Source organism: Pantoea sp. EKM101V, from assembly GCF_011800325.1.
Taxonomy (GTDB): Bacteria; Pseudomonadota; Gammaproteobacteria; order Enterobacterales; family Enterobacteriaceae; genus Pantoea; species Pantoea anthophila.
Genome location: NZ_JAALFP010000011.1, coordinates 1 through 57,671, shown reverse-complemented (window position 1 = coordinate 57,671; position 57,671 = coordinate 1). Strand labels below are relative to the sequence as shown.

The 57,671-nt window shown below is 54.8% G+C and carries 47 protein-coding genes; 13 read left to right on the top strand and 34 right to left on the bottom strand.

Annotation, left to right across the window (positions count from 1 at the left end; genetic code table 11):
• Positions 1-191: 191 nt before the first annotated feature.
• Positions 192-1,646: a YsnF/AvaK domain-containing protein gene (locus HFD92_RS16775; RefSeq protein WP_167429311.1), complete on the bottom strand. Its 1,455-nt coding sequence runs from the start codon at positions 1,644-1,646 to the stop codon at positions 192-194.
• A gap of 286 nt (positions 1,647-1,932) precedes the next feature.
• The gene (locus HFD92_RS16770) at positions 1,933-2,502 is read right to left on the bottom strand and encodes a pyridoxamine 5'-phosphate oxidase family protein (protein WP_167429310.1); all 570 of its coding nucleotides are present in this window, start codon (positions 2,500-2,502) and stop codon (positions 1,933-1,935) included.
• A gap of 245 nt (positions 2,503-2,747) precedes the next feature.
• Between HFD92_RS16770 and HFD92_RS16765 the strand changes: the two genes are divergently transcribed.
• On the top strand, positions 2,748-3,284 hold the full coding sequence (locus tag HFD92_RS16765; RefSeq protein WP_167429309.1) for a GNAT family N-acetyltransferase: 537 nt from the start codon (positions 2,748-2,750) through the stop codon (positions 3,282-3,284).
• A gap of 48 nt (positions 3,285-3,332) precedes the next feature.
• Here HFD92_RS16765 and HFD92_RS16760 read toward each other — a convergent pair whose 3' ends face one another.
• The 3 genes from HFD92_RS16760 to HFD92_RS16750 form a co-directional block, all read right to left on the bottom strand.
• On the bottom strand, positions 3,333-5,468 hold the full coding sequence (locus tag HFD92_RS16760; protein WP_167429374.1) for an EAL domain-containing protein: 2,136 nt from the start codon (positions 5,466-5,468) through the stop codon (positions 3,333-3,335).
• 278 nt (positions 5,469-5,746) lie between these two features.
• A complete protein-coding gene (locus HFD92_RS16755; RefSeq protein ID WP_009093224.1) occupies positions 5,747-5,986 on the bottom strand; it encodes a hypothetical protein in 240 nt (79 codons plus the stop codon).
• 348 nt (positions 5,987-6,334) lie between these two features.
• Positions 6,335-7,768, bottom strand: a complete 1,434-nt coding sequence (locus HFD92_RS16750) for a methyl-accepting chemotaxis protein (RefSeq protein WP_167429308.1) — start codon at positions 7,766-7,768, stop codon at positions 6,335-6,337.
• A 346-nt stretch (positions 7,769-8,114) separates the two neighbouring features.
• On the opposite strand from HFD92_RS16750, the gene HFD92_RS16745 reads away from it, so the two are divergent.
• Complete coding sequence (locus HFD92_RS16745; protein ID WP_167429307.1) at positions 8,115-9,896, top strand: sensor domain-containing phosphodiesterase; 1,782 nt, start codon at positions 8,115-8,117, stop codon at positions 9,894-9,896.
• A gap of 24 nt (positions 9,897-9,920) precedes the next feature.
• On the opposite strand, the gene HFD92_RS16740 is transcribed toward HFD92_RS16745, so the two are convergent.
• The 7 genes from HFD92_RS16740 to HFD92_RS16710 form a co-directional block, all read right to left on the bottom strand.
• The gene (locus tag HFD92_RS16740) at positions 9,921-11,501 is read right to left on the bottom strand and encodes a diguanylate cyclase (RefSeq protein ID WP_167429306.1); all 1,581 of its coding nucleotides are present in this window, start codon (positions 11,499-11,501) and stop codon (positions 9,921-9,923) included.
• Positions 11,502-11,633: 132 nt separating this feature from the next.
• A complete protein-coding gene (locus tag HFD92_RS16735) occupies positions 11,634-13,514 on the bottom strand; it encodes a sigma 54-interacting transcriptional regulator (protein ID WP_167429305.1) in 1,881 nt (626 codons plus the stop codon).
• A 136-nt stretch (positions 13,515-13,650) separates the two neighbouring features.
• Complete coding sequence (locus tag HFD92_RS16730; RefSeq protein WP_167429304.1) at positions 13,651-14,814, bottom strand: metallo-dependent hydrolase; 1,164 nt, start codon at positions 14,812-14,814, stop codon at positions 13,651-13,653.
• Between the two features lie 13 nt (positions 14,815-14,827).
• Positions 14,828-16,225 carry a DASS family sodium-coupled anion symporter gene (locus HFD92_RS16725; RefSeq protein WP_058957578.1) on the bottom strand — a complete coding sequence of 466 codons (1,398 nt, stop codon included), beginning with the start codon at positions 16,223-16,225 and terminating at the stop codon, positions 14,828-14,830.
• 70 nt (positions 16,226-16,295) lie between these two features.
• Positions 16,296-16,994 (bottom strand): RraA family protein, encoded by a 699-nt coding sequence (locus HFD92_RS16720; RefSeq protein ID WP_167429303.1) that lies wholly within the window; start codon positions 16,992-16,994, stop codon positions 16,296-16,298.
• Between the two features lie 10 nt (positions 16,995-17,004).
• Positions 17,005-17,958, bottom strand: a complete 954-nt coding sequence (locus HFD92_RS16715; RefSeq protein ID WP_167429302.1) for a hydroxyacid dehydrogenase — start codon at positions 17,956-17,958, stop codon at positions 17,005-17,007.
• A 587-nt stretch (positions 17,959-18,545) separates the two neighbouring features.
• Positions 18,546-18,755: a hypothetical protein gene (locus tag HFD92_RS16710; protein ID WP_058958532.1), complete on the bottom strand. Its 210-nt coding sequence runs from the start codon at positions 18,753-18,755 to the stop codon at positions 18,546-18,548.
• Between the two features lie 425 nt (positions 18,756-19,180).
• On the opposite strand from HFD92_RS16710, the gene HFD92_RS16705 reads away from it, so the two are divergent.
• Entirely contained in the window at positions 19,181-20,092 is a 912-nt protein-coding gene (locus HFD92_RS16705; RefSeq protein ID WP_167429301.1) for an N-acetyltransferase, read from the top strand.
• Positions 20,093-20,094: 2 nt separating this feature from the next.
• On the opposite strand, the gene HFD92_RS16700 is transcribed toward HFD92_RS16705, so the two are convergent.
• Complete coding sequence (locus tag HFD92_RS16700; protein ID WP_167429300.1) at positions 20,095-20,334, bottom strand: hypothetical protein; 240 nt, start codon at positions 20,332-20,334, stop codon at positions 20,095-20,097.
• Positions 20,335-20,565: 231 nt separating this feature from the next.
• On the opposite strand from HFD92_RS16700, the gene HFD92_RS16695 reads away from it, so the two are divergent.
• The 3 genes from HFD92_RS16695 to HFD92_RS16685 all read left to right on the top strand — a co-directional run bounded on the left by HFD92_RS16695 (position 20,566) and on the right by HFD92_RS16685 (position 23,122).
• A complete protein-coding gene (locus tag HFD92_RS16695; protein ID WP_058958374.1) occupies positions 20,566-21,099 on the top strand; it encodes an SRPBCC family protein in 534 nt (177 codons plus the stop codon).
• Complete coding sequence (locus HFD92_RS16690) at positions 21,100-22,266, top strand: zinc-dependent alcohol dehydrogenase (RefSeq protein ID WP_046103058.1); 1,167 nt, start codon at positions 21,100-21,102, stop codon at positions 22,264-22,266.
• Positions 22,267-22,576: 310 nt separating this feature from the next.
• Positions 22,577-23,122 (top strand): chorismate mutase, encoded by a 546-nt coding sequence (locus HFD92_RS16685; RefSeq protein ID WP_167429299.1) that lies wholly within the window; start codon positions 22,577-22,579, stop codon positions 23,120-23,122.
• 237 nt (positions 23,123-23,359) lie between these two features.
• Here HFD92_RS16685 and HFD92_RS16680 read toward each other — a convergent pair whose 3' ends face one another.
• The 12 genes from HFD92_RS16680 to HFD92_RS16625 form a co-directional block, all read right to left on the bottom strand.
• Positions 23,360-24,391: a hydroxyacid dehydrogenase gene (locus HFD92_RS16680; RefSeq protein ID WP_167429298.1), complete on the bottom strand. Its 1,032-nt coding sequence runs from the start codon at positions 24,389-24,391 to the stop codon at positions 23,360-23,362.
• 23 nt (positions 24,392-24,414) lie between these two features.
• A complete protein-coding gene (locus tag HFD92_RS16675; RefSeq protein WP_167429297.1) occupies positions 24,415-25,833 on the bottom strand; it encodes a DASS family sodium-coupled anion symporter in 1,419 nt (472 codons plus the stop codon).
• Between the two features lie 26 nt (positions 25,834-25,859).
• Complete coding sequence (locus tag HFD92_RS16670; protein WP_167429373.1) at positions 25,860-26,558, bottom strand: RraA family protein; 699 nt, start codon at positions 26,556-26,558, stop codon at positions 25,860-25,862.
• Positions 26,559-26,595: 37 nt separating this feature from the next.
• Positions 26,596-27,165: an HD domain-containing protein gene (locus HFD92_RS16665; RefSeq protein ID WP_167429296.1), complete on the bottom strand. Its 570-nt coding sequence runs from the start codon at positions 27,163-27,165 to the stop codon at positions 26,596-26,598.
• Between the two features lie 325 nt (positions 27,166-27,490).
• Positions 27,491-28,438 (bottom strand): LysR family transcriptional regulator, encoded by a 948-nt coding sequence (locus tag HFD92_RS16660; RefSeq protein WP_167429295.1) that lies wholly within the window; start codon positions 28,436-28,438, stop codon positions 27,491-27,493.
• Positions 28,439-28,915: 477 nt separating this feature from the next.
• A complete protein-coding gene (locus HFD92_RS16655; protein ID WP_167429294.1) occupies positions 28,916-29,920 on the bottom strand; it encodes a substrate-binding domain-containing protein in 1,005 nt (334 codons plus the stop codon).
• Positions 29,921-29,948: 28 nt separating this feature from the next.
• Positions 29,949-31,358 carry a sucrose-6-phosphate hydrolase gene (locus HFD92_RS16650; protein ID WP_167429293.1) on the bottom strand — a complete coding sequence of 470 codons (1,410 nt, stop codon included), beginning with the start codon at positions 31,356-31,358 and terminating at the stop codon, positions 29,949-29,951.
• A complete protein-coding gene (locus tag HFD92_RS16645; protein ID WP_046103061.1) occupies positions 31,358-32,728 on the bottom strand; it encodes a sucrose-specific PTS transporter subunit IIBC in 1,371 nt (456 codons plus the stop codon). The genes HFD92_RS16650 and HFD92_RS16645 overlap by 1 nt, the downstream gene beginning before the upstream one ends.
• 66 nt (positions 32,729-32,794) lie before the next feature.
• Positions 32,795-34,309: a carbohydrate porin gene (locus HFD92_RS16640; RefSeq protein WP_167429292.1), complete on the bottom strand. Its 1,515-nt coding sequence runs from the start codon at positions 34,307-34,309 to the stop codon at positions 32,795-32,797.
• A gap of 157 nt (positions 34,310-34,466) precedes the next feature.
• Positions 34,467-35,393: an aminoimidazole riboside kinase gene (locus HFD92_RS16635; RefSeq protein ID WP_167429291.1), complete on the bottom strand. Its 927-nt coding sequence runs from the start codon at positions 35,391-35,393 to the stop codon at positions 34,467-34,469.
• A gap of 184 nt (positions 35,394-35,577) precedes the next feature.
• Positions 35,578-36,549, bottom strand: coding sequence for a ParB family protein (locus HFD92_RS16630; protein ID WP_167429290.1), 972 nt, complete (start codon positions 36,547-36,549; stop codon positions 35,578-35,580).
• Positions 36,546-37,748: an AAA family ATPase gene (locus tag HFD92_RS16625; RefSeq protein WP_009093252.1), complete on the bottom strand. Its 1,203-nt coding sequence runs from the start codon at positions 37,746-37,748 to the stop codon at positions 36,546-36,548. The genes HFD92_RS16630 and HFD92_RS16625 overlap by 4 nt, the downstream gene beginning before the upstream one ends.
• 893 nt (positions 37,749-38,641) lie before the next feature.
• Between HFD92_RS16625 and HFD92_RS21810 the strand changes: the two genes are divergently transcribed.
• Entirely contained in the window at positions 38,642-38,770 is a 129-nt protein-coding gene (locus HFD92_RS21810) for a hypothetical protein (RefSeq protein WP_255461724.1), read from the top strand.
• A gap of 1,223 nt (positions 38,771-39,993) precedes the next feature.
• Positions 39,994-41,067, top strand: coding sequence for a RepB family plasmid replication initiator protein (locus tag HFD92_RS16615; protein WP_111209073.1), 1,074 nt, complete (start codon positions 39,994-39,996; stop codon positions 41,065-41,067).
• Between the two features lie 1,288 nt (positions 41,068-42,355).
• On the opposite strand, the gene HFD92_RS16610 is transcribed toward HFD92_RS16615, so the two are convergent.
• The 3 genes from HFD92_RS16610 to HFD92_RS16600 all read right to left on the bottom strand — a co-directional run bounded on the left by HFD92_RS16610 (position 42,356) and on the right by HFD92_RS16600 (position 46,239).
• Complete coding sequence (locus HFD92_RS16610; RefSeq protein ID WP_111209072.1) at positions 42,356-43,543, bottom strand: diguanylate phosphodiesterase; 1,188 nt, start codon at positions 43,541-43,543, stop codon at positions 42,356-42,358.
• 168 nt (positions 43,544-43,711) lie between these two features.
• Positions 43,712-45,496, bottom strand: a complete 1,785-nt coding sequence (locus HFD92_RS16605; RefSeq protein ID WP_167429289.1) for an EAL domain-containing protein — start codon at positions 45,494-45,496, stop codon at positions 43,712-43,714.
• Between the two features lie 518 nt (positions 45,497-46,014).
• Positions 46,015-46,239: a DUF3606 domain-containing protein gene (locus HFD92_RS16600; protein ID WP_111209070.1), complete on the bottom strand. Its 225-nt coding sequence runs from the start codon at positions 46,237-46,239 to the stop codon at positions 46,015-46,017.
• A gap of 368 nt (positions 46,240-46,607) precedes the next feature.
• Between HFD92_RS16600 and HFD92_RS16595 the strand changes: the two genes are divergently transcribed.
• The gene (locus tag HFD92_RS16595) at positions 46,608-46,847 is read left to right on the top strand and encodes a hypothetical protein (protein WP_009093257.1); all 240 of its coding nucleotides are present in this window, start codon (positions 46,608-46,610) and stop codon (positions 46,845-46,847) included.
• Between the two features lie 171 nt (positions 46,848-47,018).
• Positions 47,019-47,507, top strand: a complete 489-nt coding sequence (locus tag HFD92_RS16590; protein ID WP_167429288.1) for an Hsp20 family protein — start codon at positions 47,019-47,021, stop codon at positions 47,505-47,507.
• 72 nt (positions 47,508-47,579) lie between these two features.
• On the opposite strand, the gene HFD92_RS16585 is transcribed toward HFD92_RS16590, so the two are convergent.
• The 3 genes from HFD92_RS16585 to HFD92_RS16575 all read right to left on the bottom strand — a co-directional run bounded on the left by HFD92_RS16585 (position 47,580) and on the right by HFD92_RS16575 (position 50,128).
• Positions 47,580-48,344 carry a MerR family transcriptional regulator gene (locus HFD92_RS16585; RefSeq protein WP_167429287.1) on the bottom strand — a complete coding sequence of 255 codons (765 nt, stop codon included), beginning with the start codon at positions 48,342-48,344 and terminating at the stop codon, positions 47,580-47,582.
• Between the two features lie 187 nt (positions 48,345-48,531).
• The gene (locus HFD92_RS16580; RefSeq protein ID WP_009093260.1) at positions 48,532-48,741 is read right to left on the bottom strand and encodes a CsbD family protein; all 210 of its coding nucleotides are present in this window, start codon (positions 48,739-48,741) and stop codon (positions 48,532-48,534) included.
• Between the two features lie 169 nt (positions 48,742-48,910).
• Positions 48,911-50,128 carry a diguanylate phosphodiesterase gene (locus HFD92_RS16575; protein WP_167429286.1) on the bottom strand — a complete coding sequence of 406 codons (1,218 nt, stop codon included), beginning with the start codon at positions 50,126-50,128 and terminating at the stop codon, positions 48,911-48,913.
• A 726-nt stretch (positions 50,129-50,854) separates the two neighbouring features.
• On the opposite strand from HFD92_RS16575, the gene HFD92_RS16570 reads away from it, so the two are divergent.
• A complete protein-coding gene (locus HFD92_RS16570) occupies positions 50,855-51,088 on the top strand; it encodes a DNA polymerase V subunit (RefSeq protein ID WP_167429285.1) in 234 nt (77 codons plus the stop codon).
• Positions 51,089-51,147: 59 nt separating this feature from the next.
• Here the strand turns inward: HFD92_RS16570 and HFD92_RS16565 are convergent, their stop codons facing one another.
• Positions 51,148-51,477, bottom strand: coding sequence for a hypothetical protein (locus tag HFD92_RS16565; protein ID WP_167429284.1), 330 nt, complete (start codon positions 51,475-51,477; stop codon positions 51,148-51,150).
• A 614-nt stretch (positions 51,478-52,091) separates the two neighbouring features.
• Here HFD92_RS16565 and HFD92_RS16560 point away from each other — a divergent pair.
• Positions 52,092-53,756: a methyl-accepting chemotaxis protein gene (locus HFD92_RS16560; RefSeq protein WP_167429283.1), complete on the top strand. Its 1,665-nt coding sequence runs from the start codon at positions 52,092-52,094 to the stop codon at positions 53,754-53,756.
• A gap of 607 nt (positions 53,757-54,363) precedes the next feature.
• On the top strand, positions 54,364-56,289 hold the full coding sequence (locus HFD92_RS16555; protein WP_167429282.1) for a methyl-accepting chemotaxis protein: 1,926 nt from the start codon (positions 54,364-54,366) through the stop codon (positions 56,287-56,289).
• A gap of 49 nt (positions 56,290-56,338) precedes the next feature.
• Here the strand turns inward: HFD92_RS16555 and HFD92_RS16550 are convergent, their stop codons facing one another.
• Together HFD92_RS16550 and HFD92_RS16545 are read right to left on the bottom strand one after the other, a co-directional pair.
• On the bottom strand, positions 56,339-57,139 hold the full coding sequence (locus HFD92_RS16550) for an MBL fold metallo-hydrolase (protein WP_167429281.1): 801 nt from the start codon (positions 57,137-57,139) through the stop codon (positions 56,339-56,341).
• Positions 57,140-57,195: 56 nt separating this feature from the next.
• On the bottom strand, positions 57,196-57,671 hold a 476-nt coding region (locus HFD92_RS16545; RefSeq protein ID WP_370525230.1), incomplete at its 5' end, for a metallophosphoesterase.

The following is a 57,671-nucleotide window of genomic DNA, read 5'->3' as shown; positions in this document are numbered from 1 at the left end:
TGCAGCGGCTAATCTGGCGGACGCACTGGCCCGCTTCTGAAAAACATCAGCAAGGGTAGTCAGGGAACCGGGATTTAACAATTTATGGAGTGGAGTAACGCCTTGAATCGGCAAGGGGGGCCGGAGGTACATGACCTTCTGTAGTCAGCCGGGAAAGGGGCAGAGACGCCCCCCTTCCGGCCCTCAGAGCATCACGGTTTTTTAAACTTGTCTTCGACCTTCTCTTTCGCTTCCGCAATTTTGTCCCCGGCCTTGTCCATCAGCCCCTCTTTGTGATCGGGATGGTCTGGCGTCAGCGAGCGGTGATCCTGCTCCGCGCGGGCCTGTCGCGTGCCTTCAGGCAGGGGATCGGTCGCCGTGCCCTGGCCGCTGACCGGTGCGGCGCGGGTGTGATCTGCCCGGGCATGGTCGATGTCGACTTGCTGACGGCGCACCGAGTCATTGATGGTCTCCACCCGGTCGCTCTCCTCTTTACGCAGCACCACCTCTTCGATGATTTGCGCGGTCTTGTTGACCACCGGCTGCTCGTGCGACTCCTCCACTTCCACCGTTTTTTCTGACCAGTCGACATTATCGGGCGAACCCGCTTCGTTCACCGGGCGGCGGAAGATTTCGGCGTGCTGCTCATGCAGCGAGACATTTTCAGACACCCGATCGGTGACCGTATAGCGACGGACGCGGGTCGAGCCTTCGCTGACCAGTCGCTTGCCCACTTCCAGTCGCTCTTCAGCCAGACGCAGCACATCCTCATCACTCTCATCACCGGTCAGCGCGGTGCGGGTCGTGCCGCGCTCACTGTTCAGCGGATTAACCGTCTCGTTACCCGGTAACGTTCCGCTGGCTGGCGGCGTCAGGCCATTGTCAACCGCAGCGTCACCGGGAACGGCGGCGGTACGCTCCGTCAGCTCTTCATGGGCATCAAGAATGCCCAGCGCGCGTGGCAGCTCATCTTCATCAGCGCGCAGCGACAGCACTACCCCGCCGGTACGCATCGCATCTTCATACACCTCGGCCTGATCTTCCTCCAGCGTATTGCCGAACAGGCGTTGCCAGAAGCCAGGATGGCGGGCCTCATGACCTTCTGTCCGTAGCCGTTCGCCGGAGATGATATCGATATCATCATCCAGGAAGCCCGCTTTGATCAGGTTACGTTTTGCCCCCTCTGCCAGTGAGAGATTGCTGAACATTGTTACGATTGTTTCACGCGCCATGTTGTGTTCCTCGCTGATGGATTCGGATGACTCTGGATGAGGGGATCGGGTCAGGTGAGCGTGCTGTCTGCGCAGGGTCACGACCTGTTCTGTCGCCGCCTCGCTGACGACCGTGCGGATGTGCCACTCCTCTTTCAGCACCAGATGACGAACGATCTCGACTTCCTCTTCCACAATCGGGATGATCAGAACGCCATTTTCCTCCCGGATCGCCGGCATCGCCGCCAGCCTTTCCGATTTGGGAATGCGCTCTATCGTCGCCGTCTGCTGCCGGAGCATCAGCGCCATCGTCTGCTGATGCTCAGTGACCTGCCGGGTTACCCTGACAACGCCGTCACTGATCCGCTGTGTTGACACCTTTGCCGTTTCTTCAGCAAGGCTTATCACCTGCTCGTTATCCGCTGACCCTGATTTTTCAGGAGGCTGATTGTTCATGGTTAACCTGCCTGTCATACAGAGCGATCATTTGTACTTCTCCTGGCCTTGAGCATAAGTCACTGCTTTTCGGTTAGTTAAAGCCTGGCACAAAGATGGGCAAAAGAAAGGAAAATGCAGATAAACGCAGCCATATGAGGATAACGTGGCGCTAAAATCGCATAACCGAGGCGGCAGATAAAAAAAGGTTCTTACTGTGTCAGACAGTCAGATTGCTGTCTTAGCCTGCTCAAAAAAAGGGCCAGCCCTTTTTTCAGGCTGGCCCGGGAAACAGAGACGTCTGCGTTCAGGGATTGAGCCACTGACACGCCTTCAGTTCGCCGTCAGGCGAATAGCGAAACAGGGCGCGCTGATTGTCGTTACGCTGTAACTGGTAGCCCTCCAGTGTGGTGACCTGCAGGATCACCACGCCGAAGTGCGGCTCGCCAGAGTCTGCGGCGTGAACAGTGGGCATCTTATTCGCCGGTATCGGTATCTCGCCCGGCGGCCCGTCCTGATAGGTCTGCCGGGTGTGCTGAGGTAATGCCTGCCAGGCCTGCCGGGCGATATCACTCCCCGCCGCATAACAGCTGACCCGGCCCGCCAGTCGCAGCTGCAGGCGGCGCTGCAGACAATATCCGAGTACGGTGACCGCCGGATTGGCCGCCATCTCCTGCCACTTCGGGCTGCGGACATCAGTGTGAAAAGTCAGCATCCGACGGGGACTGCGACTCTGGCGCAGGACCAGCGTGCGCGCCTGGGGGCGCTGCTCAGCGTCAACGGTACAGAGTGCCAGATAACGAAATGCGTCCTGTGGATCGGCGGCGGCCGCCTCCAGCGCAGCCCAGGCGGTTGCTTCAAACTGTGTCAAATCCATCGGGTTTCTCTCGTCAGGGTTGGGGGGCAAGCCAGACGGCTCTGCTCAAGCGTAGCAACGAAGTGACCAGATGGCCTGCCATCGCGGGAGGTAGACTGCGGGATCGGGCTCCTTTCGCCGATCCGGCCGTCACTGAACGGGTCAGGAAGGGGGAAAATGCGTGCCGCATGTTCTGTTTCTGCGTCTCTGTGTTATTTTTGCGCTATCCCTGAGATCGCGAAAAGCGTTACGCCATGGAGGCGGCTATGTTGTCTGAAATGCGTTCGCCACGTCTGACCTACCGGCCGCTCAACCCTGAGGACTGGCCCTTCTATCTGGCAGTCAGTCAGGACAGATCGGTGATGAAATATATCTGTGACCCGCGCAGCGCCGAAGAGATAAGAACCCGCTCTTTTGAGGTTCGCCTGCCTGAATGGGAAAAGGGCTGCCAGCACTGGCTCTGCCTGGTGATGGAGGAAAAATCCAGCGGGCTCCCCGCAGGTTTCTGCGGGTTTATCGATCGCGGAGACGGCATTGCTGAGTTCGGTTTTATTGTTGCCGCCCATGCGCAGGGAAAAGGCTACGGCCGCGAGTCACTGCATGCCACCATCAGGCTCTGCTTTGAGCAGCTGGATTACCGTCGTCTGGTCGCCACGGTAACGGCGGGTAATGCAGCCTCACGCCGCACCCTGCTCTCGGCGGGTTTCGTTCAGGAGGGAACACTGCGGCAGAATTTCTTTCTGGACGGCGCGTGGCAGGATGACTGGATCTTCGGCCTGCTGAAACAGGAGTACCGGCCCTGAGGCCGGGAGAGGCCATAGATGACTCTCCCCCGCCTCAGTGACGCGCGATCAGCGCAGAGCGGCCCCTGACCCGGCCGCGATGGCCGCGGCAGGCAGAGACGGCGTTTCTGCGCAGAGCATCGCTTCAAAATCGGCCGGACTCAGCGGCTGGCACAGCCCGTTCCCCTGCATAATGTCGCATCCTGCCGTCGTCACAAACGCGATCTGCTCTTTTTCCTCGACCCCTTCGGCGGCGACCCGGATACCCAGACTTTTACCCAGCCCGGCGATAGCCCGGAACATCATACGCACCCGCATGCTGGAGCCCAGCTCGCGCGTCAGTGACTTATCGATTTTAAAGCCCGACACAAAGCTGTAGCGCAGCAGGTTAATCGCGCCCAGCGTCCGTCCGAAATGGTCGATAATGAATGAGGCGCCGGTCTGGCGGATAGCTTCAACCTGCACCGGCATATCCTGAACCAGCACCGTCAGCAGGGGCTCATCCACTTCCAGCTCGACAAAACCGGCATCGCCACCGGCACTCTCCCGGAGCACCTTCTCCAGGCTGTTGCCCACCAGCTGGCGCGGAAACAGATTGATGCTGACGCGAAGATGAGGCGCGCGCACCTGCCACTGCCGGACCTGATCCAGCGCCGTCCGGATAATCCACTCCCCCAGCGTGACGGAAAGCGGGCTCTTCACCAGCATGGCGATGAAATCAGCCGGCAACAGCAGGCCGCGCGTCGGATGCTGCCAGCGCACCAGCGTCTCACAGCCGGTGAGCTTGCCGCTTTCGACGTCGTAGCGGGGCTGATAGTAGAGCGTGAACTGCTGCTGCCGCACCGCGGACTCCAGTTCGCGTTCAAAGCGACGGCGCTGCTGCTCCGCTTCACGAAAGGCGGGCGTGAACAGGATGCTGCAGCCTTTGCCCGACGCTTTGGCACGATAGAGCGCCAGGTCGGCAGCGGACATGACCGCAGAGGGATCCCGCCCGTGCTCCGGGTAGGAGGCGATACCGGTGCTGGCGCCGACCACAACCGGTGAGTCGTGATAGCTGAACGGCGTCTGAACGGCGGCAATCAGCTTCTCTGCCGTCAGCGCTGCCTCCGCGCAGCCCCCCGTCAGCAGAATGACAAATTCATCACCGCCCAGGCGCGCCGCCGTCACCGCACCAGTGCACACGGTACGAATCTGTTCGGCAACGTGACACAGCAGCGCATCCCCGGCCGCATGGCCCAGGGTATCGTTCACTTCCTTAAAGCCATCAAGATCGGTCATCAGTAACGTATAGGGGATCTCCGCTTTAGTGAGCTGAGCGACCTGATCCATAAACGCGCTGCGGCTGGCGAGGCGCGTCAGCATATCGAGAGAGGCCAGCTCACAAAGCCGAGCCTCACTTTCATGACGGGCGGTAACGTCGCGGATAATCATGCCCACCAGCCGCTCTCCCCCTTCACGCCAGCCGGAGAAAGAGACCTCGGCCGGAAATTCGCGTCCGTTACGCGTCAGTCCCCAGATCTGCAGAGAGCGCGGACGCGAGATCGCCGATTCATCGGAGGTAATCCGGGCCAGTTCATTACGGTAGTCGATCTGGCAGCGCGCCGGGATCAGCTCACTGACGAACTGACCGCGCATCTCCTCCGCGCTGTAGCCGAACAGAGCGGTAGCAGCAGGGTTCCAGAAGGTGATGCCGCGCTGCAGATCCGTGCAGATAATGGCGTCAGGCGAGGTAGAGGAGATCGCCTCCAGCCGCTGCTGACTGGTATAGCGCAGTAATTTAAGCCGGTGCATCTCCATGCGATCCATCACCAGCGCGGCAATATCGCTGAGATGCTGCCGATCTTCTGGGGTCAGCGGCGCGCGGGGACGGGTATCAGTCAGGCAGACCGTGCCGATGTGATGACCATCCGGCGTGGAGAGCGGAATACCGGCATAAAAGCGGATATAGGGATAGCCATGCACCAGCGGGCTGTCGCAGAAGCGCGGATCCTGCAGGGTATCCGGCACACAGAGTATCCGCCCCTGCGTTAAGGTGTGATGGCAGAACGCGACGTTGCGTGACGTACCCGTAATGTTCAGTCCGTAACGGGAAGCAAAGAACTGCCGCTTTTCATCAATAAGGGAAACAAACGCGACGGGCACCTGAAACAGTCTGGCGGCAAGCGTAGTCAGACGATCCAGCGCATCGTTTGGCGGTGAATCCATCATCTGGTACTGCCTGAGTGCATCGAGGCGCGCCGCCTCGGCATCATGATAAACGGGACGTTTCAGGATCACTTCCTCTGCGGATCGGTACTGTGGACGGCATGACACAGCATAAAGAGGACACGTTCAATCAGACAGGCCAGGCAGCATGCGCTGCTGACCCGCTGCCGGAAGAAAGGCCCGTCGGTAAAATCTGGCGCAGCCGATGGCTGCGCTTCGCTTAATCTGTTTATCGGCCTGCCATATTCTAACTTCATAGAAAACAGCGGCTGAAAACCCTATTTTTTCTGTTTTGCTACCAGCTCAAAGTGCGGATGCTCCCCGGCCAGCAGCATCAGCAATTCATATTCCCCCTGACTGAGCCGCGCAGGATTTTTTGACGCCTCTTTGGTCTGCCAGACACGCTGGCTGAGGTCGAAACGCTCTGCGGCGATCTCCTGAGAAAACCCGGCGGCAAGGCGGAGTTCACGTACGTTGCACTGCACGGCGACAGGCCGCTGTAAAATCTGATTTCCCATATGAAACTCCCGGCTTAGGGTGGCCGTAAAGAGGGCCGGACGCCATCACGCGCCCGACCAAAGCATAAATGCTGGTTATGTTTTAATCGCCCGGCACAGCAGGCCGTCCTGTGGAATCCGTTAATGCAGCGTGCGATGATTAAATAAGGCAAATTATCTTTCTGACGATGCCTGAATAATAAACACATCGATAAAAGAATAACCGACAGGATAAGTTGCAGACTCATCCCGCGATTATTGCCGCACGCTCAGCCCTTAAAAAATAAGGTGTCAGAGCGCGATGTAATAATCATTCGCGAACGTGCACGCGGTTTTCATACAGGCACCTTCCTCGTCGGGCGACTGAGGTCAGGCCTGACTAAAGGCAGCCCATCCGCCAGGCTGTTCCGTGGCTTCGCGTCTGTTCGCCACGGCAGCCGCCTGATGCGGGAGGGTAAAGCGGGTGATGACGCTGCCCAGCGTTTGCGTCTGACCGCTGAGACTGCCTGCGGTGGCTGACACCTGCTGCACCAGCGTCGCATTCTGCTGCGTCACGCGGTCGAGCTCAGCAACGGCGACGGTGACCTGTGCGATGCCTTTACTCTGTTCATCTGACGCCAGCGCAATCTGCCCGATAAGCTCATTCACGCCGCCAACGCCGCGCAGCACGGCTTCCATCGTGGTGCCGGCGCTCTCCGCTGCCCGGCGGCCATCGTCAACCCGCGCCACCGTATCTGAAATCAGCTCTTCGATCTCTTTAGACGCCGCCGCGCTGCGCTGCGCCAGCGAGCGCACTTCGCTGGCCACAACGGCAAAGCCGCGGCCCTGCTCACCGGCACGCGCTGCCTCTACGGCCGCATTCAGCGCCAGAATATTGGTCTGAAACGCGATGCCGTTAATGGTGGCGGTAAACTGACGAATTTTTTCTGACCCTTCCGCAATGCTGGTAATGGCCGCAGTCACCGTCTGCACCAGCTTCGCGCCCTGCTGCGTGGTATCGGTTGTACTGACGGCCAGCTCCCGCGCTTCACGGGCGTTCTGCGCGTTGTGGCGCACGGTGACGGTAATCTCTTCCATGCTGGCGGCGGTCTGCTCCAGGGCTGCAGCCTGGGTGGAGGTGCGATCGGAGAGGTCTGCGTTACCTGCGGCAATATCAGCGGCTTCACGATGAAGAATGGCGGCGTTGTCGCGGATAGCGCTGACCATATGCAACAGGCTGTGCTGCATCTCTTTCACCAGCGGAACCAGCTGTCCGACACAGTTACGGCCCAGATCTTCCGGCTCCTGCGTCAGATCGCCATCTGCAATGATTTTCAGGTGACCGCGAATTTTTGCCACCGGACGCACCAGATGCACCACCAGATAGCGATCGCAGAACAGCAGTAACGCGAACGCCGCCAGCAGCGCCGCCAGCAGTACAGCCTGCAGCTGATGCCGGTCAGCCCTGAGCGGCGCCTGATGCTGCGCCAGCTGCTGCGTGATGCTGTTCAGTTGCGCCCGTGCTGCAGAGGCATAGTCTGCAGGTGTGGTGGTGAGTGCCGTACGCAGACGCTCCCAGTCAGCACCTTCCGGCATGGCAGCCATCACCGCACTTTTGTCGGCGGCGCTTCCGCTCTGCATGGCAATAGCGCTTTGCGTCAGAAAGCTGAGCTGCTGAGTGAGAATGGCGGTGCGATCGGTCTGACGAGTGATGTCGCGCAGCACATGGCTACTGTAGCCGCCAGCCAGTGCAACCACGCCCAGTGAAATGATCATCATCCACAGCACGACGCGCCGGATGGTGAAATGCCGGAGTGAGTTCATAAGGTTTCCCTGATGTTGTTATTGGTGTGTGTAAAAGTCGGGCAATAATAAGTTCTGTCATCTGCTTTAGTGCGTTATTATATAGTGCACTATTTTTGTTCTTTCTATCCTGGCAGGATATTTAAGAAATTCAAATTTTTTGACGACAAAATAAAAGAATCGCCGTTCTGAAAATATTTTATTGAAGAAAGCCGATCCGGTAACCCTTTGCCGCGCTCAGCATTCCGTTACGTAATAAATTTGTCAGGACACTTTATTTTTACGGAAATTGCCTGTACTCATTACACACTACTCTGCAATTTTTCTGCTTAATTTCGCTCCGTAACCAGCCGGGGCGGAGGAATTCATGTTCATAAGTCTCAGCGGCGGCGATGATGGTCGCACGCGAACCCTGCGCGCGTTGCGCAATCCCGACGAAAGTCGTGATGAAGTGCTGCGTCAGTTTGTCCGGCTGGCCAGTCAGGCGCTCAGCATTCCTGGCAGTTTTATCTCCGTGCTGGATGATGAGCTGCAGCATGTGATGGCCGCGCATAATTTTACCCTTACGCGGTCCAGCCGCGAAGATTCGCTCTGCCGGTATGCGGTCGACAGCGACAGCACTGTGGTGATCCCGGATACCCTGCTGGATGAACGGTTTGCGACGCACCCCTTGATCATCGGCGCACCCTTTATCCGCTTCTATGCCGGTACGCCGCTGAAAAACAGCACGGGCATGATTCTGGGCACCCTGTGTGTCACCGACACCACGCCCCACCCTTTCAGTCCGGCTCAGGTCACCATGCTCACGATGCTGGCCACCCTGGTCATGTCATTCCTGGAAGCCTGGTATTCGGCAGGTTTTGCCGATCCCGTCACCGGATTGCCTAACCGTCAGCGGCTTATCCGCGACCTCCAGTTTCTGGCCGCCTCGGGTGATCGGACGCCACGGCGACTGGTCCTGATTGACTGCATTGATATGCCGCGCGCCTACGAGCTGGCGCGTTCGATGGGGATGGGGCCGGTTGAAAGCCTGCTGAAAGATGTCGCCACGCTGCTGCCTCTGCGCCTGCGCCCGGCGCCGGGCGAGATACTCTATACTGTGGCCACCGGGCGTTTTGCCCTGTTAACCCGCCAGGAGAGCCGGCTGAGTGCCGGATGGGTGGCGGAGCAGCTGACGGGCATCAGCGCGGATCTGGGCGACGGGCTGTCTGTCGCGCTGATGACGCATACCGGTGAGGCCAGTTTCATCACCGGTGAGATGCCCGCGCAGGAGATCCTGCGCCGCGCCGTCAGCGCCCTTCATGAAGCGATCGCCCGGGATGTCGCGTCGATGTGTTTCAGTGAAGCCACCGACACACGGCATACTCAGGATTTTACGCTGATGCACGATCTGGCCCTGGCGATACGGGAAAACAGAGGATTGTGGCTCGCGTATCAGCCGAAAATCTGTCTGCATAGCGGAAAGCCGATTGGGCTGGAAGCGCTGATCCGCTGGCGGCATCCGCAGCGCGGCGAGCTTTCTCCGGCAGAGTTTCTGCCTTTTGCCGGACAGACTGAACTGCTCAGCGAGCTGACCCGCTGGGTGACAGAGCAGGCCATCACCCGCCTTACCCGGCTGCGTGACAGCTATATTCAGCTGCCCGTCACCATCAACGTCAGCAGCAGCGATTTCTCCCGCAGCGGGTTTGCCGACGAGCTTGAAGAGCAGATGATCAAGGCAAAGCTGCCGGTTTCACTGCTGGGCATCGAGTGTCTGGAGACAGAGCGGATTCTGGAGAGCCCGGCCGCGATGCAGGGGCTAGAGATGCTGAAACTGCGCGGATTTGGGATCTCTCTGGATGACTTTGGTACCGGCTACAGCAACATCAGCTACCTGCGACGTATGCCACTGGACGTGATCAAGCTGGACCGTTCCCTGATCAGTGAAATCGCCAGTGATACCGGCTCGCGGGTTATTGCCCGCAGTATTATTGCGATGCTGAAAGATCTCGATTATACGGTGCTGGCCGAAGGCGTGGAGAATGCGGAAACGGTCAACACGCTGACCGAATTTGGCTGCGATCAGGCGCAGGGATTTTTCTATTCCCGGCCACTGGCGGAAGCGGCGCTGGATGAGTGGCTCGGCTGGCGACTCCGCAGCAAATGCTGAGCCGGTTGCGCCAGCGTCAGCCCTCTACCGGGCCGGATCAAACACGCTGAACCCCGCCGAGCCGGCAATCACGACGGTATTGCGTCCGGCGCCTTTTGCCTCATAGAGCGCTTCATCCGCACGCCGCAACAGCGCTTCGCGTTCGCTGTTGTGATCCCGCGACGCGACGCCTGCGGATATCGTCATCGTCCCGACAAACGGAAACAGGGTAGCGCTGACGCTCTCACGGATACGTTCCGCCGTGCGGGCGGCGTCCGGTAGCGACGTCTCCGGCAGCAGCAGAATAAACTCTTCTCCGCCAAACCGGCTGACAATATCCCCCGTGCGGCTGGCCTGACGCAGCAGCGCCGCCAGACTTACCAGCACCGCATCACCCGCATCGTGTCCGTACCAGTCATTGATCTTTTTGAAATGGTCGATATCGATGGCGATCACGCACTGTTCATGGTCGTTGTCACTCTGCGCCGCCAGCGCCGAGAATCCGCGCCGGTTGCAGAGTCCGGTCAGGGGATCAGTCATCGCTTCATCGTTCAGCGCCGCCAGATGTCCGGCGACGGCATGACGATGCTCCTGCACCGCTTCCCGGAGCCGGTCGGCTTCGTAATACCAGGTTTTGACCGAGGAGAGGGATTCCGCCTGCGCTTCGCTGCCGCCAGTGCGGACTCTGTCTGCCAGTTTCTCAAGCGGAGAGGCGATACGCCCTGCCAGAATAGTAATCATCGTCGTGGTCAGCACGATAATACCCAGCGTGAACCAGATAGCGTTTTCCGCCGTGCGCATCAGAAGATGCCTGACCGTTTCCGAGGTGCCGGTAATAAACACGTTCCAGCCGGTTTTATGCAGCGAACCATAGCCAATCAGATAGTGCTGACCGTCGTTTTCCAGCGTGAAGTGCCCGCTCTCCGTATCTTCAAGCCGCTTCTGCAGCGCCGGGCTCAGCTGCATTTTCGTGCCGACCTGCGCCGGGTCGTGACTGAAGATGATCAGACCGTCATTGCTGACCACGCTTACCGTAGAGCCTTTGGTATAGAAATGCTGGCTCAGGATGTCGCTCAGCATGCTCTGTTTTTTGAGATAGATCGTGCCGCCAATGTAGCCCAGGTAGCGGCCATCGGCGCTGAACAGCGGCTGGGATAAAAACAGCACATAGTTACCGGCGGCAGAGGTGAACGGCGCGGAGATAAAGGGCTTTTTGGTGGAAATCGCCTGCAGGCTGGCCGCTGAGTGGAGTTTTACGCCAACCAGTTTCAGACTTTCCGGTGAAGTTGCGGCAATGATAGCGTCATGATTCACCACCACGACCGAATTGAAAAAGCCCGACTGCATCCGCAGGCGATCGGTTTCGCTTTTCAGCTGCGTCAGATCGCCGAGGTCCCTGATCTGCGACGCACTCCACGCCAGTTCGCGCTGCGCTGTCGCCAGATAACGATCGGTGGTATCCGCCAGTTTGCGGGCATAGGCAATATTCCCCTCAAGCAGGCTGTCTTCAATATTGGCCTTCTGAAACAGCAGCAGCGCACCCAGCAGCAGACCGGAGGTCAGGATGACGCCGCCAATAGAAAGCAGCGTCAGCAGGGAGCGAAGACGTATTTTTTCGTGGGGCATTGCAGTCGGAATCCGGATTAAGTATCCCTTTAGTGTAACCGTTGATGGCACGGCTGAAGGGGAGAAAAGAAGAAGATTTACCTCTCCTTCCGGATAATTACCGTTCCGGCGCTGCCCGACAGCGCACGCCGGTCAGCCAGGGTTCAGTCCATATCGCTTCATCTTTCGCCACAGGGTGGTGGGACTGATGCCCAGCATCACGGCGGCCCGGGCGCGATCGCCACCGGTCCTGTTGATCACCGACGCGATCAGTTTTCTCTCCTGCTTCTCCAGTAAATTCACCTCGTCACTGAGCGTGCAGGGTGGCGCTTCATGCTCATCCGCAGCTGAAGAAAGGTGGCAGAGTGACTGCAATGCATCGGCATCGACTGTGCTGCTCTTATGCAGCACCACCAGCCGCAGGATAGCGGCTTTCAGCTCACGGATATTGCCCGGCCACGCCGCATTATTGAGCAGGGCAACCGCTTCGTCGCTAAACGTCAGCGTCCGGTTCTGGCTGGCCAGCAGCGCGTCGACAATCAGCATAATGTCGCCCCGGCGCGCTCTAAGCGCCGGCAGCCGCAGCTCCAGAATATTGATGCGGTAAAAGAGATCCTGGCGGAACTGTCCTGCGGCCACCATCTGCCCCAGGTCTTTGTTACTGGCGGTGATCAGGCGGAAACTGGCGGTGATGAGCCCCTCGCCTCCTACCCGGCTGAACCGTTTTTCCTGCAGAATCCGCAGCAATTTGATCTGCACGGCGGGCGGGGCTTCGCTGATTTCGTCGATAAACACCGTGCCGTTCATCGCCATTTCAAAAATACCGGGTTTGCCGCCCCGCCTTGCATTAGTAAACGCACCCTCAGCGTAGCCGAACAGTTCACTTTCCAGCAGGGACTCCGGGATTGCCGCGCAGTTAAGGGCAATAAAAGGCCCCGCGCTGCGTGCACTGGCGTGATGAATACTCTGGGCAAACAGCTCTTTACCCGTGCCCGTCTCCCCGAGAATATTCACCGGCAGATCGTGAGCCGCATAAAGTCTGGCCTGCTCAATCACAGACAGCATCTCAGGCGAGCGGCCCACGATGTCCGAAAAGGTGTAAACCGTGGTGAAGCTGCTGCCTGCAGGCTTTCTCGCCGGAACCGGAGCGCATCCCTCGTGCTGTCCCGCTCTGACGGCGGTGATGAGGGTATAAAAATTTTGCTGACCGGGGATATGTTTCACCGTCAGCCGGAGGGCGTCGCCCTTGATCTCATGTACCTCGTCGGTGATATCCCGCTCATTGATGATGCAGCTGAACAGCGTTTTAAACGCGTCGTTTTTTAAAATCTTATCCCCGATCCGGCAGGGAAAAAGCGAAAAACCTCGGGCGTTAATATTGATGACTTCACCGGACTGATCCAGCCACAGGATCCCTTCCCGCGACTGATTGAGGGCTGACCAGGCCATCGCCAGCTTCGTGCTCTCCCTGTTGATATATTTCAGCGTGCTCGCCGCGACATCGAGAGCCTGCTCGATCGCGATATTATCGGTATCCCCCATGATGACCTTCAGTTCGTACTTTCTGGCCATTTCCGCGACGGTCAGGCCGCCAATCACCAGATCATAATCGTTATCTGCCAGATTTTTGACGACGTTATCAATGTCATAGTGGTTGTAGACCTGACAGATTTTGAACTCTTCATGCGTCATGTTCTGGTAATGACGAAGAACATGGCAGAACTGCGGAAACCCGACGGCGGCGATTTTTTGTGACTTCTTGCGCGCTTCCATCAGGATACGAAATATGCCGTGCAGGTCGTGGGCGATTTCAATGACCGGAACCGCCACGTTATTCCGAAGCAGTGCCGCGGTGCCACCCCGGCTGATGAGGATGCGGGTTCCTCCCTGAATCAGCTGCTGCGCTTTTTCAACCACGTCAAAATAGCGATATTCGTAAACCGGAATATCGATTTTTTTCTCAAGCAGGACATTCGAGATGCGTTGCGTGATGGTTTGTGACACCGAGAGGATCGCAATTTCGTTGTTTTTCATAGGCCATTCTGCGCCATCGTTTTACCGGAAAAGCGGCAACTTTCGTCACGCTGACAGCAACCGATGCCGCGTGACGAAACGAACAATGCCTGCGGAGGATCATACGCAGGCAGATTTTTATGGGCGGGATTCTCAATCAGAAACGCTGGCGACGATAGACAATCTGTCCATTGCTGATGGTCGCACAGTTGTCGAGATAGTGATCGCCCGTTAAGCGTTCACCCCGGGTGTCTTCAAACACCACTTTCTCCTGCCGCAGTTTCACGATAGCGATATCGGCAAAGGCGCCGGAAGCCAGCGTGCCTGCCTCGCCCTGCATCTTCATCAGGCGTGCAGGCGTGGTGGTGACGGCGCGCACCACATCGAACAGTGACATCCCCATGTTCAGATACTTGGACATGATAAAGGGCAGACTGAAGACCTTATCGGTACGCAGGCTATTTCGCAGGGTCAGATCGGTGCTGATGATGTCCGGGTTGAACCCCTGCTCCATCGCCTTCCGCGCCACGGCAAAGTCGAAGTGCGCCACACCATTCGAACAGTCGAAAATGACGCCGCGATCCCTGGCTGCTTTGATGTCCGGAAAGAGGTCGCCGTTGTCCTGCAGGATGGCATGGCCGGTGCCGTGGAAACAGTGCGCGAAGATATCATCAGCCTGGAAATGCGTAATCAGTTCATCGGCGGGCAGACGCGAATCTGTCACATGCACGCACAGCCCGGTGTTCAGCTGACGGGCCAGTTCCACGGTGGCGAAGAAGGGATCGCCACTGAAGTGACGACCTCTGGCGATATCCTGGCTGTAACGCAGCTTCAGACCGAGAATATTGTCGCGATGTTCATTCACCGTCCGGGCAATCTTTTCCACGTTGAAGTTGGCCGGGTTAGTATTTTCCAGATACCCGGTCGGCCCACCGCCCAGCGTGGAGAGGCCGACATTGACGACGTTCAGATAGCTTTTTATCCGCGTCTGCGCCGTGTTGATGACGCTGTTACGGAACAGCCCGTAGTTCACCCAGCCGCTGCTGCCCGCATCCACAACCCCGGTCACGCCATTGGGCAGGCCGATCACATCGGGATTAACGCTGATAGCTGTGCCCCCATGAAAAACGTGGGCATGAAAGTCAATCAGGCCCGGCAGCACCAGGCAGCCCGCCGCGTCGATAACGGTTTCCGCCTCCGGGTTGTCAACCGACTGCAGATCGACGATACGGTTGCCTGCCACCCCAACGCTCTGGTCAAGGAAGATGGCGCGTTCCGGGTCCACTACCCGGCCATTTTTAATCAGAATATCCAGTTTCATTTTGCTTTTTCCTTTATCCAATACCGATCATTTTCCAGTAGGGGATCCCTATCAGGAAAAAGACCAGCACGTTGACCAGCACCATGGCGCTACCCAGTAACCAGAAGGTTTTTTGCGGGACATATCCACTTGAGAAGGTGAAGACACCCGCGCCGTTGCCGTAATGGGTCAGGAGTGCGCCATACCCGGCAGAGAAGGCCAGTGACAGTGCGATGTACATCGGGTGGGCCTGCGTGGTCATGCCCAGCGTGAATAACACCGGATAGAAAGAGACCACAAAGGCACTGTTAGAAACGAAGAAGTAACGCACCGCGAGGCTGATAAAAACCAGTACGCCAAGGGCACTGATTTCGCTGAGTTGCGACAGGTCCAGATAGTTTTTGATAACGTCGACCAGAAAGACATAGAAACCGCCTTTGGAGAGCGCGACCGCACAACCGTAAAACGCACCGTACCAGACAAAGGTCTGCCAGGCCGATTTTTCACTGGCTACATCGTTCCAGTTCAGTACGCCGAACAGCAGCAGACAGGCCAGGAATGCCAGCCCCACCGGAATGAAGGGGATCCCCGTTAAAGAGCCGGTCATCCAGCCGAGAATACCCAGCACAAAGAAGACCATCAGCAGTTTCTCTTCACGCTTTACCGGGCCCAGCTCGTGCAATCCCTGAACGGCAATGTCATTGACGTTATCGATGCTCTTCAGTTCAGGCGCATAGAGTTTATAGAGGATCCAGGGGGCCGCCAGCAGCACCAGGCCCGCCGGCAGGATGGCAGCCTTGAACCAGACCATCCAGCTGAGATTCACATTCATGATCTCATTCGCCAGCGAGACGGTAATCGAGTTGGTTGCCATCCCGGTCAGGAACAGGCTGGAGGTGCCCATCGAGACGACATACATCAGAATCGTGAGATAAGCGCCAATCCTGCGACTGCCCTTATCGGGCGTTGATCCCAGTGCTTCGGCGATGTTGCGGAAAATGGGATAGGTGATGCCGCCGGAACGCGACATGTTTGAGCCTGTGGCCGGTGCCAGCACCGTGTCGGTTACCATCATCAGGTAACCCAGTGTCAGCGTATTTTTGCCATAGCGCTGAAGCAGCAGGTAAGCAATACGTTTACCTAAGCCGGTGATCACGAAGGCTTTGCAGATGATAAAGGCACTGATGATAAACCAGACCATCGGGCTGCCAAATCCGGCAAACAGCGGGCCAGGCGCAATGAACAGTGACGCGAAGCCCAGAATAATCAGCATAATCACGGCGTCGGTGAACGGACGCAGAACCAGACCGCACAGCATCGCCAGATAGATGCCGACTAAGTGCCATGTCTGGGCGGAGAGGCTTTCCGGGGGCGGGATCATCCAGAACAGAACGGGGAAAAAAAGAATGGGTAAGAGCTTCAGATAAAGCATGATGATATTACCTCTGCTTAGCAGCCGCGCGCCGGGACGCCGGGACGCGGCTTTTCATTATTTTTAAGAATTAGCGGTAAACGTCGTCGATGAACTCAACGCCTTTTTCATCTAATGCTTTTCTGACCCATGCGCGGTTCGCGGTGCCACGCTTCGCTGCGGCAACTTTACCGGCGTCAAAACTGGCGTATTCCGTCGCTTTTTCGAGCAGCGCCGCGGCATCGTTCAGCGGGACGACTATCACCCCGTCCGCATCGCCCACGATCAAATCCCCCGGACACACCGCGACACCGCCGACGGCAATGGGGGTATTGACCTCTCCCGGTCCCTCTTTAAACGGACCGGCGGGGTTTGAACCCGTGGCGAAAATGGGGAAATCGAGTACCGAGAGGGCATCAATATCCCGGACAGGCCCATCCAGCACGATGCCGGCAATTTTGCGATCGTAGTGAGCGTAAGCGATCATGATCTCTCCCATCAGCGCACGGGACCGATCGCCTTCGTTAGAGACCACAATGACATCGTTTTCTGTTGCCATATCCAGCGCCGCATGCAGCATCAGATTGTCACCGGCGCGCGCCTTCACGGTAATGGCATAGCCCGCCATGACAGGTCTGGCCGGTGAAGAGATGCGCCTGATGCCGTTACCGAGTACAGCAATCCGGTTCATGGTGTCAGCAATGTTGGCCACAGGCAGCTGCTGATAGGCTTCGAGTAACGCCACGTCAAAAGCGGGGCGCTGTGTGAAAATACGGTTACCAATAGACATACGCTTCTCCTTAAAAGCCCGGCACCGGCCAGGATGGTTTTTTGCCCGATAACACTTCATCAATGCCGATGGCGGAATGCAGCGAGGCACGGTCCGTGGCCTCTTTCGTGGCGGCACCAATATGGGGGGCAATTACGACGTTACTCAGTGCAAAAATGGGATCGGCGGGATCGAACGGCTCTTTCTTCAGGACATCCAGCCCGGCTCCGGCAATCTGAGAGGTCGACAGGGCGTGATACAGCGCTTTTTCATCGACCAGCTTGCCGCGTGCGGTATTGATGAAGTAAGCCTCTGGCTTCATCAGTGAAAACTGCTTTTCACCGACAAAGTCAAAGGTCTCTTCTGTCGCCGGGCAGTGCAGCGAAACAAAATCACTCTCCCGGAAAATCCGGTCAAAATCCTGAGTTAACTCAACACCGTCCGGCACCTGAGCAGCTGTTTTGTAGGGGTCAAAAGCAATGACTTTCATGTTGAAGCCATGCAGCGCCTTCGTGGCGACGCGTGAACCAATATTGCCGACGCCGATAAGGCCGAGGGTTTTCCCGTCCAGCTCAACTTTTGGCGTGCGCAGTTTTGCCCAATAATAATCTTCCAGCATCTTCTCTTCGACGAGACGGAAGTTACGTGAGCAGTGCAGCATGAAAAAAAGCGCCAGTTCAGCCACGGACATACTGTTGGCGACAGGCGCATTAAGCACCGTGACGCCGTGGCGTTTTGCCGCCTCTAAGTCAACGGTGTCATAGCCAGCGCCATGGCGTGCAACCACTTTTAATTTTTTTGCTGCGGCAAATACGCGCTCAGACATTTTTGAAAGCCGAACAATAATTCCGTCACAGTCAGGGATATCGCGGATGATATCCTCCTCTTCCATGCCGGAACCGGTAATGAGTTCGTAGCCACGACTCTCCAGATAGTCCCGCCCTTCCTTCATGATCTCCTGCGGAAGCAGAATTTTATAGCTCATTTAAGGTACTCCCTTGTGGTTTCTTTCCCCGGCTGTTGCAGAGGTCATGCCAGAATGAAATGCGCAGAAAACCGGAAATAAATAACCACATGAAAAATAATATTTTTTTATTTTAATGCTAGCTGACACGCCGCTTTAAAAGAGTGACAACAGTCTCACCCTGTGCAATGGAAAAATAAGCACATTGCAGAGTGAAAAGAAAAAATTTCAATATGAAATAACCACCACGTTAATAGCTGGTTAATTAAACTTTCTTGTTTTTTCTGACTGGTTAAAGGAAGGTAGATCAGATTAATGAAAGGATGAAATATAACGCTGTTAATGTTATTTACAGGCACCGACAACAGGAAAGAAATAAAGCGCTCTTTTTTTTCTGCAATAATGAAAAAGGAAAGGGTTTTCGTGCCGGGCTGCTCTCAGAGGTGACAGATAAAAATTTTCATTCCGTTCAACTTTTTTGAGCTATGATGACCGGCGCTTCACTAAAAAATTGGATGGGGCTATTTCTGCCCCACCCACTATTTTTTCAGATACAGATGAACGGTACTGGCTGGCGAGAGCGTGATAACGTCATTAATCAGGTTACGTTAACGCCAGAATGACTTAATATAAGAACGGCTGCTGAGTCTTTTAATAAAATGGTAGGGACAGGTAAAACGCTGCCCGTCCCACTCAAGATTAAACCACTGAAACTCATCATCTTTTATTTTCTCTACCAGGCTCATCGCCTGCATGGGCGTCTGAAAAGCATAAGCTTTCATCACGCCCTCTTTGGTGCATAAATCAATATGAACCATGGAACCCCCTGCTGTGTAAAAAAGGCACGCTTTATAATTATGGAATAGCCTTTAAAGCATAATGCAGGATCCGCCCGCCGATTATCTGAATCTGTAATATTTACGTAAAAGATCGGATAACGGTTTTTGTTGTCTCTTTTTGGGCAAGTAAGCCTTAATACATCAATTAATTTGACGATGCAGGCGTAAAAGGGCCGGATGTGAACAGACGCCCCTTGTCGCGATTGACGACAGCACAGATAACACGCTCATCCGCGCATTTTTTTGGCCTGCCGATCCGGCTTCAGATGCGCGCCCGCTCGGGCAGAGCGTCACCGATGCTGTCGGGATGGTCAAAAACAGAGCATATCGTTACACTCTCAGCAGCCTTCTCTGCGAACCGGCACGGCTCAGACGTTCCCTTACGGCAGGCAATAAGGACTCTTATGCTGGATTATATGGTGTCGCTCTACCGTACTGTTCCTGTCTCGTCGGAGTGTCTCAGCGCCTGGCTTGCCCGCTGGCTGGCCCGGGAACAGGATCGCTGCCACGATCATCACTTTTCCGCCGCGTTTCCCTGGCGCGAAACCGGCCTGCCCCAGCACACCTTTTTGCAGCGGGAACTGACGATAAACGGCCAGCGCTATCTCACCGGGCCGCGCTATCTGGGAGGAGACCTGGCTCAGCCCTTCATTGATGTCATCGCACGTGATGGCGCGCTGGATTATGCGGCAGCTGACGCCATCATGCGGGCGTGGCAGGTGCTGAATCCGCTCAGGCTGCGGGTCCTGTTGCCTGTGACTCACGCTGAAATCGGCTTTACTGACCAGCTGATTTTCCTCAGCGATCCCGCTTCGCTGCCGGAACCTGTCACAGGCGAACTGTCTCTGGTCACCGCCAGCCGGCGCGATTATCCCGCCTGTCTCGCGGCGATTCATCACGCCTATCGCGTCAGCAGGCAGACCCTGCCGCATCTTCGCGATCAGTTGCAGGCCACCAGCAGGCAGGAGTTACGGGATGATATCGCTGCCGGGCACGTCCGTCTGATTGTCTGGCAGGAGAGGATGGCTGGACTGATTATTTGTGTGCCCCGGCAAACGGCATTTATTGAAGGCTTCCAGATTATGGATGAAGTCATTATCCCTGCCTGTCAGGGCCGGGGGCTTGCCGCGAGCGCTCAGCGGCATTTGCTGCGGCAGCTTCATCTGCACCATGGCGAGCGCGCGCTGCTGACCGGCACGATTCTGCCCGGCAACCTTCCGTCACTGCGAACGGCCTGCAATGCCGGACGGCGCTGCGTGCTGAAGTATCAGTTTTTTACCCCCACCGATTTACGCGCGGGCGGTCTGATCTGCTGAGGTCACCACAAGGCGAGCGCGATCAGTGTATCCTGCACCCGGTAAACCCGCTGCTTCAGACTCAGGCTCTCTTCAGCACCGATCAGGTTAGCCTCATAAGCCGCATTGATTTTTTCCAGCGCGCTTTTGGTGCTATTTTTCAGTCCTTCATGCCAGTTCGCCTCTGAGCGGCTGGCCGCCTGTTTCTCCAGCTTTCTCACATATTCCGCCACGTTTTTGTTCGTGGAAAAAAGGTCAATCACGGCCCTGTCACCCTCTTTTTGCTGCTGTAAATGTCCCTCCCGGCGGCGCCAGGTCTCTCTGTTCCGGAATGCCAGAGTGCGTCTCTGCACAGGCTATCCGGCAGGCATCCTAACCTCTTTCTGAGCTTGCAGCTTTGATCTGACTGACGCGGCTTCGCTCGCATAATCCCCCGCACTGTCCTTAACTCAAATCTTGTAATCCCGTTCCACTGAGAACTCCCGGAGGACGCTTTGACAACCACATCTGAGACAACGACCAGTGACAATACCCTCACGCTCCGGCGCTGGATAACGATCGGCCTTCCGGCAACCGAGCTTTTTGCCCTGTGGCTTGAGCCGGATACCCTGCCCCGGATTATGAGCCACTTCGCCAGCGTGACACCGGTGAATAAAAGCGATGCGCACTGGCAGGTTGAAGGGCCTCTCGGCAGGCATTACCGCTGGGAAAGCCGGATTGTTGAAGCGCAGCCGGGCGAAGTCATCGCCTGGCGTTCGCTGGACGGCGCGGACATTCCTAACGAAGGTGAACTGCGTTTTCGCCCCGCGCCGGGTGAATGGGGGACCGAACTCGCCCTGACGCTGCAGTTCACCCCGCCGGGCGGGGCACTGGGGAAAAAGGTGACCACGTTATTCGATCTGCTGCCGAAAGAGGTGGCCAGCAAAGCGTTACATCGCTTCAAGAGCCTGGCTGAAACCGGTGAAATTCCCACGCTGGAGGGGCAGCCTGCGGGCCGCCATGCCAGCCGTAAGGATAAGGAGAAATAGATGCGCGCACTCTGCTGGAATGGCGTCAACGATCTCAGCGTTGAAACGGTGGCCGATCCCGGTCTGATTAACCCTCACGATGCCATCATACGGGTCAGGCTTACCACAACCTGTGGCTCCGATCTCCACGTCATTGACGGTCTGATCCCGACGATGCGCGAGGGAGATATCCTGGGCCATGAATTTATGGGCGAGGTCGTCGAGGTCGGCAGCGCGGTGAAAAATATCCGCCGCGGCGATCGGGTGGTCGTGCCCTCCTTCATCTCCTGCGGCTCCTGCTGGTATTGCCAGCAACAGCTCCCCTCCTGCTGTGACAACACACATCCGCAGTGGGAAAAAGGGGAGACGGCGCTGGGCCATCCGACCGGCGGGATTTACGCTTACAGCCATGCTTTTGGCGGCTATGCGGGCTCGCATGCGGAGTATGTCCGCGTCCCCTTTGCCGACAATGACTGCTTTGTCGTTCCCGACGGTGTCACCGATGAGCAGGCGCTGTTCCTCTCCGATGCGACACCAACCGGCTACATGGGTGCCGATTTCTGCAACATCCATCCGGGTGACACGGTGGTGGTCTGGGGCTGTGGCGGCGTCGGCCTGATGGCTCAGCAGAGTGCCTGGCTGATGGGTGCCCATCAGGTCATCGGTATCGATCGCTATCCTGAGCGGCTGGCGATGGCGCGGGACTTTGCAGGCAGCATCGCGCTGGATTACACCTCGGTCGATATCCACGAAGCCCTGCTGGAACTGACCGGCGGCCGCGGCCCGGACAGCTGTATTGATGCGGTCGGCATGGAGGCCAGGGGGGAAGGCTTAAGTCAGGTCTACGACAAGACGAAACAGATGCTGCATCTTGAAACGGATGTGGGGGCCGCCCTGCGTCAGGCACTCTATAGCTGCCGCAAAGGCGGCAACATCGCTATCCTGGGCGTGTATGGCGTGATGGATAAGTTTCCGCTGGGGCTGATGATCAACAAGAGTCTGACCATCCGCACCGCCCAGCAGCACGGGCAACGCTATATGCACAGGCTGCTGGAACATGTCGCGCAGAATGAACTCAACCCGGCGTTTATGGCGACGCATCGCTTTCCGCTGGAAGAAGCGCCGCGCGGCTATGAGATGTTTAAGCATAAAGAAGATGGCTGTGTTCGTGCCGTCTTTGTTCCCTGAGAACAGGATGCCCCTGACCGATTCGGGCGGCTGAGCCGCCCTTTTCTGTTTATTCCCGGCGCTTACCTCAACGTCAGATTATCCTTTTATGGCAGCCCGTTTCCCCTGACCAGAGCGGAAGCTGACCGATCAGGATGGCAGGATCATATGAATTTTTTATGAACCTGAAAGCCAAAAAACGACGTTAAATGAATAACCTGCCTGAACGCTGCCGGTACCGCCATCATTCACATTTTGTAAAAATATTAATCACACTACGTTATCGTTTCATGCATAAATTAGTGCCACCTTTCACTCATGGAGCAGGCAAATGACGCAGTTTGTAGCGATTTTTTTCTCCTCACTCTTTATGTGCAGCAACGTTTTCGCCGGGTCGGTCTCTTCCGTCTCACTCGGGGCCATTTCAACCGCCCTGAATGAACGTATGCAGGTCATGAAAGCCGTGGCAGGTTATAAAGCGCAGCATCATTTACCCGTGGAGGATCTGCCCCGGGAGCAGGTGGTACTGGAGAACATGCTGCACAATGCGCAGCAGGAAGGACTTGAGCCGGAATCGGTGGAACCTTTTATTCACGCCCTGATGAATGCCAGTAAAGCCATTCAGTATCGCTATCGGGCTGACTGGCTTTCCACGCCGGATAGCCTGCAGGCCGTTCCGGATCTGGCAGAGACCCGGCAGCAGATACAACGGCTGGATACACAGTTACTGACGGCGATCAGTCAGCGGCTGATGGCAGGCACCCTGACTGGCGCCGACAAGGGCTGGCTGCTTTCGCAGCTCGCGGCCCCCCACCTCAGTGAGGCGGACAAAAACAGCCTCGTGACCTCCCTTTCCCGCATTCAGCGCAGGCATTAGGCGGAGGGCGTCACGCAGATTCTGCCCCCAAGGGGGAATCTCAGGATGCGTCACCGGTCATAAGTGAGAACGTTACAGGCATCAGCCCTGTTGCGACTTTTCACTCTGAAGAATAGCGGCACAGGCTGTTCGTGAAAGGATGCGTTTACGTTAATGCAGGCATAAGAGCCTGTTGTCCGACAGGCTCTTATGCAGAGTGTTAGCAATGCCAGGATCAATTATCAGTGCAGGAGTGAATTAATAATCAAACATCCCGGCGGGGGTTTTATGACTCTCTTTTGTATCAGCGTAAGTCCGCGCAGTCTGGTAATCAATCACCGGAATGGGCCAGGTGGGGGCCTTACCTTCATACATCTCGGCAACCCCCATAGCAGCCATGTAAGAAGCCCGGATGGCGGCTTCAGCCGTATTGCCTCCCACGTGCGGGGTGATGAGCACATTATCCAGTGCCGCCAGAGGGTTATCCGGGTGCATCGGCTCATGGGCAATGACATCCAGTCCTGCGCCAGCGATGATGCCATTTTTACAGGCTTCAACCAGATCGTCTTCATTGACCAACCCACCGCGCGCGGTATTGATCAGAAAAGCACCCGGTTTCATCATCGCTAACTTTTCTTTGTTAATCATGTTATGCGTCACTGAGGTATCGGGGGCGTGCAGTGAGACGTAATCACTCTCCGTAAAAATTCTCTCCAGGTCTCTTACGACCTCAACCCCATCGGGAAAATCTTTAGCAGGCTTGTAAGGATCGTAGCAAAGCACGTTCATTTCCATCGCCAGACAACGTTTAGCGGTCCGGCTGCCTATGTTTCCGCACCCGATGATCCCCACGGTTTTGCCGTTTAAGGTTGTCATCGGCGTTTTTAATTTTGCCGCATAGTAGTCGACCGGCAGCATTGCACGAAGACGGCTGACATTGCGGCTCATATAAAGCATGAGTAACAACGCCGTCTCCGCAACGGATGTACTGTTCGCAACAGGCGCATAGAGGCATTTGACGCCAAAGTCATCAGCAGCCTTCAAATCAACCGCATCAAACCCGGCACCATGCCGGACGAGGACTTTTAAATTCGGTGCTGCCGCCTCAAACACTTTGCGAGACATTTTGGTCACACGAACAATGATGGCATCCGGCTGGTGTAACTGCATGTCTGCAATCACGTCGTCGGTTTCAAAGCCACGCCCGTCAATTAACGTATGCCCCTGCCGTTCAAGCAGAAGTCGTCCATCCTGTTTCAATTCCTGTGGCAAAAGCACTTTCCAGCCCATAATAAAACCTCGTTATTTATAGATTACAGTATGCCTATCAATTTCCAGTAGGGAAGACCGACAGTAAAGAGCACTAAAGAAATAAGGATGAGTATTATCGTGCCTTTTGTATACCAGTCCTTTTGGCTGACATAGCCGTTCCCGTATAAATAAATACTTGCCCCGTTTCCGTAATTACAAAGCAAAGCACCGTATGCGCCAAAGAAGACCAGCATCAACGACAGGGCCATCATATTGACCTGGGTCGCTTTGGCTAAGGTCAGCACCACTGGATAAATGGAAACGATATAAGCGGAGTTCGAAACAAAAAAATACTTCACGACCAGACTGAGTAATACCAGAATCACCAGAACCAGAGAGCCGCTAATCGCATTAAGATTCAAATACAGCTGAAGCTGTGACGCAATCCAGGTATAGAATCCGCCATCATTTAGCGCCACGGTCAGACTGTAAAAAGCACCAAACCAGGTAAACATGTTCCAGGCGCCTTTTTCAGCCATCAGGTCATCCCAGTTTAACAATCCAAACACCAGCTCCAGCGCTAACCAGATAAAGGCAACAATATAGAGTCCCATGCCAATCTTATAGCCAATACTCCATCCCAGAATGGCACAGATAAAAAGCACAAACATGATCTTTTCATCCCGCTTCATGGGGCCCATTTCCGCAATCTTTTGCAGAACGATGGGTTTTATATTTCCCAGGTCACGCATTTCGGGTGGGAATAACTTGTAGACCACAATCGGGCTGAGAAAAAGGATCAGTAAACCGGGGACCAGAGCGGCTTTGAACCACAGCGCCCACGTTAACTCAATCCCAACGACATTGTTTATCGTCGATGCAATCACGGCATTGGATGCCATTCCGGTTAAAAACAGCGCCGCTGTTGACATGGTAACGACGTGCTGTAAGAGCTCAAGATATGCGCCCAGTTTTCGGGGATTTTTGTCGGGATGGGAATCCAGCGCTTCCGATAAGCCCCTGAAAATCGGGAAGACAATCGCAGACCGTGATGTGTTAGATCCCGTTGCCGGGCTCAATATCAGATCGCATATCAGCATGACATAGCCCAGGCCAAGCGACGAACGGCCAAAGGAGGTGTTGCCGAATTTAGAAAGTAAAATGTAGGCCATGCGTTTACCCAGCCCATTTTTCCTGAATGCGCTGCAAGCCAGTAACACGGCCAGGATAAACCAGACGTTCTGTTGTCCCCATCCGTAAAAAAGCGCGTTGGGATCTTTCACGAAAAAAGCCCCAAGCCCTACGATAATCAGGCTGATAATGGGCTCGGAAAATGGCTTCAGAATGAGTCCACACATCAGCGCAAGGCATAAGCCCGCCATATGCCATGTATTAATATCCAGTCCGTCAGGACAGGGTAGCGTCCAGAATAACGCAGGGAAAATAACGACCGGAACAAGCTTTGTTATCTTGCTTTTCATTTTTCGTTCTTCCTGGTTTTATTTTATTACTCATAGTGATTATCAATAATCTCTACATTCTTTCTTTCCATTAAATCGTCTACCCATTGACGATCAACCGTACCGGCTGCGGAATTGACGGCTTTTTCTTTATCTTTCTCAGATAATATTTTTGATTTCTCCAGAACAGAGTAAGCGTCGTCTTTCGGAATGACGATGACGCCATCCCTGTCACCCAGGATGATATCGCCAGGATTGACCATGATACCGCCACAGGAAATCGGGACATTAACTTCTCCGGGGCCTTCTTTGTAAGGTCCCGAGGGGGTGGTTCCGGTTGCATAGAGAGGTAATGTTCCCTGAGAGAGAATATCAATGTCTCTGACCGGGCCATCGATAACAATCCCCTCTATTTTTTTGAAGCCCTGCAAATAATTAAACATGATTTCACCCATGATAGCCCGGCTCCGTTCCCCCTCATTGGAAACCACAATCACATCGCCAGGTTGTGAAATATTCATCGCTTTATGGAGCATCATGTTGTCACCCGCTCGGGCTTTGACCGTCAATGCAACCCCGCACATAATTCTGCCGGAGGGATTTGACATCAGTCTGATTTGCGGATTCATTCCGCATAATCTGCCCATACAATCCGCCACATTTGCAGCTGCAATTTTGCTGAAAGCTTTAACCAGTTCAGGATCCGGCAATTTTCTCCTGGTGAAAACGCGATTACCCACTGACATGAGCGACTCCTTATTAATATGATCTGTTTCTGACGTTTTATTTTTCAGTAAGACAAATATCTGTTCCGGCATGAACAAAATGGACATCAGCATCCATCATGTCTGCATAGAATAAAATCATCCCCTCAATGCCCTGAGGGATAACTTTAGATTGTCCTGAATGCGCGACGACCAATGCCGTAATTGCTTCCGGAAGTCGGTATTTATGGGTGTAATACCCACTTAAAAAGCCATGCTGATAAAGCTTACCCGTTTGACTTTTTTTACTGGTGCCCGGCCCACCCGCCCCCATCTCCATCTCTTCCAGCTTGCATACGTCATGCAGTACAGCGGAAACAATCAGAATATCGGTGTCAACTTCATACCCGAATTTTTTATGGATATTCCGGGCAATAAGCAGGACATTGTCCGTGACATTCTCGGTGTGCTTAACCAAAGAAACATCCGGTACTCTGATCGCAAACTGTGCATCTTCAATGTTCTCCCATGCACTGTTCCGAAATGCCTCAACCCAGATTTCACATGCAGCATCCGCAAGCCTTCTGTTTTTGACTGCTGCTAACTGAGGGAAAAACTCTTTTATCTTTTCAATGGTGATTTCGCACATTTCCTGCCTCACAAAGTCCTGTCAGATAATAAAGAAGAACCTTCACCCTATCGGAAACCGGGTGAATATGATGACCTTGCGGGCATTCTATTTTTTAATACGCACCAACAGAAAAAATATTTTATTTATTTCCGACAAGGAAATGTTGTTTATGCATTATTTAAAATTAATTTAACTATTCTGCAATAAGGCCTTCGTTAATCACGCTTAAGCCGTCAATTTAAAACGGTGAGATTTGCAATTAACCTCACAGAAATTCCGGAGTCTGGTTCATAATAAAACCGTCAACTCCGTTACTGGAAGGCTTATCACCACGCGGGTTGCGTCAGCGATGCCGTGAAAAAGGTCCGGGCGTACCAAATAGCGCCGTTGTCCGGGAGATGAAGTCACGCGCATAGCGTGATAGATAGCGGTTTTTGTGGTAAATAATGCTCAGCGGACTGAAAACATAGTCATTCTGAAGAAGAACGGGCAGAAACACACCTTCCGGATAGCGCTCCTGTAAGGAGGGTATTCTTATTTCAGTCAGAAAAAAAACACCAAATTCAAACAGGGCAAGCATAACATCGATGGAGTCAACCTCAAATATTCTCCGCGGTTCAAATCCCGCCTCCTCAAAGCATGCGTTAACAATTTTGTGCAGTCGGTAATCCGATTTAAAACAGATAAAGGGAAAGTCTTTGAATTTATCAAGCGTCGTGCCCTGCTGGCATCCTGCGATAAAATTATCCGTGTCACTGCCAAAATGCTCAATCAGCAGATTTTTATTTACGGCAAGATAGAGCCTGTCGTTCATCAATGGGATGGTTTTTAACAGGGGATCATCCCCTTGTTTTATCCCGACAAAAAAATCCAGTTCTCCGGACATCAGCATCTGTTCCATCCTGGCTGATTTTTCGTTTGTCAGGTTTATCGTAATGTTGGGCCATTTTTTTATATAGTCCGGCAGAACCATAGGAAGCCAGTAACTTCCTCTGTAGGGCGTCGCCCCGATATATAACGTGCCAATGTGATGATTTTTAATATCGCTTAATCGCGATGAGATATTATCGCTTTCCATCAGTATCTTTATCGCAGAATCATACAGCGCGCTGCCAGCCTGAGTGAGTTTAATCTGCGGTTTTCTGTGGAAGAGAATCGTATCATAATAATCCTCTAATTTTTTTATGTGTACACTGAGATTTTGCTGAGAGGTTGAAAGATTTTGTGCAGCCCTGGTGAAATTTAAATTTTCAGCCAGCTCAACAAAGTATCGCATGCTGATTAAGTTCATTATGACCTCCCTGTAAGCCTGTAATCAGCGCGTTTTACTCGCCTGATTTACAGCAATCTGCGTGTATTGAAATGCTGAAGATAATGATTAAAAAATTCAAAGTTGCTAAAAGAGATAATGATTCTATATTTGCAAGTAAATGAGGTTAAACGTCGTTAACTTTTTTGCATCTTCTTCTTTGAATTATCGATTGCCATTATATTTTTTCTCGCGCGCTGTGTCCCCTGACAACCTGAGCTGAAGCGATGGTTTTTTTAATACGTGTGAGCGATGGCTCGTTATGCATTACCCGATACCGGCTGTACCCTAATCAGGTGCCGCAGTCTCAGGGTGAATGCATAGTGCATTACGCACCTTAAGAGGTCGCCGTATCGTTATAACGATACGGCGAAAATGATCTGGCGGGTGTAAATGACGTTGTATGCCTCTGTGAAGCAGAGAACAGCGAACTCAGGCGCTGGATCTGACCCGCATCTGTTAACCACGCAGCCGCAGTGTGGCCGGCAAGACCAGCTGACTCTCGGAGGGATCGTCTCCCCGGATCAGGGTGGTCAGCATAGAGAAACAGGCCTGCGCCAGCGCCGGGACATTCTGCTCTACCGTATCGATCGGAATGGAGAGCGAATCATACAGATAGTGATCGTCAAAACTGGCGATGCGGATATCGCGGGTCAGCAGGTGATGCTCGCTCATGTAGCGCAGCACCCCTTCCAGCAGACCACAGGCGGCGGTGAACATCGCTTTAGGAGGACGTCCCAGCCGGTCACACAAGGCCGAAAACATCTCATAGCCGCTGCCGGGATGGTAGTTACCCTGAATAATCCACTCCGGCTGCAGGGTCACCCCCGCGCGCGCCAGCCCCTGCCGGAATCCTGTCAGACGATCCTGGGTAGGCGACAGCGCCGACTGTCCGCCAAGGAAGTAGATCTCTTCCGGACAGGCGCGCGCCAGTTTTTCAACGAGATCGGCGGTAGGGGTGACCGAGTCGGTGATCACCCAGGGAAGCGCGGTGTTGTTCATGTGGCGATCAAACAGCAGTACCGGTAACTGTTCGCTGAGACTGACATAGTCACTGTCATCCAGCATGCTGGAGGCGACAATCAGCCCATCAACCTGACGGGCAACCAGGTTATTCACGACCACCCTCTCCTGAGCACCATTTTCATCGGTACAGGAGATCAGCAGCTGGAGACCGGCTGCCCGGCAGAGATTTTCCAGCGCATGCGAAAAGGCCGCGAAACCGTGGTTAGTGATCTCCGGCACCACCAGCCCCAGCGTGTGGCTGCGGGCATCATGCAGCATCCGGGCGTGGATGCTGGGCTGATAATGATGTTCACGGGCCAGCGTCAGAACCCGCTCACGCGTCTCCTTTGCCACCCGTAACTCTTCGCCACGGCCGTTAAGCACCAGGCTGGCAGTGGCTTTTGAAACGCCAGCCAGCCCGGCAATGTCACTGATGGTAACGCGTTTGGTTTTTCTCACGGCAGGACACGGTTGATGGAACAGGCCGTTATTCTACCATGCAGCGACGCAACGACCAGTAGCGGGCCGTCAGTTCTGCGCCTCCGCGCAGGGTGAGCTTCGCCGTCGTGTCCGGAAAATAGCGGCTGCTCATCACGCCCTCCCCCTCATTGATGAAAATCTCCACGCTGGAGTGGTCGCAGAGGATCTGCAACCGGCGGGCTGCCCCTGTCCAGTAGCGGAAGATCCACTCGCCCGACACCAGACTGCGACGGGCAAGCCGCAGTTCATCCTGCTGCCACGACAGGATCAGCGTATCGGCAAAATTGAGTTCGATATCTCCCTGACTCTCCAGCATCAGCTCCAGTCGCGCGGCGGCGATCGGTGGCATGTCATCAGCGCGACCCTGATAGTGCTGCTCCGCTTCGCGCAGCGCCTGCAGTTCGGCAACCGGCTGCTGACAGAGCCGCCCGTTGCGTGAGCTCAGTTCACGCAGGCAGGTCATCTGATGGATCCAGCGATGCGCGACCGTCGGCTGGGCCATCTCTTCGCCATCCGGCGTGCCCATCCAGCCCACCAGCAGACGCCGTCCGTCCGCAGTAAGCGTGGTCTGCGGCGCATAAAATTCAAACCCGGCATCCATTTCATTCAGCGGGCCGTGGGTGTATTCAGCCCGCGCGTAATCCAGAGAGCCGCTCAGCCAGGCGCAGGCGTGGCTGTTCAGGTAGCGTTTTTCTTCCGGCGCCACGCCCTGCGGACAGCAGATCAGATAGGTGCTGTCGCCCAGCGTGAACATATCCGGGCATTCCCACATGTAGCCCGCGGCGCCCAGTCCTCCCCGCTCGCTGCCCGCTATTTCGCCGAGAGAGAGCCACGCGCGCAGATCGTCAGAACGCAGTAACAGCACCCTGCCCTGCCGCTGCGTGGTCTGCGCCGCCAGAACCATGTACCAGTGGTTTTCGTGCCGCCACACTTTCGGATCGCGGACGTGGCCGGTATAACCCTCCGGCACGGCAATGACCGGGCCGAGTTTGTCGAATCCCCCCGTGCTGTTCTGCTGCGCCAGGCACTGCCACGCGGTGCGTGAGCCATCCTCAAATTTGACGTTACCGGTGTAGATCAGCGTCAGCACGCCGTTCTCCTCCACTGCGCTGCCGGAGTAGCAACCGCTGCGGTCATACTCCTCATCAGGCATCAGGGCAATGGGCTGATGCTGCCAGTGCAGCAGATCCGCTGAGCGCCAGTGACCCCAGCACTTATGCTGATGCGCACACCCCAGCGGATTCCACTGGTAAAAGAGATGATAGTGTCCGTCAAAATGGATAAAGCCATTGGGATCGTTGAGCAGCCCGGTCACCGGTGCCAGATGCCAGCCGGGATAGTGGCGGTCGCTGAGCGCCGCGGGCATACCCTGCATGACCGCCTGCAGGATGGCGGCCAGACGTGTTGATGCGCTCATTATTCCGCGTCCGTTTTATATTTGAGCAGGTAAGAGATCACAAACGCCGAAATGAAGGCGATGGCGATACCGATAATATAGTTCAGCAGCGATCCGGCCTGCACGATGGCCATGCCTGGCAAACCGGTCAGGCCGACGGCGGTCATGTAGACGTGCACCGAAACCACCCAGGCTCCCCCCAGCGCGCCCCCGACCAGGCCGGCAATGAAAGGTTTCATAAAGCGCAGGTTAATACCAAAGATCGCGGCTTCCGTGATCCCCAGCAGCGCAGAGAACGCGGAGGGCAGCGAAATCGCTTTGATTTTTGCATCGCGGGTTTTAAACCACACCGCCAGGCAGGCACCGCCCTGAGCGACATTCGCCATCGCCCAGACAGGCAGCAGGAAGTTTACCCCGATGGAGGGGTTACCCAGCAGCCCCGCCTCGATAGCGTGAAAGCTGTGATGCACACCGGTAATGACGATCACGGAATAGAGTCCGCCGAACACCAGGCCTGCCAGCCAGCCTGCGTGTGCGATCAGGGTGCTGAGCACAAAGGAGATGCCATCACCCAGCATACGGCCGGCCGGACCGATGATCAGCAGCGCAATGAAGCCGGACAGAATCACCGTCAGAAACGGGGTCAGGATCAGATCGAGGGCATCCGGAATAACCCGGCGCAGCTGCTTTTCCAGCATACTCATAAACCACACGGCCAGCAGCACCGGGAATACCGTCCCCTGATAGCCGATCATCGCCACTTCAAAACCAAAGAAGTTCATGGTGTGAAAACCCGACGCCACCCCCCAGGCGTTAGTCAGGGCCGGATGCGTCAGGATGCCGCCGAGGGTCGCGCCGAGAAAGGGGTTTCCGCCAAACTCGCGCGCCGCCGTAAAGCCAATCAGGATCGGCAGGATAATAAAAGCCGCCGAGCTGCACATATCGAGCATGATATAGAGCGCATTCTCCGGGTTAACCCAGCCGTAGGTTTTGACCATCCCCAGCAGGCCCATTAGCAGCCCCGACGCCACAATGGCCGGAATGATCGGCACAAAGATGTTCGACAACAGACGGGCGATTCGCTGGAAAGGGTTGAGCTTACGGGCCGCAATATCCGCCGCCTCCGACTTGCTCGATTCGCTGATGCCCGCCTCGGCGATGAACGCCGCATACACCTTGTTCACCACGCCGGTGCCAAAGATCACCTGAAGCTGTCCCGCATTGCGGAAGCACCCCTTTACCCCCTCAATCCGGCCAATGGCAGCGGTGTCCGCCAGCGCATCATCGGCCAGCACCAGCCTCAGCCGGGTAGCGCAGTGTGCGGCACTGGCGATATTCGCTTTGCCACCCAGCAGGGGCAGGAGTGCCCGGGAAATCTTCACATAGTCCATACATACCTCTGTCTTGTTATGTTTTTATCCGCGTGACTATCCGGCCCCGGATGCGGGGCCAGCCGGTCAGAACCAGGTTTCCATCTGAACGCCGAAGTTCCATTCGCCACCGGCATCAAACCCTTTACTGCCGAAGGCGTCGTCACTGGCATAGTTATCCAGCCGGTGATCCCAGTCCATCCAGGTAGCAAAGAGCCGGATTTCCGGGCGCTTGAGGAAGTCACCGACATCACCGGCTTTCAGCGTGGGCGCCACGGTGAGCTTGGTGAAGCTGCCGCTGACCGCGTTGCGATTGTTATACCCCTGCGGACGCAGATCCATGTACTGATAGGAGCCCTCATACTGCATCTCAAAGTTCTGCGTGATTTCCTGAATCAGCCGCAGGTTGACCGTCGCCCAGTCGTAGCTGTCCCCTTTGACGTAACGGTCGTCACTGCGCTGCGCCAGTAAAGCAGGCGCCATGTGCCAGCCTCCGCCCAGCGGCGTGATGCCGTAACTTGCCAGACGCCAGGTGCTGGCCTCCGGCAGCAGTGCGCCGTCAGAGCCAATGGATTTCACCTCCGCCCCCAGTCCGTGACCGTAAAGCAGTGCAGTTTTCGACGAACCGTCTGTCAGCCCATAGAAGCTGTCGTTGTGCAGGCCCAGCAGTGCGTGGACGCCGGTATTGGCTGCATCGCTTTTGACTTTGTTACCGTCAATATCCCGGCGGTCATCGTTATCCTTTGCCCGCAGGCCGCTGACCATCATCTGCACCGGACCGACAAAGTTGTTCAGTGACAGAATGTAGTTCTGCGCGGTGTTTTCGTTGTTTTCAATGTCGCCAAAAGTACGGCCATAGAGAGAGAGGTTGCTGCGCGCCTGATCGCTCCATTTCATGTCGTAGATACCGGCACCGGTTCCGGCAAGGAACACCACATCGGAGTCGATCCAGTGGATATCAAAGTTATCACGGTCAAAACGCTTACCGGCCCAGACGGTGGCGTTGTCGAAGGCGCCGGTAAAAGTAGGCAGCTGGCCCAGTTCGACAAACGCCTGACGCAGATTGAGGTCGCTGCTGGCGGCCGTCCAGTCGTTATAGGTCCGCTGCCCGTCGGCCAGCATCGCTTTGAACCGGGTTGTGGCCCCGCTGGCCAGCGTCTGCTTATGCTCCAGATTCAGCTCAACGTAGGTGTCCGGTTCATTACCCAGACGACCAACGTGACCGCCGGTCTCCCCGGCGGGGGTTACGGTCGGACCGCCCTGGGTTTTCGCGGCTGAACTGTTCATCAGCAGGCCGGATCGGGCATAGCCGTGAAATTCAAAGCCGCCCTCATCGGCCGAATGCTGCTCCAGCTTCGCGGTGCGCTGTTCGACCTGAGCGGCAGAGGCCTGATTCTGCTGCTGAACCGCCGCGAGCTGCTGAGCCTGCTTCTCAGCAGCCCGCGCGCGGGTTTCGGCGGCATCCGCCCGCTGCTCGGCCGCCTGAAGCCGCTGCTCCATGGCTGCCAGACGGGCTTCGATACTGCTCATGCTGGAATCGGCCCAGACGGGAGAGGAAAGCAACAGGGTAGAAAGGGTCACTGCAATGGTGCTTTTTTTCATTTTTTTATGTCCCTGAAAGGAGGCTATCATCACCGGCTTTTTGCTAAACCGGTTTAGGCCAAATCATAGCCACGGGTAATTTCCCTTCGCAACGAAAATAGCTAAACCGGTTTAGTGATTGTGAGATAGTTCGCAAAACAGGGGTAAAAAGCAGGGATTACTCCGTCAGTTCGTGAAGCTGGTGGAGCCAGGGGAGTGCAGTCATGGCACCTTTAGCCGTGGTGGCGAGTGCCCCGCAGCGCTGGGCACTCGCCAGCGCGCGTGCCAGCTGCGATTCATTTGCGGGCAGACCCGACTTTGCGAGTTCCCACAATAACCCTGCCACGAAGGCATCGCCTGCGCCCGTCGTATCGACACTGACCACAGGGGTGGTGCTGTAATGCGCAACCCGGCCCTGATAACAGGCCAGCACCCCTTCCCTGCCCCGCGTCACCAGCAACAAATTGATCTGATAACGCGACGCCAGTTGCAGCATGCGCCCGGCCGCTTCACCCTCCGGACAGAGAAAATCAAGCTCTTCATCTGACAGTTTAACGACGTCGGCGTGGCTGAGCGCCTCGCTCACCACCGCCTGCAGCAGTGCCGGATCGGGCCAGAGGTCGTGGCGCAGATTCAAATCAAAACTGACATGCCCGCCTGCGGCCCGGATCTGTTCCATCGCCTTCAGCGTGGTGCTGCGCGAAGGCTCTGCCGCTAAGGCGATGGAACAGCAGTGCAGCCACTCCCCGCGGCCGAACGCAGGCAGGTCGCCCGGTTCAAGAAACAGGTCGGCGCTTGGCCGCACCATAAAGGTAAAGGAGCGTTCGCCCTGTTCATCCAGCCCGACCACCACCGTCGAGGTGCGGTGCCGGGGATCGTTTATCATGGCCCCGGTGTCGACCTGCTCTTCCTGCAGCGTCTGCCGCATGAATTCACCAAAGGGATCCGCGCCAACCCGGCCGATAAACGCGCTGTTTCCCCCCAGACGCGCGACGCCCACTGCGACATTGGCGGGCGCCCCGCCCGGACACTGCATTAACCGACCCGGCATTTCGGGAAGTAAATCCACCACGGCATCGCCGAGGCACCACACGCGAACTGACATACATACTCCTTTAATCAGACCTGAACGCTAAACCGTTTTAGCTATAGCGGGAAACGATGCCGACTTCAAGTGTTCTGGTGCTGGAGTGATACCTCGCTGACAGCCGCGAGCAGGTCATTGGGGTAGAGAAGCGATATAAAAAAACCGGCCTGAGCCGGTTTCGTTCACGCTGCAGCGAGGCAGGTTACTTCATGGTGGCGAGAATCTGACGGATCGATGCATCAATCTGCTCAGCAATCTCTTTCGGCAGACGACTGAATTCATACTGTACGGTGCGTTTCTCGTCATTGGTTTTACGGCGCGCATAGGTGTTTGCCGTGGTAAAGGTGGCCAGTTTTTCCGTCACCGTTTTGCTGACCGGCGCGGGCTTTTTTAACTGGCGACGGGCGCTTTTAAAGGCATTGAGAATGGCACTTTTTTTCTCATCTGCATTTGCGCTCAGCAGTGAACCCTCAGCCTCCAGCTGCTGCTCTATCCCGCTGACCAGTTCCGTGACGTCTGCGGCCTCCGCCTTTGCTTCCTCCCAGACGTCGAGCAGTAACTGATAGTCCTGCAATGTCAGTTCCGACACCACCGGGAAGAGGCCGATAAATTCGGCGGGTACGGCAGCCGCCTGGAACGCGCGGGAGACTTTGGCGTTAGAGATGCCTTCGGCTTTAGCAATCTCTGATTTGCTCATGCCGTTCTCGTTCATCAGCATAAAGCGCAGCCCCAGCTCGCGCAGGTTATGCTCTTTTGCTGTCTGAATATCCGCGGCCAGCTGACGCGCATCCGCGAGGCTCAGCGCATCGGCGGTTACCAGGACTTCCAGGCTGGCTCCCGACAGAATGCAGGCGGCGCGGCGGCGGGAACCGTCCATGATCTCAATTTTGTCACCGTTCACGCGACCAATGGCCGGGAAAAACTGCTGCAGGGTAATGGTCCGGGTGATCTCCTGCAGCGACTCGGGAGTCAGGCTGCTCTGGTCCCGTCCGTTAATGGCCGGGTTTACGCTGGTCCGGGTTTCGATATCGTCATGCGGGATCAGCTGACGCACAAAGGTCGCCTTCGCGCCCGATTTCAGCGTAAAAGTCCGCGACTGGCTGCTGCTGTCGATCATGCTTGCTATCGCGGAGTCGCCAAATTTGCGGCCAATGCGCTGTATAGGTTTGCTCACAGGGTGCTCCTGATATATTCGATGCGATCAAATACCGCCCTTGAGAACTGCTCAGCTTCATATTTCGCTTTACGCAGGGCATCGGCACTGCCCGGATACGAGGAGGGGTTGGCACTGATCACCGTGTCAAAAGATTCACCGCAGCGTTCAAATCCATCCAGCCGCGGTAAGCTGCAGTCCAGCATCGATTTTGTGAAGACTTCCCGCGCATAGCTTTGTGAAGTCAGGTGATCGTGTTTTGAGGTCATTTTTGACATGAAGCCGATATTTGCCTTCAGTCGCGGTTCAACGCCTTCAGATTCAATCCGCTCCAGCATTTCCGGCAGGCGGGTCAGATACTTCATCGTGGAGTGGAAGTCGACCTGGGCCGGTGGCGTAGGCGTCAGCAGCACATCACTGGCTGCGATCGCGTTCAGCATAAAGGAATCCAGATGCGGGCCGGTGTCCAGGAAGATAAAATCGTAATCGCCTGCCAGACGATCGATGACGTTACGGCGCAAGACTTCGGATGGCGCAACCCCCGGCAGGTGTTCGGCAACCAGCTCTTCCCAGTCGCTGGCCACAAAGCCATCGTCAATTGACGCCGGGATAACATCCACGCCGGGCATGACGGTAGGTTTGATGAACTGTTCACGAAGCTGGTCTGCATCGAGATCGTTGAGCATCGCCTGAGCGGCCGTTTCCAGAACGGAACCCACGCTGTTGGTATGACTCAGGAACATGGTGCTTGATGCCTGCGGATCCAGGTCGATAACCAGGATGCGCAGATCGTTATGCAGCATGGAAGGGTGCGCGCGCATACCGTGGGCGAGCGTAACGGTACTGACCGTTTTAGAGACCCCGCCCTTAAGGCTGACAACAAAGACGACAAAGGGGCCGTCGTGGCGGTCGCGATATTTCGGCACTTTACGGTGCTGATAAATGTCGACGACGTTCTGAATGGTCAGTGCATACTGCGAGGTACTGCCTGTCTGTTTTTTGCCAAACTGGTAGCCTGCAGCTTCCATATCCCCGATAGCTGCGACGACCGCGTGCTTGCTCAGCAAAGGCATATTGGCAACGGCATTACGTGAGAAGGTCTGGTAAAAACCGGTCTGATTAAACTCCTGACGCTGCTGCTCAATATGGTTACTCAGTCCATGTAACATGGAATTGGCGCGCGTGGCCATTTCCAGCACTCCACCATAATCACGCTTCATAAGCCCCTCTGATTTAATGTTTTTTGGCATACTACACAAAAAGCGCATATCTGCCAATTTTTTAGAAAAATGCCAAAAACCTGGATTTTTCAGTGCAGACGATAAGAAATCGTCGGGAAATCAGGCAGGGTGTTGAAGGATGTGAGGTGATGGCGCGGGCATTTTCTGTAGGATACAGTCAGCGCTGAGCGTCTGAACGATGTGGCGTTCCGATGCAGGAAACGCCGTGAGAAGGGTGTTTTCATCATGAAAATCGTAAAATAGTTATTATTTATCAATAAGTAAACTGTGAAATCGTCTGGTGAAAAGTGCAGTTGCGCAGGGTCAGACAGGGTGCTTTTCCATTTTGCTGTTCAGAGCGGCAATGAATAATGGCCCCCCTTACTGAAAGGCGATCCTCACAACTCTATTCAGCTGCATAATCGTTTACCGGAATCCCTTTCTCGGTTAAACCTGCCTGACAGCGCAGCAGCTGTAAGCACAGTGCATGCGATGCGATAAGGCGCCCGGTTTCGGGGATGATCATCAGTTTTAACCTTTCTCTTTTTTATGGCATAAACCAGCCCGTCGTATATCTGCTGCAGATGAATTCAACAAAGCAATTTACCTTCGGGCTTTGCAGCCGGCGTGGACGTTTTTAAAAGCGATCTGCGCGATATCGATTCCCTCGAAGAGCCTTTGCTGGCGTCGACACGCTTTTTCTTCTGAATGCTGTCACCGGGGATGACTTCACTCAGGCCCTGATCACGCTAAATGTAGCCCGGGCTGAAGTGGCTGCGATCTGGACTGAGATGCTGGGCCGCCCTGTTGCTTATGGGGGCGATGATCCGGGCGGCTTTGAGGCCAGCATGGCGAATTTCATGCTTGTGTGGATGGCATATGGAATGCGCATTATGGCCGAACGCTATGTCAGCGACGGCATGATCCCTCAGGAGGGCGACCGCGAGCGTCTGGTTAAAATGCCAGGCCGCGATCTGCATTCTTATCGTGAAACGGCTCTGGCTCTGGCTCTGGCCGGATGAAAAGAGGGGGAGTTTAACCGGAAGCCGGGATAAGTATCAGGAGGGTTAAAACCGCTCTCGCGAAGATCCCGCACTCCCCTTTATGCAGCTCTATATCTCAATCGCAGATGATAACCAGATAAGTTCTCGCTTTCTCATCCAGATTCCTAAATTGACTACTGCGCTATGGTTCGGGTTCTTGTCTGGCAGGTCTGAACTCCTCCTCTTCTGCATATCACTCTGCTTTCGCATTCTGACTTTTGCTTTACTGCTGTGTAATTTCCCTTTACCGGCAAAAGTTTTTTACTGCATGTCAGTTGAATATCGTAATAATTCACGGTGTTTTCATCATGAAAAACTCCAGATAAGGTTATATAAATCAAATAGTTAGGTGATTTTTCTTCAGGGTGAGTTTACGTTTTATTTCTCTACAGAAAAAGTTGATGGCTGATCGACAACTTAAGCCCAGACCTCACCCGGAAAACCCGCTGACGTTGATTTTTTTCGGTGAGCCTGTTTAAACCGTCCTCTATCAGCTTTAGGTCTGGTCATGTTTGCTGAAACGGCTTAAAGCTGAATCACGGCAGAAAAGCAGTTTCATTTGAGACGGTAATAGCGTCTGGTTTGGGTTTTTTTATCCCCGTTATCCACAGGCCAGATCCAATTGGTCGATCCTTAATAGATCAAATTGAGATCCTAAACAGATCCCCGCGGCCGCCTGAGCCTTGTGACACAAGGGCTGAGAAGGGATCAATAACCACTATAGCGAGAAAAAAAACCACTGCGGAGAGTATAACAACCACTATGGCGAGAGAAATAACCGCGCTGGTGAGTAGTGAACAACCACTGTAGCGAGTAGACGGCGCTGATAAAGGTGGATAAACGGCATTGTTATCAGCTACAGCCTGTTTTTCAGGCTGGCTCTGAAGATATAAGGCTGGCGGCTGCTCTGATTTTCTTAAAAATTAACGTTTAACAGCCCGTTTTTACACGGTTATCCACCGATTCGATCCAGTAACCGATCCTGATAAGATCATTAATAGTTCCTGAAAGATCCCCGCTGCAGGCCAGGCCCCGACAGCGCTGGCTTAAGGCCCTGTCAGTAACCACTGTAGCGAGTAAGATAACCACTGTGGTGAGAGAAATAACCACTGCGGTAAGTAGATTAACCGCTATAGTGAGTGATAGTATCCACTGTATCGAGTAACAGCGGCTGTTGCCTGTTCATAACACGGATCTGCCTGATGCCAAGAAAAGAACCCGATATCCTGAACATAGCGGATGCATTTAGCGAAACAGACAAACGCACTGGCGAGGTTGTTACTCTCACGCCTAACAGTAATAACACCGTTCAGCCGGTCGCGCTGATGCGACTTGGCTTGTTTGTTCCGACGCTGAAATCCACGGCGCGCAGTCAGAAAAACCAGATGAATGCCATGGATGTGACACAGGATCTTAAACAGTTATCCCTGGTCCGCTCGGAAGGGTATGACAACATCAAGATTCTGGGTGCCCGCCTGGATATGGACAACGATTTCAAAACCTGGGTAGGGATCATCCGTGCCTTCGCCACACATGAGTGTCTGGGAGACACGGTAACGCTCTCTTTCGTTGAATTCGCCAAATTGTGTGGCATACCCTCTGTGCGTCTCTCCTCGAAGCTCAGAAGCCGTCTGGATGCTTCCCTGACCCGTATTGCCTCAAATACGCTGACATTTACCAGCAAGGGTGGCGAGAACTACACCACGCATCTGGTGCAGTCTGCCAAATACAGCATCAAAAAGGATACGGTCACCTTACAGGCCGATCCCAAAATCTTTGAGCTCTACCAGTTCGACAGGAAAGTCCTGCTGCAGCTGAAAGCCATCAATGAGCTGGCACGTAAAGAGTCGGCCCAGGCGCTCTACACCTTCATTGAAAGTCTTCCGCCTAAACCGGCGCCGATCTCCATGGCCCGGCTGCGTGCCAGACTTAACCTCACCTCGCGTGTGATCACCCAGAACGCCACGGTCAGAAAGGCCATGGAGCAGCTGAAAGAGATTGGATACCTTGACTACACGGAAACCCGGCGCGGCTCATCGGTTTACTTCTGGGTCCATTACCGTCACCCCAAGCTGCGCCCGGCCGAACTGCCGCTCAGCAAGTCTGGTCTGATCGATGATGAAATGGATGAGTTTGACGATCTCTATAACGATCCAACTATCATTGATGTCAGCCAGCCTGACCCCGCGATGGAAGAGGAGAGCAGCGAGCTGGTGATGGTGTCACGTGAAGAAAAAGAGTTGCTGAACAAAATCAGAAAGCAAAAAAAGCGATAATTATCAAGCGTCAGCACGTCATTCATCTTGCGATATCGCTATCCGCTTCTGGCTTTCGGGTATGAATTCGCAAAGATCACCAGCCAACCACTATAGCGAGTCATTTTACTCACTATAGTGGTTATCCCGCCGCTGCCTGCGTCAGAGATCCTGCTCAATCCCTGTTGCACGCTCATAATGCGCCTTGCTGTTGTTTTAAACCGATGCAGTCAGTATTGACTCGCTACAGTGGTTGCCCTTCTGTTGATGATGATAATGAGTGCGTCTGACGCAGAGATTTATCTGCTTTACTCGCTACAGTGGTTATCCGGTTTAGCGTTTTTAAGTCGGGTAAGTTGCGGGGCAGGTAATTATCGTGCAGAACGTGCTTCTCTTACTCGCTATAGTGGTTGTCCTTCCTGTTATCGCTGTTAAACCTGCGCTTTTCCTTAACTTCTTCTCCCATGAGCTACTCGTTACAGTGGTTATCAGGTTGTTTTATCGCTAAAGCGGTGAGTTAATGATCAGATAATGGCGTCTTATATGGGAAACATACTCGCTACAGTGGTTGCCAAACAGGAACAGGCAAGGGGATCTGCTCGCTATAGTGGTTGTTACCCTTTCTGTCCTGCCACGCCTGCCGGGTGCTTACTTAATATGTAAGTGCTTACTATCTTTTCATGGCTTGTCAGTTCTGTTTCTTAGAAAAATTCTATACATTTTTCTGTTCCAGGCATCACTCTCTATAGTGGTTCTCTTCAGGCCGGGCGGCGCAGAATTGACCATAACGTTGATCCCGTCGCCCCTGAAAGGGTCTCAAAGGGAGACGGTTTAGTGAAAATAGCCTCTTTCTTACTCATAAAACTGCAAACACGCTTCCTGTCTGAAGGCGTCTTCTCGCTATAGTGGTTGCTCGCCTGTTATCCGTCTCTGAACCGCTTGAGTGAGAATTTAGCGGGTGCTGCTACTCGCTACAGTGGTTGCTGAGAGTGAGCTGAGGCGATATTTACTCGTTATAGTGGATATGTGTCACATTACGCCTCTGCAGATAAGGGAATATGCAACAAATTGCCTTTCCGCAGGCAGCAGGAATGTAACATTACTCGCTATAGTGGTTATTAATATTTCCTGTGCCTGTCTGGTCAGAAATGTGCTGTCAAAACGGGAAGGTGTAAAAAGCTCATTCAGCTGGTCAGGGGCAGGGGGCGGGGTAGGGGTGTGAATCAGCGAACTGGGCGAAGATTGTCAGGAGGGTGGCAACAGAACGGCCAGCGGGCCAGCCGTTCTGTTGCTGTTCAGGCAGGTTGCGTTACATCGCCTCCCGGTATTCCGGCCAGGCGACCGATTCAGCCTGATAACGACCTGCGGCAGCAAACAGGGTGCCCTGGAAGTTGATCACACCAGCCGCCTCCAGCCACATCCACTCTTCTGCCTGGACGATACCGGCTGCGATCACGGTGATCTCCAGCGCGGAACAGCATTTGATAATTGCCTGAACCACCGCCTGTTTGGGGCCGCTGCGGTGAACGTCGCGGGTGATCCCGGCGTCGATACGAATACGGTCCGGCTGAATGTGGGTCAGCAGCGAAAGCCCGGCAGAGCCATCTCCAAAATTGTCGATGGAGAGGCTGATCCCGGCGGCTTTCAACGCACGAACCGCTTCAGAGAAGGCAGCCAGCTGCGAGATAACCGCCGTTTCGCTCACGCCGATAACCACCTGTTCCGGCACCAGTCCCGCCTGCTGAATGGCGGCCACAATCTGCGTGACGGCATCGGGGATCACCACCAGCGTCATCGGCAGCAGGCTGACATAGAGCGTCATGCCATCAGGGCAGACCTGACCCGCGTGGGCGAATGTCTTTTTCAGGGTCTCCAGATCGTCAGCATGAAGCTGGGCGTCTGAGGCTGCATCGGAGGGCGCCGCTCTGACAAAAGTGGCTTCGATCGCGGTGACCTTGCGCGCCAGCGGATCGACGACCGGGCGGAAACTGACGCCTTCCGTTTCAGGGCGGGAATCCGGCACCTCGTTATGCTCTGAAATGAATTCCCAGTAACCGGGCGGAAGAACCTCGTAATAGTTCTCCTTCTCGCGTGACTCAACAAAGGTTCGCAGGAATTGCAGTGCCCGATCATCATAGGTCAGTTGATATTTCGAGGTTCCCTTGTCCAGCACCGCCTGGAGCAGCGACGAGCGGTCATGTTCACGCAGGTCAAACAGCGACATACCCGCATTACCAAACCGGCGGGAAGGTGCATAGTCGCGCATCAGCTCCACAACATTGTGATGCCGGCGATCGGCACAGATGCGCTGATAGACTGCCTGAACGCCCGCTTCCGGCCCCTCAAGCAACTGGAAAAAGTGTGTGCCGTTGAATAACAGGATGCCTGTAACGTCGTGTGCAGTGTTGATTTCGCTGGCGTGATCGACCATCTCAGGCAGGGTTCTGACCGGAAAATCATCGGAAATATGGCTGCGATATATAATGGTAGTCAGCATGTGCAGCTCCGCTTTTGGTGAATATAGCGCACACGCTAACACTGTTTAAAAAATGTTTCATCTTTCCTTACTGTTTGTAGCACGGCATGCACACGGGCAGGCAGCACTAAGCGCAGCGGCAGCGGAGTAACGTTCCGGCTGACTGATCCGGCACATGCCGGCGGTTACTCAGCAGGGCTCTCCGCGCAGCTTCCAGTTGAGCCAGTGATCCAGCGCTTCTTCGTTCAGTGGTCTGGAATAGAAGTAGCCCTGTGCCTGGTCACAACCATACTCTGTCAGCGAGGTCACCGCATCGGGGCACTCGACCCCCTCTGCCAGCACGGTGTAGTCCAGCTCTTTCAGCATGGCGATGATGCTGCGGGCAATGATGCGAGAGGCAGTATCGGAAGAGAGCTCGCTGATCAGGGAGCGATCCAGCTTGATAACATCCAGCGGCATCCGGCGCAGATAACTGATATTGCTGTAGCCGGAGCCAAAATCATCCAGCGAAATCGTAAATCCACACTCTCTGAGTCTCTCCAGCCCGCGCAGGGCATCAGGGCTTTCAAGGATACGTTCAGTTTCCAGACACTCAATGCCCAGCAGTGAGGTGGGAAGCTTAGCCCTGACCAGCTTGCTTTCCAGTGCTGAAGCAAAGCCTTCCTGCGAGAAGTCGTTCACGCTGACGTTAATCGTTAACGGCAGCTGGATGCAGCTATTCCTGAGCCGTCTCAGGCGGGATACCGCCTGATCGATAATCCAGGCGGTCAGCACAGAGAGCAGCTCGGTCTGTTCAGCCTGCGGGATAAAGGCACCTGGCGAGAGTTCACCCCGGGTAGGATGCTGCCAGCGGATCAGCGCTTCCAGCCCCACCGGTCTGCCACTCTGCAGGCAGATTTTCGGCTGGTAAACCATATAGAGCCCGACGTTGTCGCGCAGCGCAGCTTTAAGATCGTTCATCAGCAGTAAATCGTCAGCATGCTGCGTCTGCGCCTCGGCGTCATAGCGCTGCGAGGGCAGCCCCAGTCCGACCGCATCGTTCAAGGCACTGGCGGCGCGACGTAATACCTCAGGTGCCGAGAGGTGACTGGCCACAAAGCCCACTTCGCCGGTGTGCGGTGTCAGCGCGACCGACAGTCCATCATCCATATCTGCACTGATACCCTCCAGACGACCGGCCACCCAGGCGGCACTCAGGCGGCTGTCTGCCCGGGTCAGGATGGCAAACCGTCCGGTGGCCACGGTATAGAGCATTTCCCCCACCGCCGGACGCAGTCGCAGTGGCAGCAGGGTGGCCATATCTTTCAGCAGGCTTTCAACCGGACCCATTCCCATTGTGCGGGCCAGTTCATAGGCACGTGACATATCAATGCAATCAATCAGGACCAGGCGGCGGGGTGTGATGTCGCCCGCCACGGCCAGATACTGCAAATCACGGATCAGACGCTGGCGGTTAGGCAGTCCGGTTACCGGATCGACAAACCCGGCTGCATGCCAGGCTTCCAGAAAAGACATGACCAGCGTGGAGAGCAGGGTCAGCGTCATGACGTGGTCAGAAGTGAACACATGCGGCTCGGTGTCGGTCACACACAGCGTACCCAGAATAATGTTATCGCGCGTTTTCAGCGGGACGCCGGCATAGAAGCGAATAAAGGGTGCGCCGGTGATCAGGGGATGCCTGACAAAACGCGGGTCGTGCCAGGTGTCGGGCACGACCATCGGCGTGTTACTATCGACCACGTGGCGACAGAGCGAATCCTCACGCGTGGAGCGCTGAAGATTGAACGTGTGCGAGGCCTGTACGGTCTGATACTCATCATCCAGAACAGAGATAAAGCTGCCCGGAATGCCCAGTGCCTGACTCGCCAGACGGACAAATTTCCGCAGGACGTCATCGCGACTTTCATCAGGACTGCGCAACGCCTGTATAGCACGGCTTCTGCGTTCATCATCGCCGTTTAAATTGTTAAGCATGTGTGTATACCCCGCACCGGTTGATTACGGAGCGAAAAAGAAAACTGTCCGGTTTGAAATGTTGATCAGGCGGCAATAAATATAGCGTATTTTTTATTTTCCGCTGAATGATAGGTGACTCTGCGGCAGCTGTCTCTTAATATTTTCTTTAACGCATTTAAAGGGTGTTTACGATTCGAAAATTTAATCAAAGAGAGGCGTTAATATTTACATATCGCTGTCATTTTCAGAAAACGCGCAATTTCAGCCTTTTTAATGTTTATTTCAGGGCTGAAGAACAATATGCATTCAGGAGCGTGAATGGTTTTGCTAAGTCAGTCTGAACCCTGCAGCCGCGACAGGCTCCGGAACAGCGTCGCCGGGCAGAGACGGGTGATAAAGATAACCTGCTAATATACCTGGTAAAAGCAGAGAGCCGGGTCACTCCGGCAGAGATAACCTGTCACCATTGTGGTGGATGAGGCAGGTCAATCCGCCGCCGGGCTGCCCCTGACGCAGCACATCAGGCAGTAATCAGGTTAACGTTTGATGCCGTTGCGGGACTGTGACGGACGCCGGGGTGGCGGGTTTTGCTCCAGCCACGCACGCACCTGTTCGGTCAGCGAACCCTGTTCGCGAATCGCACGCGTCAGCCTCTCCTGTGTCGTCTTCAGCTCCTGGGTCCAGTAGGTGATTTGCCACTGTTCACGGATCTCTACACGTGACAGATCGTCGGGTGAGCGACGCTGGATAGGATTTTTCATTTATTATCCTCCTCATATTTTTGATGGTGCCTGCTGAGCAGCATCCTCAGGCTAAACAGCTATCGTGATGAAGAGTGAGGCATTGAGGTAGCGGATTAATCCCTGAATCGCGCTTAAGTCAAATATCAGGACTATTCCTGGCTGGCGCAATAAGGCCCTCTAAAAAAATAGAAAAGTCGCCGGCAGGGCAGAATTACCCGTTTCGTTTACAAAGAAATCCTGCCGGAATGCAGAACCCGGAATTTGACATTTATTTAAAATGGTCAATTATTCTCAGGTCAATTCGCAGGGCCACTTCCGGGTCGCTTCGCTTTATACAGGCGAAGCGCTGCGCCTTTGCGGTTTCATCATGTTGAAGGAGTCCTTTTTTGGTTAATCGTCCCCCTCAGCCGCCTGTGGCTGTTCAGAGTAATGTGCGTGAACTTCGTCTTGCCGCCGGGCTGTCACAGCAGAGCGCCGCAGAGCGTTTCGACCTCAGCCTGCGCGTCTGGCAGACGAAAGAAGCTGCAGCCAATCCTGCGTTACTGAGTCAGGGTGAATATGAGTTGCTGCTGCTGCTGGCCGGCCGTCATCCTCATTTCGTTCTTGCACCGCAGAATAAAAAATAGCGACAGCCCCCCTATCCTGATCGATTCCCGGTGATAACAGGATCCGGGGAAGCGGAAAAAAATCTATTTCCCGGCTTGAAAATGTAGCGCTAATCCCTATTTTGAAGGTGATCGGGAATCTGAAACCGGTCAGATGAACTTTTGGATGAACCTGTTCAGGAGATTATCACGATGTCACTACAACCCTTTTCAGTTTTGCCTTCGCTGGCTGATTCCGTTTTTTCAGACCGCTTCAGCCGCATTGATAAATTGTTCAGTCAGCTGACGGGTGACAGCCCGGTCACCTCCGTTCCCGCTTACGATCTGCAGCGCGTGGAGGATAACCACTATGCGCTGACCATCAGCACGCCTGGCTGGAAAGAACATGAGCTGGAGATCGAGTTACGTGGCGGACGTCTTTCTATCGCCGGTCACAGGGAAAAAGCGTCGCAGGAAGCGACAGGCGAGGCCCGGGAAGAGAATGGCGGCTGGATCCATCGTGGGATAGCGCGCCACGACTTCCAGCTGAACTTTTCTATTCCGGAGCATATGAAGGTCACCGGAGCCAGTCTGGCTGAGGGGTTACTCCGTATCGATCTGATTCAGGAGATACCGGAGAGCGAAAAACCGCGCCGCATTCCGATTGCCATCGGCGGTCCGCGTACGCTTGAGCATCACTGATAGCTGCAGGGCGGAAATGGCAAAGGCTGTTTCCGCCTTTTTGATGGCGGGCAGGCAAAAGAAGTCATGCAATCAGGCGCTGGCGGAGAGGGTGCTTTCAGGCAGTTTCACGCGGGTGTCTGTTCCGGTCAGCATGACGGGATCGCCTGCCTCAAGACTGGATTGAAAAACTGCCTTCATGGATGGCGTAATTCCGTCGCCACACCACATCAGATGGTGCTCAAAGCGGTGATTCGCCACGGCAGGCACGCCTGACGCCTCGGCGGCCACTTCAACCCGGAATCCCTGTCCGTTGAGCCGTATCGCTTCCATCCAGATCTCTGTCTCATCCGTCACGCTGACCGCTTCAAGGAACAGCGGGATGGTGCTGCGTCGTCTGGCGGCCTGCGCCAGGCGTTCCCACTGACCCACCACGGCGGTGTGAAAACGCTCAAGACGCTGCGCTGCCCCTTCGCTGACGTCAGTGCGCAGCCAGAGATTAAGCGGGCGCAGGTAGCAGTTCACATAATCATCGCCACAGTAGTCAATGTTCATCATCCGCAACTCGCGATGAATATCCTCGTCTGAGCTCTGAGAGAGCAGCTGCAGCATATCCTCTTCCCGGCAGGCCCAGCCGCCGGGCAGCGTAACACTGGGCCAGTTAAGCGCCGCATGGATATCGAAAAGCGTGTGGCCGCCTGACGTCATATCCCGCACATAGAGTGCACGCGTAAGCTGATTATCTGAATAACCGCCAGCATCCGGTGGCGTAATCAACCCGGCGCGGCGCCAGCGTCTCAGCGTTTCAGGAAGAACACCGACAAGCGCACATATCGTGTCGGTAGAGTGTTGAGGCATGATTGGTATCCGTAAGGTTTTGGGCTCCCGTCACCAGGGAAGTCAGCGTAGTATGCGCGCCAGCGATGAATAAAGAAACAATCATTTCCATAATGTATCGGGTGTTGCACAGCGGGGCGGGGTCGTTAACATCCATGAGAGAAAAGGGCAGGCACCGGGCGCGTAAACGCCCGGCGGGAAAAGGGGATTACCAGTGATACTTGTTGGAATCTTCCCACTCTTTCACTTCCTGCTCGGCACGATCTTTCTCGTAGCCGTAACGTTCCTGAATTTTACCGACCAGCTGATCGCGCTTCCCTTCCACAACGGTCATATCGTCATCCGTGAGATCGCCCCATTTTTCCTTAACCTTACCTTTGAACTGCTTCCAGTTACCGCCAATGCGATCTTCGTTCATGGTGATTCTCCCAACTCGGTGATTATCCAGGGATCTGATGAATATCTGTTGGCCAGATGGCTGTCAGATGGATCAAGCATGGCACAGCTTTTGCTCTTTGCAGCGAAGCGGTGTGAGCCGCATCAAATTATGAGCAAAACGGCAGCGTGCAGGCGGAAGTCAGGCGGGATTACGCCAGTCGTCGTGAGGGCCAGCTGACGGCAGGCAGGGCGTTGAGAGCAGGGCGCGCAAACAGAAAACCCTGGTAATAGCGAACCCCGGCACCTTCAAGCCAGAGCCACTCTTCAATTTTTTCAACGCCTTCTGCGATGACCGTGATTTCCAGCGCCTGACAGCATTTCAGGATGGCCAGCACAATTGCCTGACGCGGGCCGCTGCGGTGAATATCAGTGATCAGCTTGCGATCGATTTTAACTTTGTCGGGCTGAAAATCGGCTAACAGAGACAGGCCAGCAAAACCGGCGCCAAAATCGTCGAGCGCCAGGCTGATGCCGGCCGCTTTCAGCTGGCGCACTGCGGACTGAAAGGCGTCAAAGCGTGAGATGACCTCATCTTCAGTGACCTCTACCACGACCTGCTCCGGTCGCAATCCCTGCAGCCGGATTTGCTGAAGAAGATGATCGACCGCCCCCTCGATCATCACCAGTGACATAGGCAACAGGTTAACGGAGAGGGTCTGATCGCTCAGGCCAAGCTGTCCGGCCAGCCGGAAAGCATAGGTCTTGGAGTGAAGATCGGCCTGATAACGCTGGCTTTCCGGTAGCTGAGAAAAATAGTCGGCGGGTGAAGCGCCATGCTTACCGCGGATCAGGGCTTCACAGGAAACAATCTGGCGATTTGTGGCATCCACAATCGGCTGCAGCGCAAACGCACAGCGCTGATCGGCGGCCGGCGGGCAGGAAAGCGGTACAGCGGAGGAGGAGGGAGTGGTCAGTGTCCACTGACTGGCTGGTTCAATCTCAATAAAGGTCTCTTTATCCCGTCCTTCAACAAACGAACGCAGGAATTTGACGACCCGATCATGCCGGATACGCTCCTCATTAAGCGTGACCCGGCCAAGCAGAGCCTCCACCACGGTATGCTTCTGATAGTCTCGCAAATCAAACAGGGCCATGCCGGCGTGACCAAATCGCCGTGCCGGGGCGTAGTCACGCATCAGCTCGATCAGATTAAAATGCCGATCGTCCTGACTGATTCGCTGAAAAACCGTGTGGACATTCTCAACGCTCCCCTCCAGCACCTGAAAAAAGTGCTGCCCGTCATAAAGCAGGATCCCGGTGACCTCGGCCGCGGCGTTTTTAACACTGGCACGCTCCACCAGCGCCTGCAGTTTCTCCGGCGAGACAGAACCCGCAAGCTGACTGCGGTAAATAAGGGTGGAGAGCATAAGCGGACTCGCATGGCAGTTGAGACTTATTAACCATATCACAGATATTTCGGGGGTTAAGGGCACAACTGAAATGATTATGCTGTTCTGCTTTCGGTATTAATATCGCTGTGAATCCCGCCCGGGATTAAGAGGCATTCATCGCCATTTTCGCGGGACAGCGATCAGGCAAATGTAATAAAGCAGAAAAGCCCCCGTTAAAGCGGGGGGCGAACAGAAGATATAGCGCATTATTATAACGACACAGCATCCCTGGTGAGGCGCTGGGTAATCGGATGTTCACAGGTTTCTTTCATCAGCCGTTTCATGCTGGCCGGTGAAACGTGATCTCTGCTGCTGCACTTTCTGAAAAAGTGCCCCCTGTTAAAGGGGGCAAGGGTAGGAGTCAGATCACTCTGTAAAGGAAGTGGATTTCGTTACAGAGCCATTTAAAGATAGGGCAAAAGCGGCCTGAATGCCGCTGCGGTTAACCCTTTTTTTAGTTTGATATCAGATGATTAGAATGATTACTTTGCTGCATTTTCAGGTTAATCAATGTGTTAAACGTTAATGAAAACGTTTTCTAAGATTTGGATTAAAGTCCCGTTTCGCTGGCGGACACGGATAAAAATGGCAGGGCAGGGCGTCCTCCGCAGCCGAAAACCAGACAGGCTTGACCGATTCCGGGAATAATTATACTGTTTATATATACAGTTAATGGTGGTGAGACGTTGCGGGGGCAATTCAATGCAACAGGATGATGCGGTCTGGATCGCATTCAGAGAGGCGATGAGTCGGGATAGCGAGGGGCTGTGTACGATCAGCACCCGGGACTTTGTCACGCAGCTGGACCTGCACAACATACCTCACACCATGCGAGCGGCGAATGTCTGGATAGAGATCCATATCACGACATTCCGTGATATCTCCACCGAACCGGGTGAGTGCCGGCTGTTTCAGGTTCCTGCGGCGCGCGATTAGCGCGCACCGCAGAACCATTAAGCATTCAGCCTGCCTGCAGAGACAGGCTGAGGTCGCCATCAGGCCCTGACGCTGCTTTGACGCAATCCGGCGCGGTCCTGGTAGGTTGGCCTGGCAGAATAGCTCTTCTCGCAGCCCGTGCGGGCCATATTCAGAGCCACTTTGCGTTTTTTCAGCTTAATTTTCGGTAACCACTCTTTAAACTGTGCCGTCAGCGAGGCCGCCTGCTGTTCGTTTGCAACACGACAGATAAACAGCTTGCTCTTGGTCTGACGGGTAACGTCAATGGCGTAGATCTCAACGCCACTACTGCATGCTTCATATTCAACATCCGTAAACTGCATGTGTGGCCAAAGACCGGTTCTGGTTTCAAATGTGGCTAAATCCATGATGACTACCTTTTTTTATTGTAAGCGTTAGTGCTGTCCGGCAGGTTAAAACCTGGTCGGGCCAGTGAGCATAGACCAGAATCAGCATTCCGCCAGTCAATTCACTAATTTAATCTGGCCCTGCCACAAATGGCTAAAATCCGAGTTGCAGGTGCTCCCGCCACAACGCGATTTGCCCTGCCCTGAGGCTGCTGAGTGCGCTGCCGGGGCAGGATTTTGCTTTCGTGTTCTGCCCCTGATAGCCGCCGCGTACCCTTTCCGCGGAAGAGCAGACTTAGCGATGCCGATTACCTGAGCACTGCTGTTAAATCAGCCACGTTATTATCAGAGCACCACAAATGGCATTCAGTGCTTATATCCGGCATTGTTGCTGCATATAACGATAAAGAGTTAAGGGGAGAGTGAGCATGGATGGCAGGATGTAAATAATATGTTAATTCTAAAAGATAATAAGAATCAGCCTCTTTGCGTTGTTAGTTCACTCTGTGTCAGGCGCAAGAAAAAATAAAAAAATATATCTCCCGCGATCAATTAAAGCCCCGCTGAAGAAAGCCGATAAGAACGATCCAGCATTAACATTTGTTCAAATTATTCTTTCTCCCCAGGGGTGCTTTATGACTATTACACAGCGTCTGGTAATGATTTTCTCACTGCTTGCAATGTCACTGATTGCACTGGTGATTATCTCGTTATCTGTGATTTCGGGTTTTCAGTCCCGTTTTGAATATGTACAGGCGAATGCGATACCCAGTATTCGCGATCTGAATAAATCGATCAGCGTAACCAATCAGTTAGGCATTGCTCTTTACCGCTATCACAGTACCAGCGATGAGACAAAGTTCCCCGCTGCAGAAGAGCGCATTAATAATCTGCTGCAGCAGATTAAATCGCTTAACGATTATTACATGGCCAATGACATCTCTAACGATGAAGACAAGGCGATGACAGAGCAGGCCAACAGGAATCTGGATGCGGTGCGCAGCGCACTGCCCGCTTTCCTTGCCGCATCGCGCGCTCATGATGACGCAGTCACCCTGCCACTGTTGCAGAGTGAAAATGGTGTGGGCGCTGCAACCCGTAAAATGGAAGCGGACTTCACCCGTCAGATTCAGCTGAACATCGACATCGGCGAACAGCTGCGTGCTGAAAACAAGCGCGTCTACACCCAGACCCTGTGGGCGATGTCGGGGGGATCATTACTGGTGATTCTGATTCTGGCTGCCTTCTCCGTTAAGGTGATCCTGGGCATCAAGAGAAGCCTCTCCGGCATCGTCAATACCATGACCCAGGTCAGCCACACGCTTGATCTGACGCATACTGCGGATGTCAGCCGTAAAGATGAGATCGGCCAGACGGCCATGGCGTTTAATCAGCTGCTGGCGCGCGTCTCTGGTACGCTGCTCTCGGTGAATCATGCTGCGCAATCGGTCAGTACGGGTTCAACGCAGATCGCAGCAGGTAACGAAGATCTCTCTTCCCGCACCGAAGAGCAGGCAGCTTCACTGGAGCAGACCTCAGCGAGCATGGCCACGCTGAGTGAAACGGTGCGGCAGAACTCCGAAGGCGCGCATCAGGCCAGCAGTCTGGCGAATAACGCCAACCATATGTCGATCCAGAACGGAACGGCTGTGAAGCAGATGCTCACCACGATGGATGACATTCGCGCCAGCTCGGCCAAAATCTCGGAAATTACCGGGCTGATTGAAGGCATCGCCTTCCAGACGAATATCCTGGCGCTGAATGCGGCGGTGGAAGCAGCACGTGCCGGCGAACATGGTCGTGGTTTTGCCGTGGTTGCCTCAGAAGTGCGTAACCTGGCACAGCGCTCCTCGTCGGCTGCCCGCGAAATCAAAGACCTTATTTCCACGTCTGTTTCGCAGGTTGAGCACGGGTTAGAGCAGGCCAACAGCGTCGGTTCAAACAGCGAAAACGTCCGTCACGCGATCCAGCAGGTCGCCGATCTGGTCAATGAGATTGCCGCAGCCACCTCTGAGCAGAGCAAAGGCATTGAGCAGGTTCATCAGGCGATTGGCCAGATGGACGAAGTGACGCAGCAGAATGCCGCGCTGGTGGAAGAAGCCTCATCTGCCTCAAAATCACTTCAGGAACAGGCCGAAACGCTGTCGGCGCTGGTCTCGACCTTTACCGTTGAAAGCTCAGGCCGTGTTGCACCACAGCCGCAGCTTCAGACCGCTTCTGCCTTCCGTCCGGCCAAGAAGAGCCGTCAGCCTGAACCGCAGAGCGTTGACCTGAGCAAAGCAAACTGGGAAAGCTTTTAAGCCTTAAGCAATCCCTGAAAAGCCTCCACATTGTGGGGGCTTTTTTTTGCCTTTATTTCATCTTTATTTCAACGCATCACGCTTCTTTAAATTAAATGAAAACGATTTCATTTATTATATTTTCAGGGCTTTCCCGATAATACCGGTTTGAATAATAATTGCCCGGGCGGAATAAATTAATCTCTTATCCGTAATGATAATTATTCCTGAAAAAAGGTGGCAGCTAGTATCGGCGGTTCCCGGGCTAACTTTAATTTCTTTATTTTCCAGATGTTGATGCTGAAGTCTGGCTTAAGGCTTTACAGGTGATATTCGGTAAGTACTATTTATCAGATTGATATCTATCGTTATTTTGCAGTTTGACTTAAGTGAAAGTGGCTGTAACTATCGTCTGTTTATTCACTGTAAAATAACCTGGTGCAATCTATACTCTCTCTTGCTGTTATCCAGCCCTTTATTTAACTAAGTAAATTTCATTGCCTTCAGGCGGCTTCGTGCTACGCGCTAACCGCTATGGGCTGCAAATGAAAATTCGTAAAAATAAAATTACATTACCCATTTTGGGTATGACATCACCTGCATGCTTAACACATCAGAGCGGAAAAAAATGAAAAAAGTACTCGACCGGATTAATTTGCCAGCAAAATTCCTTTTACTGGGAGCCTTTGCACTGGTGCTGTTTGTTTTACCCACTTTCCTCTTTATTCAGACGGGCAACCAGCTCATTGACACCAAGAAAGTTGAACTCACCGGTATTCCGGTTGAGAAAAAAGTACTGCAGCTGCTGAGCCTGCTGCAGCGTCATCGTGCAGAAAGCGCCATCGCCATTGGCCAGAACAGAATGGATAACCCATCGCGGCTGGCGTTAGTAACCCAGATCAACAGCGTATCTGAAAGTATTGCTGCCGATCTGCGCCAAAGCAGTGAGCAGGCGCAGCCATTAACGCGTCTGGACCGGGTTAATCAGGAGTGGCGTCAGCTGCAGGAGGATCTGGTTGGCGGACGACTGACGCTGGCGACCAGCCTGGCACGGCACACGCATCTGATCCAGGTTCTGCTGGAAACGAATCAGGATGTACTGGATTACTACCAGCTCTCACTGGATGCTGATTTGAATACCTACCAGCTGATCGTCAGTATTTATAGCCGACTGCCGCTGCTGACCGAGACGCTGGGTCAGATCCGTGGCGGGGGGGCTTCACTGATCGCCAGCGGTAACATCTCTGATGCCGATCGCAGTCGCCTGGCCTTCCAGATCGATAATGGCAAAACGGCACTGTCACAGTTCAGCAGTAACATGGATAAGGTGTTCACCATTGAACCGGATCTCAAAGCGATGTTCGGCGAGCTGGCGCAGAATGCCAGACAGCAGGCTCTGAATGCCCTGCAGCAGGCTGAAGGGGCGATTGTGACCGGAAATGTCACGATTACGCCGGTTGAATATGTCCGTATCTTAACCGAAGCGATTAATCGCTATGGTATGCTGGGAAGTCAGAGCAGCAACCAGCTGCAGATACTCATGCAGTCACAAATCGATGAGCGCCGTCATTCTCAGTATCTGTTGCTTTCCGGGCTTCTGGCGATTGCCCTGCTGGCGATCCTGCTGGCCGTGATGATCACCCGTTCGGTCACCCGGCCGGTCAGAGAGGCCGTGGAAGTCGCCAGTCGCGTCGCCGCCGGTGATCTGACGGCAGAGCTGACCGTGTCCGGCAGCAACGAAATGGCTGAGCTGCTGAATGCCCTGATGCAGATGCAGCAGCGTCTTGCCCAGCTGGTCTCGGATATCAAAGGCAACGCCGCGACCATTGCCAGCTCGTCGGAAGAGATTGCCCGCGGCAATGGCGACCTCTCGTCACGCACCGAAGAGCAGGCGGCGTCCCTGGCGGAAACGGCTGCCAGCATGGAGCAACTGGCGTCCATCATGCAGCAGAATGCCGAGAACACCCGCTTTGCCTCTGAACGCGCGGATTCTGCGACGCAGGCGGCCCTCTCCAGTGGCTCGGCCATGGATTCGGTGATGGAAACCATGCACAAAATCCGCGGCAGCTCGGGACAAATTGAAGAGATCACGTCGGTAATCGACAGCATTGCTTTCCAGACCAACATTCTGGCACTGAATGCGGCGGTTGAAGCGGCGCGTGCCGGAGAGCAGGGTAAAGGCTTTGCCGTTGTTGCCTCAGAGGTGCGGGCGCTGGCACAGCGTTCAGCGACAGCAGCCAAAGAGATCAAGAGTCTGATTGAGCAGTCGGTGCTTCACGCGCAGGAAGGGATCACGATGGCCCGGAACGCAGGCGACAGAGTGAAGCAGAGCGTCAGCGCGATTGAACAGACTTCTCAGCTGATGCGCGATATCTCCTCCTCCACGGAAGAGCAGACCAGCGGCATTTCGCAGGTCAATATTGCGGTCAATCAGATGGATCAGGTCACCCAGCAGAACGCCGTGCTGGTTGAAGAGTCCGCTTCTTCTGCGGATGAGCTTGCCGGGCGGGCCGTGCAGTTGCGTACCCTGGTCGCGCTGTTTAAAACGGCCTGATAAGACCGGAACAGCCGTCGCCTGACGGGGCGGCTGTTCGGTTACTGTGTCACGCCTGATGATCCTGCAGACAGGCGAGATACTTCTCTCCCGATCGCATCACCTTCTCTTTCGCCTGCTGAAGGATATCCTGACCTTCAAAGGCGCCATAAAGCTGTCCGAATGTCACACCCGAGAGCCGCTGCAGAATGTCGCCAACCGTCGCCGCAGAGAGCGGCAGCATGTTCGGATAGCTCCACATAAACGACACGCCATGCGCACCCGGCGTAACCTGCAGAATATCACCCGCCAGAATGATCCCGTCGCCTTCGTCCCGGTGCAGCACGCAGCCACCCGGGAAATGCCCCCCCAGCCGTAACAGCGTCACACCCGGCATCAGCGTCAGCGAGTCGCCCTGCCAGAGCCGGATATGCGGGCTCTCCCGGACGATCCACTGCCGATCACGGGCATGCAGATGAATAGGCGCGTTAAACGCCTCAGCCCACTCCTGCATCGTGGTGTAGTAGTGCGGATGTGAAATCGCGATGGCATCAATGCCGCCCAGCGCCGCGATCAGCGTAAAGGTGGCATCATCAAGGTTGGCAAGGCAGTCCCACAGCACGTTGCCCTGCGGCGTCCGCAGCAGAAAAGCGCGCTGGCCGATGGCAAAAGCGGGCACGGTTTTAAAACTTAACAGCGCCTCACTGTGTGCCGTCCATTTATTGGCGTGGCTGGCGCGCAGCTGATCGAACGGGATCCAGCCCTGACCCGAAGCCGGGACATACTGACGCTCATCCTCACAGATTTTACAGTGCTGATGCGTAGCCGAAGCAGGATAGGCGGTGCCACAGGCGGTACATAACAGGGTCATGATGTTCTCCTTTGTCTCGATCGGGATGATGCGCACCTGGCGGCGCCTTTATCGCCTCAGGGCTGACGGCGCAGGGTAATCCGGGTCAGCTCCGAGGGGCGGCCCAGCCTGATCGCCATGCCAGGCCAGAGCGCCGTGCCGTTGTTGACATAAAGCTGCATTCCGCCGACCTGATAAAGCCCGGAAACAAAACCGGCGTTGGGTTTTGCAAACAGGCGATCCAGCCCGACAATCAGACCTCCGTGCGTATGGCCGGAGAGCTGCACATCGACACCCTGTGCGGCGTTCTCGCGGGCATTGCGTGGCTGGTGGTCCAGCAGAATAATGGGGGCGTTTTCGGGAACCTGCTCCAGCGCACTGGCCAGATCGGGGCCGGTCGCGTCTCTGCGCGGTGCGGAGGCATCCGGCAGACCCGCAATGACCAGGCTGGCTTCACCGCGCTGAATCACCGTATGGCTGTTAAGCAGCGGCTGCAGCCCCAGCGAAGCCAGATGCGCCGTCCAGATCGCCTGATGAAAGAAATATTCGTGAT

Excerpts from the sequence above, each read along its gene's own strand:
- HFD92_RS16685 (WP_167429299.1), top strand. The coding sequence starts at position 22,577 with ATGACGCAGTTTGTAGCGATTTTTTTCTCCTCACTCTTTATGTGCAGC.
- HFD92_RS16555 (WP_167429282.1), top strand. The coding sequence starts at position 54,364 with ATGAAAAAAGTACTCGACCGGATTAATTTGCCAGCAAAATTCCTTTTA.
- HFD92_RS16730 (WP_167429304.1), bottom strand. The coding sequence starts at position 14,814 with ATGAAACTGGATATTCTGATTAAAAATGGCCGGGTAGTGGACCCGGAA.
- HFD92_RS16745 (WP_167429307.1), top strand. The coding sequence starts at position 8,115 with ATGTTCATAAGTCTCAGCGGCGGCGATGATGGTCGCACGCGAACCCTG.
- HFD92_RS16750 (WP_167429308.1), bottom strand. The coding sequence starts at position 7,768 with ATGAACTCACTCCGGCATTTCACCATCCGGCGCGTCGTGCTGTGGATG.
- HFD92_RS16590 (WP_167429288.1), top strand. The coding sequence starts at position 47,019 with ATGTCACTACAACCCTTTTCAGTTTTGCCTTCGCTGGCTGATTCCGTT.
- HFD92_RS16740 (WP_167429306.1), bottom strand. The coding sequence starts at position 11,501 with ATGCCCCACGAAAAAATACGTCTTCGCTCCCTGCTGACGCTGCTTTCT.
- HFD92_RS16575 (WP_167429286.1), bottom strand. The coding sequence starts at position 50,128 with ATGCTCTCCACCCTTATTTACCGCAGTCAGCTTGCGGGTTCTGTCTCG.
- HFD92_RS16625 (WP_009093252.1), bottom strand. The coding sequence starts at position 37,748 with ATGAAGCGTGATTATGGTGGAGTGCTGGAAATGGCCACGCGCGCCAAT.
- HFD92_RS16675 (WP_167429297.1), bottom strand. The coding sequence starts at position 25,833 with ATGAAAAGCAAGATAACAAAGCTTGTTCCGGTCGTTATTTTCCCTGCG.
- HFD92_RS16660 (WP_167429295.1), bottom strand. The coding sequence starts at position 28,438 with ATGAACTTAATCAGCATGCGATACTTTGTTGAGCTGGCTGAAAATTTA.
- HFD92_RS16610 (WP_111209072.1), bottom strand. The coding sequence starts at position 43,543 with ATGCTGACTACCATTATATATCGCAGCCATATTTCCGATGATTTTCCG.
- HFD92_RS16560 (WP_167429283.1), top strand. The coding sequence starts at position 52,092 with ATGACTATTACACAGCGTCTGGTAATGATTTTCTCACTGCTTGCAATG.
- HFD92_RS16760 (WP_167429374.1), bottom strand. The coding sequence starts at position 5,468 with ATGGATTCACCGCCAAACGATGCGCTGGATCGTCTGACTACGCTTGCC.
- HFD92_RS16715 (WP_167429302.1), bottom strand. The coding sequence starts at position 17,958 with ATGAGCTATAAAATTCTGCTTCCGCAGGAGATCATGAAGGAAGGGCGG.
- HFD92_RS16775 (WP_167429311.1), bottom strand. The coding sequence starts at position 1,646 with ATGAACAATCAGCCTCCTGAAAAATCAGGGTCAGCGGATAACGAGCAG.
- HFD92_RS16680 (WP_167429298.1), bottom strand. The coding sequence starts at position 24,391 with ATGGGCTGGAAAGTGCTTTTGCCACAGGAATTGAAACAGGATGGACGA.
- HFD92_RS16645 (WP_046103061.1), bottom strand. The coding sequence starts at position 32,728 with ATGGACTATGTGAAGATTTCCCGGGCACTCCTGCCCCTGCTGGGTGGC.
- HFD92_RS16650 (WP_167429293.1), bottom strand. The coding sequence starts at position 31,358 with ATGAGCGCATCAACACGTCTGGCCGCCATCCTGCAGGCGGTCATGCAG.
- HFD92_RS16605 (WP_167429289.1), bottom strand. The coding sequence starts at position 45,496 with ATGCTTAACAATTTAAACGGCGATGATGAACGCAGAAGCCGTGCTATA.
- HFD92_RS16770 (WP_167429310.1), bottom strand. The coding sequence starts at position 2,502 with ATGGATTTGACACAGTTTGAAGCAACCGCCTGGGCTGCGCTGGAGGCG.
- HFD92_RS16720 (WP_167429303.1), bottom strand. The coding sequence starts at position 16,994 with ATGTCTATTGGTAACCGTATTTTCACACAGCGCCCCGCTTTTGACGTG.
- HFD92_RS16640 (WP_167429292.1), bottom strand. The coding sequence starts at position 34,309 with ATGAAAAAAAGCACCATTGCAGTGACCCTTTCTACCCTGTTGCTTTCC.
- HFD92_RS16755 (WP_009093224.1), bottom strand. The coding sequence starts at position 5,986 with ATGGGAAATCAGATTTTACAGCGGCCTGTCGCCGTGCAGTGCAACGTA.
- HFD92_RS16705 (WP_167429301.1), top strand. The coding sequence starts at position 19,181 with ATGCTGGATTATATGGTGTCGCTCTACCGTACTGTTCCTGTCTCGTCG.
- HFD92_RS16600 (WP_111209070.1), bottom strand. The coding sequence starts at position 46,239 with ATGAAAAATCCTATCCAGCGTCGCTCACCCGACGATCTGTCACGTGTA.
- HFD92_RS16665 (WP_167429296.1), bottom strand. The coding sequence starts at position 27,165 with ATGTGCGAAATCACCATTGAAAAGATAAAAGAGTTTTTCCCTCAGTTA.
- HFD92_RS16735 (WP_167429305.1), bottom strand. The coding sequence starts at position 13,514 with ATGAAAAACAACGAAATTGCGATCCTCTCGGTGTCACAAACCATCACG.
- HFD92_RS16580 (WP_009093260.1), bottom strand. The coding sequence starts at position 48,741 with ATGAACGAAGATCGCATTGGCGGTAACTGGAAGCAGTTCAAAGGTAAG.
- HFD92_RS16765 (WP_167429309.1), top strand. The coding sequence starts at position 2,748 with ATGTTGTCTGAAATGCGTTCGCCACGTCTGACCTACCGGCCGCTCAAC.
- HFD92_RS16725 (WP_058957578.1), bottom strand. The coding sequence starts at position 16,225 with ATGCTTTATCTGAAGCTCTTACCCATTCTTTTTTTCCCCGTTCTGTTC.
- HFD92_RS16565 (WP_167429284.1), bottom strand. The coding sequence starts at position 51,477 with ATGGATTTAGCCACATTTGAAACCAGAACCGGTCTTTGGCCACACATG.
- HFD92_RS16615 (WP_111209073.1), top strand. The coding sequence starts at position 39,994 with ATGCCAAGAAAAGAACCCGATATCCTGAACATAGCGGATGCATTTAGC.
- HFD92_RS16570 (WP_167429285.1), top strand. The coding sequence starts at position 50,855 with ATGCAACAGGATGATGCGGTCTGGATCGCATTCAGAGAGGCGATGAGT.
- HFD92_RS16550 (WP_167429281.1), bottom strand. The coding sequence starts at position 57,139 with ATGACCCTGTTATGTACCGCCTGTGGCACCGCCTATCCTGCTTCGGCT.
- HFD92_RS16690 (WP_046103058.1), top strand. The coding sequence starts at position 21,100 with ATGCGCGCACTCTGCTGGAATGGCGTCAACGATCTCAGCGTTGAAACG.
- HFD92_RS16670 (WP_167429373.1), bottom strand. The coding sequence starts at position 26,558 with ATGTCAGTGGGTAATCGCGTTTTCACCAGGAGAAAATTGCCGGATCCT.
- HFD92_RS21810 (WP_255461724.1), top strand. The coding sequence starts at position 38,642 with ATGGCCGAACGCTATGTCAGCGACGGCATGATCCCTCAGGAGGGCGAC.
- HFD92_RS16635 (WP_167429291.1), bottom strand. The coding sequence starts at position 35,393 with ATGTCAGTTCGCGTGTGGTGCCTCGGCGATGCCGTGGTGGATTTACTT.
- HFD92_RS16710 (WP_058958532.1), bottom strand. The coding sequence starts at position 18,755 with ATGGTTCATATTGATTTATGCACCAAAGAGGGCGTGATGAAAGCTTAT.
- HFD92_RS16585 (WP_167429287.1), bottom strand. The coding sequence starts at position 48,344 with ATGCCTCAACACTCTACCGACACGATATGTGCGCTTGTCGGTGTTCTT.